The 55,955-nt window shown below is 68.2% G+C and carries 58 protein-coding genes (1 of these 58 running past the window's edge); 31 read left to right on the top strand and 27 right to left on the bottom strand.

The annotated features are described in order from the left end of the window. Positions 1-1,750, bottom strand: the 5' portion of a protein-coding gene (locus tag FG385_RS11835; RefSeq protein ID WP_139096728.1) for an elongation factor G-like protein EF-G2. 368 nt of this gene lie to the left of the window's left edge; 1,750 of the gene's 2,118 nt are visible here — the first part of the coding sequence; its start codon is at positions 1,748-1,750; its stop codon lies beyond the left edge, outside the window. 212 nt (positions 1,751-1,962) lie between these two features. Here FG385_RS11835 and pdxS point away from each other — a divergent pair, with 212 nt between their 5' ends. Next, positions 1,963-2,877: a pyridoxal 5'-phosphate synthase lyase subunit PdxS gene (gene pdxS / locus FG385_RS11830; RefSeq protein ID WP_139096727.1), complete on the top strand. Its 915-nt coding sequence runs from the start codon at positions 1,963-1,965 to the stop codon at positions 2,875-2,877. A 1-nt stretch (position 2,878) separates the two neighbouring features. Here the strand turns inward: pdxS and FG385_RS11825 are convergent, their stop codons facing one another. Beyond that, positions 2,879-3,283 (bottom strand): type II toxin-antitoxin system VapC family toxin, encoded by a 405-nt coding sequence (locus tag FG385_RS11825; protein ID WP_139096726.1) that lies wholly within the window; start codon positions 3,281-3,283, stop codon positions 2,879-2,881. Next, positions 3,283-3,489, bottom strand: coding sequence for a hypothetical protein (locus FG385_RS11820; RefSeq protein ID WP_139096725.1), 207 nt, complete (start codon positions 3,487-3,489; stop codon positions 3,283-3,285). The genes FG385_RS11825 and FG385_RS11820 overlap by 1 nt, the downstream gene beginning before the upstream one ends. A gap of 95 nt (positions 3,490-3,584) precedes the next feature. On the opposite strand from FG385_RS11820, the gene pdxT reads away from it, so the two are divergent. From pdxT to FG385_RS11760, 12 genes are all read left to right on the top strand, one after another. Continuing rightward, positions 3,585-4,190 (top strand): pyridoxal 5'-phosphate synthase glutaminase subunit PdxT, encoded by a 606-nt coding sequence (gene pdxT / locus FG385_RS11815; protein WP_139096724.1) that lies wholly within the window; start codon positions 3,585-3,587, stop codon positions 4,188-4,190. A gap of 17 nt (positions 4,191-4,207) precedes the next feature. Then, entirely contained in the window at positions 4,208-4,957 is a 750-nt protein-coding gene (locus FG385_RS11810; protein WP_139096723.1) for a YebC/PmpR family DNA-binding transcriptional regulator, read from the top strand. 313 nt (positions 4,958-5,270) lie between these two features. Beyond that, a complete protein-coding gene (locus tag FG385_RS11805) occupies positions 5,271-5,804 on the top strand; it encodes a DUF4262 domain-containing protein (RefSeq protein WP_139096722.1) in 534 nt (177 codons plus the stop codon). Between the two features lie 93 nt (positions 5,805-5,897). Then, positions 5,898-6,476, top strand: a complete 579-nt coding sequence (gene ruvC, locus FG385_RS11800; RefSeq protein WP_139096721.1) for a crossover junction endodeoxyribonuclease RuvC — start codon at positions 5,898-5,900, stop codon at positions 6,474-6,476. Continuing rightward, the gene (gene ruvA, locus FG385_RS11795; RefSeq protein WP_139096720.1) at positions 6,473-7,063 is read left to right on the top strand and encodes a Holliday junction branch migration protein RuvA; all 591 of its coding nucleotides are present in this window, start codon (positions 6,473-6,475) and stop codon (positions 7,061-7,063) included. The genes ruvC and ruvA overlap by 4 nt, the downstream gene beginning before the upstream one ends. Before the next feature lie 24 nt (positions 7,064-7,087). Further along, positions 7,088-8,134 carry a Holliday junction branch migration DNA helicase RuvB gene (gene ruvB, locus FG385_RS11790; RefSeq protein ID WP_407645486.1) on the top strand — a complete coding sequence of 349 codons (1,047 nt, stop codon included), beginning with the start codon at positions 7,088-7,090 and terminating at the stop codon, positions 8,132-8,134. A gap of 96 nt (positions 8,135-8,230) precedes the next feature. Beyond that, positions 8,231-8,623 carry a preprotein translocase subunit YajC gene (yajC, locus tag FG385_RS11785; RefSeq protein ID WP_139096718.1) on the top strand — a complete coding sequence of 131 codons (393 nt, stop codon included), beginning with the start codon at positions 8,231-8,233 and terminating at the stop codon, positions 8,621-8,623. Positions 8,624-8,760: 137 nt separating this feature from the next. Beyond that, complete coding sequence (secD, locus tag FG385_RS11780; protein ID WP_139096717.1) at positions 8,761-10,332, top strand: protein translocase subunit SecD; 1,572 nt, start codon at positions 8,761-8,763, stop codon at positions 10,330-10,332. A 1-nt stretch (position 10,333) separates the two neighbouring features. Further along, on the top strand, positions 10,334-11,557 hold the full coding sequence (gene secF, locus FG385_RS11775; RefSeq protein ID WP_139096716.1) for a protein translocase subunit SecF: 1,224 nt from the start codon (positions 10,334-10,336) through the stop codon (positions 11,555-11,557). 3 nt (positions 11,558-11,560) lie between these two features. Next, complete coding sequence (locus FG385_RS11770; protein ID WP_139096715.1) at positions 11,561-12,079, top strand: adenine phosphoribosyltransferase; 519 nt, start codon at positions 11,561-11,563, stop codon at positions 12,077-12,079. 44 nt (positions 12,080-12,123) lie between these two features. Continuing rightward, complete coding sequence (locus FG385_RS11765; RefSeq protein WP_200834414.1) at positions 12,124-12,390, top strand: hypothetical protein; 267 nt, start codon at positions 12,124-12,126, stop codon at positions 12,388-12,390. Beyond that, on the top strand, positions 12,387-12,782 hold the full coding sequence (locus FG385_RS11760) for a type II toxin-antitoxin system VapC family toxin (protein ID WP_139096714.1): 396 nt from the start codon (positions 12,387-12,389) through the stop codon (positions 12,780-12,782). Before FG385_RS11765 ends, FG385_RS11760 begins: the two co-directional genes overlap by 4 nt. A 112-nt stretch (positions 12,783-12,894) precedes the next feature. Here the strand turns inward: FG385_RS11760 and FG385_RS34360 are convergent, their stop codons facing one another. The 3 genes from FG385_RS34360 to FG385_RS33870 form a co-directional block, all read right to left on the bottom strand. Then, entirely contained in the window at positions 12,895-13,839 is a 945-nt protein-coding gene (locus FG385_RS34360; RefSeq protein ID WP_200834413.1) for a hypothetical protein, read from the bottom strand. Between the two features lie 185 nt (positions 13,840-14,024). Beyond that, complete coding sequence (locus FG385_RS11750) at positions 14,025-14,744, bottom strand: hypothetical protein (protein WP_139096713.1); 720 nt, start codon at positions 14,742-14,744, stop codon at positions 14,025-14,027. A gap of 4 nt (positions 14,745-14,748) precedes the next feature. Then, complete coding sequence (locus FG385_RS33870) at positions 14,749-14,910, bottom strand: hypothetical protein (protein ID WP_160148772.1); 162 nt, start codon at positions 14,908-14,910, stop codon at positions 14,749-14,751. A 176-nt stretch (positions 14,911-15,086) separates the two neighbouring features. Here FG385_RS33870 and FG385_RS11745 point away from each other — a divergent pair, with 176 nt between their 5' ends. Both FG385_RS11745 and FG385_RS11740 read left to right on the top strand, forming a co-directional pair. Continuing rightward, positions 15,087-17,411, top strand: coding sequence for a RelA/SpoT family protein (locus FG385_RS11745; protein ID WP_139096712.1), 2,325 nt, complete (start codon positions 15,087-15,089; stop codon positions 17,409-17,411). A gap of 23 nt (positions 17,412-17,434) precedes the next feature. Beyond that, the gene (locus FG385_RS11740; protein ID WP_139096711.1) at positions 17,435-18,202 is read left to right on the top strand and encodes an enoyl-CoA hydratase/isomerase family protein; all 768 of its coding nucleotides are present in this window, start codon (positions 17,435-17,437) and stop codon (positions 18,200-18,202) included. Position 18,203: 1 nt separating this feature from the next. On the opposite strand, the gene FG385_RS11735 is transcribed toward FG385_RS11740, so the two are convergent. Continuing rightward, a complete protein-coding gene (locus FG385_RS11735) occupies positions 18,204-21,440 on the bottom strand; it encodes a CHAT domain-containing protein (RefSeq protein WP_139096710.1) in 3,237 nt (1,078 codons plus the stop codon). A 61-nt stretch (positions 21,441-21,501) separates the two neighbouring features. Between FG385_RS11735 and FG385_RS11730 the strand changes: the two genes are divergently transcribed. Both FG385_RS11730 and FG385_RS11725 read left to right on the top strand, forming a co-directional pair. After that, a complete protein-coding gene (locus FG385_RS11730; protein WP_139096709.1) occupies positions 21,502-21,867 on the top strand; it encodes a hypothetical protein in 366 nt (121 codons plus the stop codon). Beyond that, a complete protein-coding gene (locus FG385_RS11725) occupies positions 21,864-22,715 on the top strand; it encodes a hypothetical protein (RefSeq protein WP_139096708.1) in 852 nt (283 codons plus the stop codon). Before FG385_RS11730 ends, FG385_RS11725 begins: the two co-directional genes overlap by 4 nt. A 186-nt stretch (positions 22,716-22,901) precedes the next feature. Here FG385_RS11725 and FG385_RS11720 read toward each other — a convergent pair whose 3' ends face one another. Beyond that, positions 22,902-23,426 carry a 2'-5' RNA ligase family protein gene (locus FG385_RS11720; protein ID WP_139096707.1) on the bottom strand — a complete coding sequence of 175 codons (525 nt, stop codon included), beginning with the start codon at positions 23,424-23,426 and terminating at the stop codon, positions 22,902-22,904. A gap of 81 nt (positions 23,427-23,507) precedes the next feature. On the opposite strand from FG385_RS11720, the gene FG385_RS11715 reads away from it, so the two are divergent. Together FG385_RS11715 and FG385_RS11710 are read left to right on the top strand one after the other, a co-directional pair. Continuing rightward, positions 23,508-23,711 (top strand): hypothetical protein, encoded by a 204-nt coding sequence (locus FG385_RS11715; RefSeq protein ID WP_139096706.1) that lies wholly within the window; start codon positions 23,508-23,510, stop codon positions 23,709-23,711. A gap of 26 nt (positions 23,712-23,737) precedes the next feature. After that, positions 23,738-24,493: a hypothetical protein gene (locus FG385_RS11710; RefSeq protein WP_139096705.1), complete on the top strand. Its 756-nt coding sequence runs from the start codon at positions 23,738-23,740 to the stop codon at positions 24,491-24,493. Positions 24,494-24,545: 52 nt separating this feature from the next. Here the strand turns inward: FG385_RS11710 and FG385_RS11705 are convergent, their stop codons facing one another. From FG385_RS11705 to FG385_RS11690, 4 genes are all read right to left on the bottom strand, one after another. After that, on the bottom strand, positions 24,546-25,811 hold the full coding sequence (locus FG385_RS11705) for a thiolase family protein (protein WP_139096704.1): 1,266 nt from the start codon (positions 25,809-25,811) through the stop codon (positions 24,546-24,548). Between the two features lie 71 nt (positions 25,812-25,882). Beyond that, complete coding sequence (locus FG385_RS11700) at positions 25,883-26,923, bottom strand: ABC transporter ATP-binding protein (RefSeq protein WP_139096703.1); 1,041 nt, start codon at positions 26,921-26,923, stop codon at positions 25,883-25,885. 185 nt (positions 26,924-27,108) lie between these two features. Next, positions 27,109-27,510 (bottom strand): hypothetical protein, encoded by a 402-nt coding sequence (locus FG385_RS11695; RefSeq protein ID WP_139096702.1) that lies wholly within the window; start codon positions 27,508-27,510, stop codon positions 27,109-27,111. Positions 27,511-27,770: 260 nt separating this feature from the next. Continuing rightward, positions 27,771-29,339 (bottom strand): DUF262 domain-containing protein, encoded by a 1,569-nt coding sequence (locus FG385_RS11690; protein ID WP_139096701.1) that lies wholly within the window; start codon positions 29,337-29,339, stop codon positions 27,771-27,773. A 164-nt stretch (positions 29,340-29,503) separates the two neighbouring features. Here FG385_RS11690 and FG385_RS11685 point away from each other — a divergent pair, with 164 nt between their 5' ends. Then, on the top strand, positions 29,504-29,830 hold the full coding sequence (locus FG385_RS11685; RefSeq protein WP_139096700.1) for a transcriptional regulator: 327 nt from the start codon (positions 29,504-29,506) through the stop codon (positions 29,828-29,830). Positions 29,831-29,884: 54 nt separating this feature from the next. Here the strand turns inward: FG385_RS11685 and FG385_RS11680 are convergent, their stop codons facing one another. The 5 genes from FG385_RS11680 to FG385_RS11660 form a co-directional block, all read right to left on the bottom strand. Beyond that, on the bottom strand, positions 29,885-30,202 hold the full coding sequence (locus FG385_RS11680; protein ID WP_160148771.1) for a helix-turn-helix domain-containing protein: 318 nt from the start codon (positions 30,200-30,202) through the stop codon (positions 29,885-29,887). A 77-nt stretch (positions 30,203-30,279) separates the two neighbouring features. Beyond that, positions 30,280-30,846, bottom strand: a complete 567-nt coding sequence (locus FG385_RS11675; RefSeq protein WP_139096698.1) for a cupin domain-containing protein — start codon at positions 30,844-30,846, stop codon at positions 30,280-30,282. Positions 30,847-30,895: 49 nt separating this feature from the next. Continuing rightward, positions 30,896-31,420 (bottom strand): MFS transporter, encoded by a 525-nt coding sequence (locus FG385_RS11670; RefSeq protein WP_139096697.1) that lies wholly within the window; start codon positions 31,418-31,420, stop codon positions 30,896-30,898. Positions 31,421-31,672: 252 nt separating this feature from the next. Then, entirely contained in the window at positions 31,673-33,055 is a 1,383-nt protein-coding gene (locus FG385_RS11665) for a hypothetical protein (RefSeq protein ID WP_235022525.1), read from the bottom strand. Between the two features lie 304 nt (positions 33,056-33,359). Then, complete coding sequence (locus tag FG385_RS11660) at positions 33,360-33,782, bottom strand: AAA family ATPase (RefSeq protein WP_235022524.1); 423 nt, start codon at positions 33,780-33,782, stop codon at positions 33,360-33,362. Here FG385_RS11660 and FG385_RS34795 point away from each other — a divergent pair. The 3 genes from FG385_RS34795 to FG385_RS34355 are packed head-to-tail and all read left to right on the top strand — an operon-like array spanning position 33,762 to position 34,836. Then, positions 33,762-34,286, top strand: coding sequence for a tetratricopeptide repeat protein (locus FG385_RS34795; RefSeq protein WP_235022523.1), 525 nt, complete (start codon positions 33,762-33,764; stop codon positions 34,284-34,286). The two genes, FG385_RS11660 and FG385_RS34795, sit on opposite strands and share 21 nt — an antisense overlap. A 49-nt stretch (positions 34,287-34,335) precedes the next feature. After that, positions 34,336-34,644 carry a hypothetical protein gene (locus FG385_RS11650; protein WP_139096694.1) on the top strand — a complete coding sequence of 103 codons (309 nt, stop codon included), beginning with the start codon at positions 34,336-34,338 and terminating at the stop codon, positions 34,642-34,644. Continuing rightward, positions 34,645-34,836, top strand: coding sequence for an SEC-C metal-binding domain-containing protein (locus FG385_RS34355; RefSeq protein ID WP_200834412.1), 192 nt, complete (start codon positions 34,645-34,647; stop codon positions 34,834-34,836). On the opposite strand, the gene FG385_RS11640 is transcribed toward FG385_RS34355, so the two are convergent. Together FG385_RS11640 and FG385_RS11635 are read right to left on the bottom strand one after the other, a co-directional pair. Next, complete coding sequence (locus tag FG385_RS11640; RefSeq protein WP_235022522.1) at positions 34,826-35,884, bottom strand: SWIM zinc finger family protein; 1,059 nt, start codon at positions 35,882-35,884, stop codon at positions 34,826-34,828. The two genes, FG385_RS34355 and FG385_RS11640, sit on opposite strands and share 11 nt — an antisense overlap. Beyond that, positions 35,877-38,891, bottom strand: a complete 3,015-nt coding sequence (locus FG385_RS11635; protein WP_139096693.1) for a DEAD/DEAH box helicase — start codon at positions 38,889-38,891, stop codon at positions 35,877-35,879. Before FG385_RS11635 ends, FG385_RS11640 begins: the two co-directional genes overlap by 8 nt. 105 nt (positions 38,892-38,996) lie before the next feature. On the opposite strand from FG385_RS11635, the gene FG385_RS34350 reads away from it, so the two are divergent. From FG385_RS34350 to FG385_RS11605, 7 genes are all read left to right on the top strand, one after another. Continuing rightward, on the top strand, positions 38,997-39,170 hold the full coding sequence (locus FG385_RS34350; RefSeq protein ID WP_200834411.1) for a helix-turn-helix domain-containing protein: 174 nt from the start codon (positions 38,997-38,999) through the stop codon (positions 39,168-39,170). Positions 39,171-39,348: 178 nt separating this feature from the next. After that, positions 39,349-39,690 (top strand): hypothetical protein, encoded by a 342-nt coding sequence (locus FG385_RS34345; RefSeq protein ID WP_200834410.1) that lies wholly within the window; start codon positions 39,349-39,351, stop codon positions 39,688-39,690. A gap of 78 nt (positions 39,691-39,768) precedes the next feature. Further along, complete coding sequence (locus tag FG385_RS11625; RefSeq protein WP_139096692.1) at positions 39,769-39,924, top strand: FitA-like ribbon-helix-helix domain-containing protein; 156 nt, start codon at positions 39,769-39,771, stop codon at positions 39,922-39,924. 193 nt (positions 39,925-40,117) lie between these two features. Further along, positions 40,118-41,269, top strand: coding sequence for a hypothetical protein (locus FG385_RS11620; RefSeq protein WP_139096691.1), 1,152 nt, complete (start codon positions 40,118-40,120; stop codon positions 41,267-41,269). Then, positions 41,154-42,224: a hypothetical protein gene (locus tag FG385_RS11615; RefSeq protein WP_139096690.1), complete on the top strand. Its 1,071-nt coding sequence runs from the start codon at positions 41,154-41,156 to the stop codon at positions 42,222-42,224. Before FG385_RS11620 ends, FG385_RS11615 begins: the two co-directional genes overlap by 116 nt. 212 nt (positions 42,225-42,436) lie before the next feature. Next, positions 42,437-42,832: an XRE family transcriptional regulator gene (locus FG385_RS11610; protein ID WP_139096689.1), complete on the top strand. Its 396-nt coding sequence runs from the start codon at positions 42,437-42,439 to the stop codon at positions 42,830-42,832. A gap of 547 nt (positions 42,833-43,379) precedes the next feature. Next, positions 43,380-44,057 (top strand): AraC-like ligand-binding domain-containing protein, encoded by a 678-nt coding sequence (locus FG385_RS11605; RefSeq protein ID WP_235022521.1) that lies wholly within the window; start codon positions 43,380-43,382, stop codon positions 44,055-44,057. 322 nt (positions 44,058-44,379) lie between these two features. On the opposite strand, the gene FG385_RS35300 is transcribed toward FG385_RS11605, so the two are convergent. The 4 genes from FG385_RS35300 to FG385_RS11590 form a co-directional block, all read right to left on the bottom strand. Further along, positions 44,380-44,514 carry a hypothetical protein gene (locus FG385_RS35300; RefSeq protein WP_268815922.1) on the bottom strand — a complete coding sequence of 45 codons (135 nt, stop codon included), beginning with the start codon at positions 44,512-44,514 and terminating at the stop codon, positions 44,380-44,382. Positions 44,515-44,676: 162 nt separating this feature from the next. Continuing rightward, positions 44,677-45,198 carry a DUF6262 family protein gene (locus FG385_RS11600; protein WP_139096687.1) on the bottom strand — a complete coding sequence of 174 codons (522 nt, stop codon included), beginning with the start codon at positions 45,196-45,198 and terminating at the stop codon, positions 44,677-44,679. A 30-nt stretch (positions 45,199-45,228) separates the two neighbouring features. Then, complete coding sequence (locus tag FG385_RS11595; protein ID WP_139096686.1) at positions 45,229-47,028, bottom strand: tyrosine-type recombinase/integrase; 1,800 nt, start codon at positions 47,026-47,028, stop codon at positions 45,229-45,231. Beyond that, positions 47,025-48,233, bottom strand: coding sequence for a tyrosine-type recombinase/integrase (locus tag FG385_RS11590; RefSeq protein WP_235022538.1), 1,209 nt, complete (start codon positions 48,231-48,233; stop codon positions 47,025-47,027). Before FG385_RS11590 ends, FG385_RS11595 begins: the two co-directional genes overlap by 4 nt. A 169-nt stretch (positions 48,234-48,402) precedes the next feature. Here FG385_RS11590 and FG385_RS34790 point away from each other — a divergent pair, with 169 nt between their 5' ends. Then, on the top strand, positions 48,403-48,624 hold the full coding sequence (locus tag FG385_RS34790) for a hypothetical protein (RefSeq protein ID WP_139096685.1): 222 nt from the start codon (positions 48,403-48,405) through the stop codon (positions 48,622-48,624). Between the two features lie 295 nt (positions 48,625-48,919). Here the strand turns inward: FG385_RS34790 and FG385_RS11580 are convergent, their stop codons facing one another. From FG385_RS11580 to FG385_RS11565, 4 genes are all read right to left on the bottom strand, one after another. Next, positions 48,920-50,836, bottom strand: a complete 1,917-nt coding sequence (locus tag FG385_RS11580) for a dipeptide/oligopeptide/nickel ABC transporter permease/ATP-binding protein (RefSeq protein WP_139096684.1) — start codon at positions 50,834-50,836, stop codon at positions 48,920-48,922. After that, a complete protein-coding gene (locus FG385_RS11575) occupies positions 50,833-51,852 on the bottom strand; it encodes an ABC transporter permease (RefSeq protein ID WP_139096683.1) in 1,020 nt (339 codons plus the stop codon). Before FG385_RS11575 ends, FG385_RS11580 begins: the two co-directional genes overlap by 4 nt. Beyond that, positions 51,845-53,731 (bottom strand): tetratricopeptide repeat protein, encoded by a 1,887-nt coding sequence (locus tag FG385_RS11570; protein WP_139096682.1) that lies wholly within the window; start codon positions 53,729-53,731, stop codon positions 51,845-51,847. The genes FG385_RS11575 and FG385_RS11570 overlap by 8 nt, the downstream gene beginning before the upstream one ends. Positions 53,732-54,865: 1,134 nt before the next feature. Then, a complete protein-coding gene (locus FG385_RS11565) occupies positions 54,866-55,849 on the bottom strand; it encodes a carbohydrate kinase family protein (RefSeq protein WP_139096681.1) in 984 nt (327 codons plus the stop codon). Positions 55,850-55,955 lie beyond the last annotated feature (106 nt).

Raw genomic sequence — 55,955 nt, 5'->3', positions numbered from 1 at the left:
TCACGCGCAGGTCCACCACCGGGTTCCCCGACGAGAGCCCGCGTTGCAGCTGCGCGCGCACGCCCTTCTCCACACTCGGGATGAACTGGTGGGGCACCGCTCCACCGACGACCCGGTCCACGAACTCGAACCCGCTGCCCCGCGGTAGCGGTTCGACCTCGATATCGCACACGGCGTACTGCCCGTGCCCGCCGGACTGCTTCACATGCCGCCCATGGCCCTTCGCCGGGCTCGTGAACGTCTCGCGCAGGCTGATCTTCACCGGCTCGGTGTCGACCTCGGCGCCCCCGGCCCGCAGCCGGGACAGCACGACGTCCGCATGCGCCTCGCCCATGCACCACAGCACCAGTTGGCTCGTCTCGGCGTTGCGCTCCAGCCGCAGTGTCGGATCGCCCGCCACGAGCCGGGACAGGTTGCGCGCCAGCGTATCCTCGTCGCTGCGGTTGTGCGCGACGATCGCGACGGGCAGCAGCGGTTCGGGCATGGTCCACGGCCGCATCAACATCGGATCCTCCGGCGAGGACACGGTGTCCCCGGTCTCGGCCGAACCGACCTTGGTCAGCGCGCACAGATCCCCCGCCACGCAGTACGGCACCTCGCGCAGGTTCGCGCCCAGCGGGGAGTAGAGGTGCGCGACGCGTTCGTCGGCGTCGTGGTCCTCGTGGCCGCGCTCGGCGAGGCCGTGCCCCGAAACGTGCACCGGTCGCTCGGGCCGCAGCGTGCCCGAGAAGACGCGGACCAGCGAAACACGCCCCACGTAGGAGTCGACCGCCGTCCGCACGACCTCCGCGGCCAGCGGCCCGTCCGGGTCCGCGCGCAGGTCCTCATGCGGGCCGCCGTCGACACCGCTGACCTTGGGCAGCGGATGTTCCAGCGGGGACGGGAACGCCCGCGCGATGCCGTCGAGCACCTCGGCCAGCCCCAGTCCGCTGGTGGCGCACACCGGGATGACCGGATGGAAGGTGCCGCGCGCGACGGCGGTCTCCAGATCGGAGATCAGCGTCGTCTCGGAGATCTCCTCGCCGGCGAGGTAACGGTCCATCAAGGTCTCGTCCTCGCTCTCGCCGATGATGCCCTCGATCAGCTCGTCGCGGGCTTCGGCGATCCGGTCCTGATCCGCCGGATCGGGATCGGCGAGCACGGGCGGGTAGCCGCCGGAGTAGTCGTAGCGCCGCTGCGTGATCAGGCCGACGAGCGCGGGCCCGTCCCCGCTCGCGGGCAGGTACAGCGGGAGCACCCCGGCGCCGAACGCTTCCTGGCACGCGGCGATCTCGGTCATGACGTCGGCGCGCTGGTGGTCGGTCCTGGCGATGACGACCGCCCGCGGCATGCCGACGGCGGCGCACTCCTCCCACAGCGTGACCGTCGCCGGGTCCACGCCTTCGGCCGCGCACACGACGAACAGGGCCGCGTCGGCCGCGCGCAGGCCGGCTCTCAGTTCGCCGACGAAATCCGCGTAGCCGGGGGTGTCGATGAGGTTGATCTTGACGCCGTTGTGCAGGATCGGCGCGACGGACAGGCCCACCGATCGCTGTTGCCGGACCGCCGCCGGGTCGTGGTCGCAGACCGTCGTGCCCTCCACCACGGAACCGGCCCTGGCCACGGTGCCGGACACCGCGAGCAGGGCCTCGGTGAGGGTGGTCTTGCCCGAACCCGACGGGCCGACCAGGACCACGTTGCGCACCATGCGCGGATCGTCCACAGCGACCGCGGCCCCGGCATCACCGTTCTTGGACTGCTTCTCGGCCATGGCCAGGCCTCCCGGGACTTCGATGTCTGTTACGGGTGTGCCTCCGATCACACACCCCCCGGACATGCCCCGGCAACCCCGTGTCCACCAGGACACCCGTCTGCTGGCCGGCGCGGCGAAAGTGGACTTCTGAAATCGGGTCGTACTGGCCTGGGGGAGCGGTCCACATCGGCCTAGACTGGTCAGGTACCCCTCGTTGGAAAGGCGTTCCCGTGTCCGAAGTTCAGTCCTCTGGTTCCCCGGTGCCCGAGCGCGGCACCGCGCGCGTCAAGCGTGGTATGGCGGAGATGCTCAAGGGCGGCGTGATCATGGACGTGGTCACCGCCGAGCAGGCCAAGATCGCCGAGGACGCCGGTGCGGTGGCCGTGATGGCGCTCGAGCGCGTGCCCGCCGACATCCGTTCGCAGGGCGGGGTGGCGCGGATGAGCGACCCCGATCTGATCGACGGGATCATCAACGCCGTGTCGATCCCGGTCATGGCGAAGGCGCGGATCGGGCACTTCGTCGAGGCGCGCGTGCTGCAGTCGCTCGGCGTGGACTACATCGACGAGTCCGAGGTGCTCACCCCGGCCGACTACGCCAACCACGTCGACAAATGGGCGTTCACCGTGCCGTTCGTGTGCGGGGCGACGAACCTGGGCGAGGCGCTGCGCCGGATCAACGAGGGCGCGGCGATGATCCGCTCGAAGGGCGAGGCCGGCACCGGCGACGTGTCGAACGCGACCATGCACATGCGCAAGATCCGCGCCGAGATGAAGCGGCTCACGTCGCTGCCGGAGGACGAGCTCTACGTCGCGGCGAAGGAACTGCAGGCGCCGTACGAGCTGGTCCGCGAGGTGGCGGAGAAGGGGAAGCTGCCGGTCGTGCTGTTCACCGCGGGCGGGATCGCGACCCCCGCCGACGCGGCGATGATGATGCAGCTCGGTGCCGAGGGCGTGTTCGTCGGTTCGGGCATCTTCAAGTCGGGCGACCCCGCGAAGCGCGCGGAGGCAATCGTCAAGGCGACCACCTTCCACGACGACCCGGACGTGATCGCGAAGGTCTCCCGTGGTCTGGGCGAGGCCATGGTCGGCATCAACGTCGACGACGTGCCGGAGCCGCACCGTCTCGCCGAGCGCGGCTGGTGAGTCAACAGGCGGGGTAGAGCTCGATTTGGGTACGATGGCCATCGCTGCGTGCCAGCTTTCCGTCCGTGGTAACGACCGGAACGCCGAGTTCCTCGGCCAGTGCTATGTAAGCGGCGTCGTAGGCGCTGATTGCATGGCGGAGTTCCCACACGCGTCGGACAAGCGGGCGGTGGGGCGACCGCTCGACGGGAAGCATGCCGAGTCGCTTGATCACATGATCGGCCGTGGTCGGCGCCATCGCACCCGATCTGACGTATTTGCGGATCGAGCTGAGTACTTCGAGATCGATGAGTTCTGGTGCGGCCGCGTATCCACCGAGCACCCGACGACGCAGCGCCGGGTCCGGATCCTGCGCGCCGAGTACCTCGACGGCCGCGGACGCGTCGAGGACGAAACGGTTCGTCATCAGGCGTCCCGGTCCTCACGGACCGTGGCCGCGATGGTCTCCCGTGGTATGCCGCCCTCCCGGAACCGATCAAGGTCCTCCAGTATCTCCGCCATTGTCGGACCGTCGGCGAACTCGGCTCGCTGCCGTTCCAGGTATGCCTCGAGGCTGAAGGGGTCGGTGCGGCGAGGAGCGGGCTCCTCGTGCCGCCGTGCGTTGTCGGCCATGGCGTCAAGGCTAGCGCACGGGACCGACAGAAAAACCGCGTCCGTGCACGTCAGCCGGGGTGTATCGGGGCATACAGTGAAGAGAAGGAGGTCGGATGGAACCGGTGATCGGCATCCTGGCGCTGCAGGGTGACGTCCGCGAGCACGCGGCGATCCTGGAGCGCGCGCGGGCGCGGGCGCGGCCCGTGCGGCGGCCGGCGGAGCTCGCCGAGGTCGACGGGCTCGTGCTGCCCGGCGGCGAGTCGACCACGATGTCGCGCCTGCTCGAGACCTTCGAACTGCTGGAACCCCTCCGCGAGCGGATCGCGGGCGGCATGCCCACCTACGGCTCGTGCGCCGGCATGATCCTGCTCGCCCGCGAAGTCCTCGACGGCCGTCCCGACCAGCGCCAGCTCGACGGGCTCGACGTGGTCGTGCGGCGCAACGCGTTCGGCAGGCAGGTCGACTCCTTCGAGGCCGAGCTCGACTTCGCGGGTATCGAGGGCGGCCCGCTGCACGCGGTGTTCATCCGGGCCCCCTGGGTGGAGAAGGCCGCCGACGGGGTGGAGATACTGGCGCAGACGGCCGTGACCGGGGACGAGACGGCTAGGATCGTCGCGATCCGGCAGGGGCCGGTGCTCGCCACCGCCTTCCACCCGGAGCTCACGGGGGACGAGCGCGTGCACCGCTTCTTCGTGAGGATGGTGCACCGGACGACGTAGACGAGGAGAGAGAAGCGATGAGCGGCCACTCCAAGTGGGCTACCACTAAGCACAAGAAGGCCGCCCTCGACGCCAAGCGTGGCAAGCTGTTCGCGAGACTGATCAAGAACATCGAGGTCGCCGCGCGGACCGGCGGGGGCGACCCGGACGGCAACCCGACGCTGTACGACGCCATCCAGAAGGCCAAGAAGAACTCCGTCCCGCAGGACAACATCGAGCGTGCCCGCAAGCGGGGCGGCGGTGAAGAGGCCGGTGGCGCCGACTGGCAGACGATCAACTACGAGGGCTACGGCCCGAACGGGGTCGCGATCCTCATCGAGTGCCTGACCGACAACCGCAACCGCGCCGCGTCCGAGGTGCGCACGGCGCTGACCCGCAACGGCGGCTCGCTGGCCGACCCCGGCTCGGTCGCGTACCTGTTCAACCGTAAGGGCGTCGTGATCATGCCGAAGAACGACGTGGCCGAGGACGACGTCCTGATGGCCGTGCTCGACGTGGGCGCCGAGGAGGTCAACGACCTCGGCGAGAGCTTTGAGATCGTTTCCGAGGCGACCGACCTCGTCTCCGTGCGGAAAGCCTTGCAGGAGGCCGGATACGACTACGAGTCGGCCGACGCGAGCTTCCTGCCCTCGGTCAGCGTGCCGCTGGACGCCGAGGGCGCGAAGAAGGTCTTCAGGCTGATCGACGCGCTCGAGGACTGCGACGACGTGCAGAACGTCTACGCCAACTTCGACGTTTCGGACGAGGTGCTGGCCGAAGTCGGCTAGTGCTGAGTGATCGTGTCCGGTGTACGTTGTCGTGTTTGCCCGTGGGGTCGGTGAGTTCGCCCGTTGCGGTGTTGAGTTGGCTGGTCTGGTGGCCGAGTTTGCCCTCGGCGGCAGCGGTCGGCCAACTCGGTGACGCCCCGGGCCAACTCGGCGACGCCAGGGGCCAACCCGATGCCCTGGCAGGCAAACACACCCGCGCTCGTGCGCGAGGACGTTGGCTGACCACACTTTCAGCTGAAAGATCCCGGTGTGCCAGGCATGCCGGGATTTTTCTGCGTGCAGGCACTGTCCGCGCGGGAGTCCATACGGCACAATGACCGCCGTGACGACCGAGACGACTCCCGATGTGCTCGCGCCCGAAGATCACGAACTTCTCGAATGGATCGTCTCGGAAGCGGAGCGCAGGGGCAACGCCGTCATCTCGGTTCCCCGTGACGACAAGGGATCCGGCTACTGCTTCACCGCCTGCGTGTGGGCGATGCACCAGGTGCCGGAGGCGGTCGTCATCGGCCTGCCCGAGCAGATGGCGCAGGTGCTGCTCGACGCCTATGTGGACCGCGCGGCCACCGGCGGGGCGTTCGTCCCCGGTCAGGTGGTCGAAGACTTCTTCGACGGCGTGCCGGTGACCTTCGAGCAGGTGAATCCCGGCCACTACCCGGAGTTCCTCGGCAGCGCCTTCGTCGTCTACCCCGAGGGCGACTTCCCGGCGCTGCAGATCATCGTCGCGACGCCCGAGGGCAAATGGCCGTGGGACGCCGACGCGCCGGAGGGCTTCGCCCAATGGCAGCCCGTGCTCACCGGTTCCGGGCGCCCGGAGTCCTGGACCCCGGGCGTCGACGGTCCATAGTGGACATCGCGCGGCCCCGGCGCGTCGTGCGCGGCTGACGGCGCCCCACCCGGTAGCCTCCGAACTGGTGTTCGGACGCGAAGGGTGGATCAGGTGCGAGTGCTCGGTGTCGACCCGGGGCTGACCCGGTGCGGGCTCGGCGTGGTGGACGGCGGCTCCGGTCGTGCGGTCAGCTGCGTGGCGGTCGACGTGGTGCGCACCCCGGCCGACGCGGCGCTCGCCAGCCGGCTGCTGCGGATCGCCGACGCGGTGGAGGAGTGGCTCGACCGCTACCGGCCGGAAGCCGTCGCGGTGGAGCGCGTGTTCAGCCAGCACAACGTCCGCACGGCGATGGGCACCGCCCAGGCCGGCGGCGTCGTCGCGCTCGGCGCCGCGAGGCGGGGGCTGCCGGTCGTGTTCCACACGCCGAGTGAGATGAAGGCGGCGGTCACCGGCTCCGGCCGGGCGGACAAGGCCCAGGTCACGGATATGGTGACCAGGTTGCTCGGGCTGCCGGAGAAACCGAGCCCGGCCGACGCCGCCGACGCGCTCGGCCTCGCGATCTGCCACCTGTGGCGCGAACCGATGCGCGCCAGGCTCGCGGAGGCCGAAGCACGTGCCGCGGAGCTGGCCAAGAAACACCGGGCCCGGCTCGCGGCGGCCGCGAAACAAGCGAAGGGAGCGGCGCGATGATCTCGTCGGTGCGCGGGGAGGTGCTCTCGGTCGGGCTCGACCACGTGGTCGTCGAGGTCGGCGGGGTGGGGCTTTCGGTGCAGGCCACGCCGTCCACCCTCGCGACGCTGCGCCGCGGCGAGCAGGCCCGCCTGCACACCGCGCTCGTCGTCCGCGAGGACTCGCTGACCTTGTTCGGGTTCGCCGACGTCGACGCCCGCGAGCTGTTCACCCTGCTGCAAACGGTGTCCGGGATCGGGCCGCGGCTCGCGCTCGCCGCGCTCGCGGTGCTCGACCCCGACAAGCTGCGCACGGCGCTGGCCGAAGGCAACATCACCGTGCTCACGCAGGTCCCCGGCATCGGCCGCAAGGGCGCGGAGCGGCTCTCGCTCGAGTTGCGGGACAAGGTCACCTCCGCCGGGACCCCGGAGGCGATGCCCGCCGCGGGCTCGGCCGTGCGCGCGGAGGTCGTGGAAGCGCTTACCGGCCTCGGCTTCCCGCTCAAGCAGGCGGAACAGGCCGTGGAGAAGGTGCTGGCGAAGGCCGAAGCGGCGGATACCTCGACGGTGCTGCGTGCGGCGCTGACCACCCTCGGCCGCAAGGGCTAGGCCGCGAACGTGCACGATGGCGAAGTGACCGAATCCGACGCCGACGAGACCCTCTCGGCGCTGCCGCAGACTGGTGAGCGCGAGGTCGAGACGACGCTGCGCCCGCGCAAGCTGGGCGAGTTCGTCGGTCAGCCCCGCGTCCGCGAGCAGCTCGAACTGGTGCTGGAAAGCGCGCGCCGCCGGGGTGTCCCGCCGGATCACGTGCTGCTGTCCGGCCCGCCCGGGCTCGGCAAGACGAGCCTCGCGATGATCATCGCGGCCGAACTGGACGCGTCGATCCGCATCACTTCGGGTCCCGCGCTGGAGCGCGCCGGGGACCTCGCCGCGATGCTGTCCAACCTCGCCGAGGGCGACGTGCTGTTCATCGACGAGATCCACCGCATCGCCCGCCCCGCGGAGGAGATGCTGTACCTCGCGATGGAGGACTTCCGGGTCGACGTCGTGGTCGGCAAGGGCCCCGGCGCGACCAGCATCCCCCTGGAAATCGCGCCGTTCACCCTCGTCGGGGCGACCACCCGCTCCGGCGCGCTGACCGGCCCGCTGCGTGACCGGTTCGGGTTCACCGGCCAGATGGAGTTCTACGCCGACGACGAGCTCGACCAGGTCGTCCGCCGCGCGGCCGCGATCCTGGGGATCGAGATCGACACGGACGGCAGCGCGGAGATCGCCCACCGGTCCCGCGGCACGCCACGGATCGCGAACCGCCTGCTCCGCCGGGTGCGCGACTATGCCGAGGTCAGGGCGGACGGCCACATCACGCTGGCGGTCACGCGGGCCGCGCTCGAGGTGTACGACGTCGACGAGCTGGGCCTGGACAGACTCGACCGCGCGGTGCTGGGCGCGCTGGTCAACTCGTTCGGCGGCGGGCCGGTCGGCGTGTCCACGCTCGCGGTCGCGGTGGGTGAGGAGCCGGCCACGGTGGAAGAGGTGTGCGAACCGTACCTGGTCCGCGCGGGTATGCTCGCCCGGACTCCACGGGGGCGGGTGGCCACCGCGACCGCGTGGGAGCATCTCGGCCTCCGTCCGCCCGCGGACTACGGCCGATCGGAGCAGTCTGCGCTGTTCGATTAGCACGCCAGTGCTGAGAACCGCGGTGGCACCTGGCACACTCGATAGAGCACATCCGGACAAATGGGTGCGCGGGCCGCGTGCACCGAATGGAGAATCATGGAACAGCTTTTCCTGCCGTTGCTCCTCATGCTGGTGGTGGCGATCCCGCTGGTCATGGGTAGCCGGAAGCAGAAGCGCGCCGCGCAGGAGCAGAAGAACCTGCAGGGCAGCCTGTCCGAGGGTGACCGCGTGATGACGACCTCGGGCCTGTACGGCACGGTCGCCGACATCAGTGACGACAGCACGATCGACATCGAGATCGCCCCGGGCGTCGTCACCACCTGGCTGCGCCAGGCCGTGCGCGAGAAGGTCGCCCCGGCGATCGACGAGCCGGAGGAGTTCGAGGACTCCGCCGAGGAGGCCACGTCGATCGAGTCGATCAGCCAGACGCAGGCCGAGGAGAAGGCCGGTCCGCAGATCGCGCCGCCGCTCGAGCACGGCAAGAAGTAACGATCCAGCTTGCGGCCCCTGGCGCCCGGAGGCGCGCCGGGGGTACAACGCTGCTCTCACCTGGCACCGAGTAGGGTTTCGGTGCTAGCAACGGGCCACCAGCCCAGGTCCTGACCATTCCGAGGAGTACGACGACCGTGGCATCACCGGCCGGGCGGATCCGCCCGGGACGCTATCTCGGCTTGTTCGCTTTGATCGCGGTCGTGCTCTACCTGCTGGTGTTCTTCACCGGTAGCGGGAAGCCGACGCCGAAGCTGGGTATCGACCTGCAGGGTGGTACTCGTGTGACGCTCACCGCGCGTACTCCGGATGGGTCGGCGCCGTCGAAGGATTCGTTGAACCAGGCTCGTCAGATCATCGAGCGGCGGGTCAACGGTATCGGTGTGAGTGGTACCGAGGTCGTCCTTGACGGCAACAACATCGTGATCACGGTGCCGGGTGCGCAGGGTAATGAGGCGAAGAAGCTGGGCCAGACCGCGAAGCTGGGTTTCCGCAAGGTGCTGGATGCGCAGCAGACCACCGCGCCGCCCACCCCGGCCGCGCCGGGCACGGACAACCAGAGCCCGCAGCAGATCCAGGAGGCGAAAGCGGCCCGGCAGGCCCCGGCCCTGGTGACCGGTTCGGGGGACAGTCTCGCGGAGTCGGCGCCGGCGAAGCAGGCGCTGGCCGCGTTCACCTGCTCGGCGCAGGATCCGTTGCGGGGTAACGACGATCCGAACCTGCCGTTGATGACGTGTAACCAGGACGGTAGCGAGAAGTACGTGCTGAGCCCGGTTTTCCTGCAGGGCACGGAGATCGACAACGCGGTGTCCTCGCCGCCCGCGCAGAACAAGCCGGGCTGGACGGTGGACCTGACGTTCAAGTCCGGTGGCCGCCAGACCTGGGCTGATTTCACCAGCAAGAACGTCAACCAGCGGGCCGCGTTCGTGCTGGACACGCAGGTGGTGTCGGCGCCGACGATCCAGAGCGCGATCGTGGACGGCAACACCCAGATCAGCGGGAACTTCACCCAGCAGCAGACCAAGGACCTGGCCGACATCCTCAAGTACGGTTCGCTGCCGCTGTCGTTCACCTCCTCGGACGCGACGACGGTGTCGGCGACGCTGGGCCTGGCCTCGCTCAAGGCCGGTCTGATCGCCGGTGGCGTGGGTCTGGCGCTGGTGTTCGTGTACAGCCTGTTCTACTACCGGCTCCTCGGTGCGCTCACGATCGTGTCGCTGGGCTTGTCCGGTCTGGTGGTGTACGGGGTGCTGGTGCTGCTCGGGCGGTGGATCGGGTTCACCCTGGACCTGCCCGGGGTGGCCGGGTTCATCATCTCCATCGGTGTCACCGCGGACTCGTTCGTGGTGTTCTTCGAACGGCTCAAGGACGAGGTACGCGAGGGCCGCACGTTCCGCTCGGCGGTGCCGCGCGGCTGGGCGCGGGCGCGGCGCACGATCCTGGCCTCGGACGCGATCCTGTTCCTGGCCTCGGCGGTGCTGTACGCGATCGCGGTGGGCGACGTGCAGGGTTTCGCGTTCACTCTCGGGTTGTCGACCGTGCTGGACCTGCTCGTGGTGTTCCTGGTGACCCATCCGCTGGTCTCGCTCGCGTCGAGGTCCAGGTCCCTGTCCCGGCCGGGGCTTACCGGGCTCGGTGGTGTGCAGCATCTCGCCGAGGAGCGCCGGCGAGCACGAAAAGCCGCTGCCGCGGCCGCGAAGGAGGCGTGAAGTGGCCAGCTCTGACAAGGACACGCCCGCGGCGAAGAAGAGCAGCGTCTTCCACCGGCTCTACGTCGGCACCGGCGCGTTCGACATCGTCGGCAAGCGCAAGCGGTGGTACCTGGTCTTCGCCGCGCTGGTGATCGTGTCCATCGCCGCGATCGGCGTGCGCGGGTTCAACTTCGGTATCGAGTTCGTCGGCGGCACGCAGATCCAGATGCCGGCCCAGGGCGCGCACGGCACCATCACCGCCGAAGAGGCCGGGCGGGTGTTCGCGGACTCGCTGGGCAAGCAGGCTTCCTCGGTGCAGACGGTCGGCGTCGGCAACGCCGCGACGGTCCAGATCCGGTCCGAGTCGCTGCCCCAGACCGACGTGTCGAAGGTCGAGCAGGACCTGTTCGCCCAGTTGCAGCCGCTCGGCGCGAACGGGCAGCCGAGCGTGCAGGCGATCAGTGACAGCGCGGTCAGCGCGTCGTGGGGCGGCGAGATCTCGCGGCAGGCCCTGATCGCGCTCGGTGTGTTCATGGTGCTGGTGACGATCTTCCTGACGATCTACTTCGAGCGCTGGATGGCACTGGCCGCGCTGGTCTCCCTGCTGCACGACATCGTGGTCACCGCGGGCGTGTATGCACTCGTCGGGTTCGAGGTCAACCCGGCCACCGTGATCGGCCTGCTGACCATTCTCGGGTTCTCCCTCTACGACACCGTGGTGGTGTTCGACAAGGTCAAGGAGAACACGCGCGGGTTGCTCGGGCTGACCCGGCGCACGTTCGGCGAAGCGGCGAACCTCGCGCTGAACCAGACGCTGATGCGGTCGATCAACACCTCGATCATCGCGTTGCTGCCGGTGCTGGGGCTGCTGATCGTCGGCTACATCCTGCTCGGCTCCGGTGTGCTGCAGGACCTGGCGCTCGTGCAGTTGACCGGCATGCTCGCGGGCGTGCTGTCCTCGCTGTTCCTGGCGACACCGGTGCTGGTCGACTTCAAGATGCGCGACCCCAAGTACAAGCAGCAGGCCGAACGAGTGCGCTCCCGCCGCGCCAACCTCGCCCGCAAAGCCGCCGAACGCGAAGCCGCGGAGGACGACTTCGACGCCTCCGACGACGACGCCCTCGCGGCCGAGCTACGCAAAGAGAAGGCGTACGCCGCGGCGGCCAGCGTCCCGGCCCGCACCCCCAAAGGCACCCGGCCACAACCGCGCAAGGGGCGGCCATCAGGCAAACGGAGGCGCTGAGGCATGGACCTCGACGCCGCGCTGGGACTGATCGCCGAGGTCCCGGACTTTCCCTCGCCCGGAGTCGTGTTCCGGGATCTCTCGCCGCTGTTCGCGCATGGTGAGGGGTTCCAGGCGGTGGCCGACGCGCTCGCCGCGACGGTGGATCCGGACGTGGACCTGCTCGCCGCGGTCGAAGCGCGCGGGTTCATGCTCGCCGCCGCGATCGGCTACGCGCGCGGTCTCGGCGTGGTGCTGGTGCGCAAACCCGGCAAGCTGCCGGCGGTCGCGGGCCGGGTGGATTACGCGCTCGAGTACGGCACGGCCACCCTCGAACTGCCGGACAACGTGGTCGCCCCGGCCGCGCGAGTCGCCGTGGTCGACGATGTGCTGGCCACGGGCGGCACGGTCAACGCCGCGTGCCGCCTGCTGGAGAAGACCGGTGCGGTCGTCACCGGGGTGTCGGTGGTGCTGGAGCTGGCGGCCCTGCCCGGCCGCGAAGCCCTCGACGGCCGGAAGGTGCACTCGCTGCAGGTCGTCTGAGCTGGTTGCATGCATATCTGCATGTAAAGGTGTATCGTGATCTCGTGACGGCTCTGCAGATTCGTGACGTGCCCGAGCCGGTGCGAGCCCGGCTGGCCGAGCTCGCGCGGGAAAGGGGGCAGTCGTTGCAGTCGTACCTGCTGGATCTGGTCAATGATGAAGTCCGGCGACAGGACAATCTGGCCGTGTTGCGCCGCTTCGGCGAACGGCGGTATGGCACGCGGCTGACTCGCGAGGACGTCGTGTCCACTTTGCACGCAGCACGGGCGGGCCGGGACGACACGCTCGAAGTCCCGCCGGCGAGCGGATGATCGTCGTCGACGCTTCGGCGTTCGGGTTCGCGTTGCTCGACGAGGGGCCGTTCGGCGACCAGTGTCGCGACCTGCTTGCCGAGGATGACCGCTGGATCGCCCCGGAGCATTGGATGGTCGAGGTACTCTCGATCATCCGCGGCAACCTGCTCGGCGGGAAGATCGCCGAGGAGCACGCGGCCGAAGCGACGGATGGCCTGGCACGGCTGCAGGTCACCGTCCCGCTCACTCGGATCCTCCTGCCGAGGATGTGGGAGCTGCGTAACAACCTGAGCACGTACGACGCCGCCTATGTCGCCGCGGCGGAGGTGTACGGCTGCCGGTTGCTCACCGCGGACGAGCGATTGGCCCGTGCCCCAGGCATCACCTGCCCGGTCGCGGTCCTTGGCTAGACGGACTCGATCTCGACGAGGGAGTCGGCGCCGTTGAAGTCGCCGGCGTCGCGGGTATGGAGCCGGGCGGAGCGGGCGCGAGGTTGACGTCCGGCTCGCCGCTGCGTCGTGATCAGTCTTCCCAACGGTTGTAGTTGCCGACGTGCTCACAGGTGATCGTGGCGCCGTTCGTCGCGGTGGTCGTGACGCCGAGGTTGGCCTTGCTGCAGAACTCTCCGGCGTGGTACCTCCCCGCCAACGGATCGCTCTGTACGGGCGGTTGCTGCACCGGAGCCGGAGCCGGCGCTGGCCGCGGAGGCGTTGCCGGGGCCGGCGGTGGAGTCGACGCTTTCGTGGCAGGTGAGGGCGCCGGGCTCAGGCCGAGTACGGCGACGGCGGTGGTCCAGTCCGCGACGATCGCGTGCTGCGCGGCGGCGAGATCGATCCGGTGCGCACACACGGCGTTGCGTAGGGTGTTCTCGACCTCGTCCTTCGGATTGGGGCTGTGGCCGGGTTCGGGCCAGAGGTTGCGGGGATCGGACGGGGCACCGCCGAGTTCGAGCGGGATGAGGTGGTCTTCCTCGTAGTCACCAGTGGCGACGTCGCGGTAGCCATACGCCCGGATCTGGTCGGCTTTGAGCGACTCGGTGAAGGACTCCGCGGGCCGTACGGTCTCGGTCCAGCCGCTGCGACAGATCGTCGAGTCCACGGTGGCATCGCTGACGGCCGGATTCGTCTGACCTGGAGTGCACGCCGGATCAGGAAGCGGCTGTCCCGCCTGGTACCGCACGGTGCAACTGACCGCGGCGGCCGACGTGGTCGGCACCGCGGTCGTGGACGAGGGTGCCTGCTGGGTGCTCGAAGGCGCGTTGCCGGACGCGTGGCCGACGGTATCGACCTGCGGCGGTGCGGGGAACGAGGCAACCAGGACGATCAGCACCGCCAACCACCCGCCGGCGAGCACGGCGACCGTGCGCCATGGTCGCTGCCGGGATCGGAGCCACCGGCGGCCGGCGGGAAGGATGAGCGCGACTGCCGTGCACAGCACGGTGATCAGAAAGTAGATCGCGGCGGCCATGAGTAGCGGTCCTAACCTCCTTGTGGCAGCACGTTCGTGCCGAACCCTCGCCTAAGGTCGCCGGGGGCGAAGAACTGTTACAGGTGGTGTCGAACCTGCCGCGTCGATTCTCACGTGGCCGCGGCCGCGTGTGAGTAAACGGCAACGCGTACCGGATCTCGGCTGGTCATGGAGGCCGGACGGATTCAGCCTTTGGTGAGGCGGTCGAGTTGGCGCTGGACCTCGTCGAGCCGGCTTTGGAGCAGGGCGATCTCCGCGGCGAGCAGGGGGACGAGTTCCTGGTCGGCCGCTGCCGGGTCCGGCACGTCCGCGGGCGGCGGGACAGCGCTGTCGAACGCGCGGACCGGGTCGTAGAGTCGCGTGATCTCGTCGTGCACCACCGTGACACCGCCGAGTAGCCGGGAGAACGCCGCCAGCGGCAGCCCTGGGCGGGAGCCCGCGCAGTCCGCGCAGACCGCCATCAGCCGCCGCCATCCGATCGAGCCGGCGCCGGTTTCGACGAACACCGTGGCGGGGTGACCACAGCCGCAGCGGCCCACTCGCACGCGGCTGACTCGTTGCCGGGCGTAGCGCAGTCCACGTTCGTAGCGCCGGAATCGCCCGGAGGCGGCGATATCCAGCAACACCGTGTTGCGGTAGTCCGGGTCGCAGGCCAGCGCCCGCGCGTCGTCGAGCGTGTTCAGGCAGTAGAACCCGCAGTCGCACCACCGGGACGGGCTCTGGTGGTGCCCGCCCTGTGCGCACTCGGCGTCGGCCACGGCGCCGTAGACCTTGGTGCGGCCCAGCGTGACTCCGGCGAACGCGGCGCCGGTGCCGTCCGCGGATACCACCGGGTGGGCCAGCTTGTACCCGCGCAACGGTGCGGTGGGTCGCTCCTTCGGTTTCCCGATGGGCCAGCCCACCATCGCGCTACCGCTCGGCTGAGACGACCGGGGCCGGCGAGGGCTCACGCTCCGCCGCCGGCCCGACGGCAGGATCCGCCGCCGGGACCGGATGTTCTGCCGCCATGGCTGATTCCGGGGCGGAGTGCTCGACGACCTCGCCGACCGACAGCAACTTTCCGAGCTTCATCTCCACGCCTCCGCACGTGTGTCCTGCCGCGTGTGTCCAGACTGAACTCCGGGTCCCCGGATGTCCAGAGAGACCGGCGCCCGCCACCCGCCACCCGCCGCCGGTGTCACCCCATCCGGCCCACGCGCGTTACGCTTGATGTTCCAGAGAGTCATCGCGAGGAGCAGGAGGTGGGGGTGAGTCAGGAGCTCGATTCCGCGACGCCCGCCGACAGTGCGTTGACGCATCAGGGGGCGACGCGGGCACCGTCGGCCACCCGGCGTGTCCGGGCCCGGCTCGCGCGGCGGATCACCGCCCAGCGCGCCGCCTCGGTCAAGCAGGTGCTCGAGCCACTGGCCGCGATCCACCGCGAGCTGCACCCGAACGCCGACCTGAGCCTGCTCCAGCGTGCCTACGATGTCGCCGAGGAGCTGCACCGCGATCAGCGGCGCAAGTCCGGCGACCCGTACATCACGCATCCCCTCGCGGTCGCCACGATCCTCGCCGAGCTGGGGATGGACACCGTCACGCTGGTGGCCGCGCTGCTGCACGACACCGTGGAGGACACCGGCTACTCGCTGGAGCAGCTGGCCGAGGACTTCGGCGACAAGGTCGCCCAGCTCGTCGACGGGGTCACCAAGCTCGACAAGGTCAAACTCGGCACCGCCGCGGAGGCCGAGACCATCCGCAAGATGGTCATCGCGATGGCCCGCGACCCCCGCGTGCTGGTCATCAAACTCGCCGACCGGCTGCACAACATGCGCACGATGCGGTTCCTGCCGCCGGAGAAGCAGGCCCGCAAGGCGAAGGAGACCCTGGAGGTCCTCGCCCCGCTCGCGCACCGGCTCGGCATGGCCACGGTCAAATGGGAGCTGGAGGATCTCGCGTTCGCGATCCTGCAGCCCAAGAAGTACGACGAGATCGTGCGCCTGGTCGCCGACCGCGCCCCGTCACGTGACATCTACCTGCACAAGGTGATCGACGAGCTGACCACGAGCCTCGGCAACTCGCGGATCACCGCGAAGGTCGAGGGCAGGCCCAAGCACTACTACTCGATCCACCAGAAGATGATCGTCCGCGGCCGCGATCTCGACGACATCCACGACCTGGTCGGCGTGCGGATCCTCGTCGAGGACGTGCGGGACTGCTACGCCGCGATGGGCGTCGTGCACGCGCTGTGGCAGCCGATGCCGGGCCGGTTCAAGGACTACGTCGCCCAGCCGCGGTTCGGCGTCTACCAGTCGCTGCACACCACGGTGATCGGGCCCGACGGCAAGCCGCTCGAGGTGCAGATCCGCACCTACGAGATGCACCACACCGCCGAGTACGGCATCGCCGCGCACTGGCGGTACAAGGAAACACGGGGCACGCACAGCACTCCGGCCGCCAACTCGGTCGACATCGACGAGATGGCGTGGATGCGCCAGCTGCTCGACTGGCAGCGTGAGGCCGCGGACCCGGGGGAGTTCCTCGACTCGCTGCGCTACGAGCTCGCTGCCCGCGAGATCTTCGTCTTCACGCCCAAGGGCGACGTGGTCACGCTGCCCGTCGGCGGTACGCCGGTGGACTTCGCCTACGCCGTGCACACCGAGGTCGGGCACCGCTGCATCGGCGCCCGCGTCAACGGCCGGCTCGTCGCGCTCGAACGCAAGCTCGAGAACGGCGACGTCGTCGAGATCTTCACCTCGAAGGCCGAGAACGCCGGCCCGAGCCGGGACTGGCTGACCTTCGCCCGTTCGCCCAAGGCGCGCGCGAAGATCCGCCAGTGGTTCGCCAAGGAACGCCGCGACGAGGCGATCGAGGCGGGCAAGGACGCGATCACCAAGGAGATCCGCAAGGTCGGGCTGCCCATGCAGCGCCTGGTCAACGCCGAATCCATGGGCGCGCTCGCCGCGGAGCTGCACCATCCGGACATCAGCTCGCTCTACGCCGCGGTGGGGGAGAACCACACGAGCGCCAAGCACGTCGTGCAGCGGCTGGTCGCGCTGATCGGCGGGGTCGAGGAGGCCGAGGAGGAACTGGCCGCTCGCTCCACCCCCTCGACCGTGCACCGGCGGCGCGGCTTGAACGACGTCGGTGTCGTGGTCAAGGGCGCCAGCGACGTGTGGGCGAAGCTGGCCCGCTGCTGCACCCCGGTGCCGGGCGACGAGATCCTCGGGTTCGTCACGCGGGGCGGCGGGGTGAGCGTGCACCGCACGGACTGCACCAACGCCGACGATCTGCGCACGCAGCCGGAGCGGCTCGTCGAGGTCGAATGGGCGCCCTCGGAGAACTCGGTTTTCCTGGTGTCGATCCAGGTCGAGGCGCTCGACCGGCATCGCCTGCTCTCGGACGTGACGAAGGTGCTGGCCGACGAGAAGGTCAACATCCTGTCCGCCTCCGTCACCACCTCGCGGGACCGGGTCGCGGTGAGCCGGTTCGCGTTCGAGATGGGCGACCCGAAGCACCTCGGGCACGTGCTCAAGGTCGTGCGCGGGGTCGAAGGCGTCTACGACGTGTACCGCGTCACGTCGGCGTCCTGATCTCTTTCGCCTACTGTCATGGCATGACGCTGGAGTTCACGCGCGACGGCGAGGTCGCCACGCTGGTCTTCGCCAGGCCCGAGAAGAAGAACGCGATCAGCCACGAGATGTGGTCGGGCATCCCGGACGTCGTGGCGCGGGTCGAGTCCGATCCGGACCTGAAGGTCCTGCTGATCACCGGCGCGGGCGGCGACTTCTCGGCCGGCGCGGACATCGGTGAGTTCCGCACGCTGCGTTCGACCGGGGACGGGGCGGCGACCTACGACAAGGCCGTCGAGGGTGCGGTGACGGCGCTGTCGGGGATGCGGAAGCCCAGCGTCGCGATGATCCGCGGCACCTGCATCGGCGGGGGCTGCCAGCTCTCCGTCGCGTGTGATTTCCGGTTCGCCGCACCAGATGCGCGGTTCGGGATCACGCCCGCGAAACTCGGCATCGTCTATGACTTCCTGTCCACGAAGCAGCTGGTCTCTCTGATCGGCCCCGCGCACGCGCGGTATTTCCTGCTGTCCGGCCAGCTGATCGACGCCGCGCGGGCGCGCGAAATCGGGCTGGTCAACGACGTGTTCGGCGCGCTGGAGGACGAGGTCTCCTCGTTCGTGGCGACCCTGTGCTCACGTTCGCAGGCCTCGATCCGCGGCATGAACCGCATCATCGAGAAGATCCTCGCCGGGCAGACGAACAGCGACTCCGAAGTAGACACCATCCGGTCGGCGGCCGTGCACGGCGAGGACTACGCCGAGGGTGTAGCAGCCTTCCTGGAACGCCGCCCGCCGTCCTTCACCTACCGCTGATTCACGCGCCCGCGTGCACGTACGCCGCCCACTCCCAGGGCCGCGAGTCCGGCTCGCCGCGTAACCGGCGCACCGCCGTATGCAGCGCGAGCGCCCCCGCCGGCCGCACCGGATCGTCGATCGTCGCGGCCAGTTCACGGTGGAAATCCTCAGCGATCCGCGCGGCCGTCGAGTCCCGGACTTCCCAGAGCGTGCCGATCGCCTGCGCGTACCCCGCGAGCTGGAAGGCGGAGGCGATATGGACCGCCTCGTCCGCCAGCACGGTGCTGCCGCGCGCCGTCGCACACGCCGACAGGTAGGCCAGTTCGGCGTGGTCCAGCCGCAGCCGGCTGATTTCGGTCACGGTCAGCGGCCCGTCGTGCAGGAGCAAGTGGCTCGCCGTGGCGTCGTCGGGGTCGCTGCTGGCGTGACAGGCGAAATGCGCGATCGCCGCGCCAGGCAACGCATCGCATACGGCCTGGCGCGTGGCGGCCTCACCGGACAGCGGCGGCGGGCCGGGAAAGGCGACGGCTAACGCGGTGGCCTCCCGCACGGTTTCCGGCAGCGCGGCGTGGCCTGGTGTTTCCGGCACGGCCACGGCCATCGTCGTCCGTTTCGGCGCGGCGGGGCGTGCGCGGCTGTGCAGCAGCGCACGCACGGTGGGCGTGTAGGAGGAGACCACACGGTCCAGCACCGACGCGCCCGGCTTGTCGTGGTGGCCGGCCGCGTGCAGCGGCAGGAAGGCGAGCGGCCCGGTGGGCGACCACCACAGGCGCGGCCACGGGCTGCCGGGTTCGTGCTCGCCCATGCCCAAGTCCGTCAGCACCGGTTCCGCGAGCACGTCCCACAACCAGCCCAGGGTGTCAAGCACGGTGCGGCGCGCCGATCCGGCCACCATACCGTCCACAGGGGACTGTCCGGACAGGACGGTGACCGCATCCTGGAACGCCTCGGTCTGCTCGGCGAGTTCGGCGGCGCGCAGGTCCGGTAGCGGCACCCCGCGCACCCGGCCGTTCCGCAACACCAGCGCGTCACAGCGGCTTGCTTCGACGTTCACCGCCACGACCGGCCCGTCCGCCGCGGCTGGTGCCAGTTCGCGGATGCCCTGCGTCGCGTGTCCCAGGAACCGATCGAACCCGGGCAGTGCCTTGGCTCGCCCGGTCAGCTTCTCCCATTCCGCCGCCTGAGCACGGAACCGTTCGATGCCGGCCGGCCGGGGTTCCATCCCGGGGTTCATGCCCGCGCGGATTTCCGCCCGTACCGCGGCGAGCCGTTCGGCCAGCGCGGGGTCGGCCCGGCGCAGCTCGTCGAGCTGGTCGCGGGTGCGCAGCGCCTCGTGCAGCAGGATCGCCCGGCCGTCGTCCAGGCTCTCGAGCGCACCCGCCGGATCGCCGCCCGCGACCGAGTCCGCGGCGGCGCGTGCGGCCAGCGCCGCGACACCGCTGGACCGGGCCGGACCGCCGAAGCTCGCGCGGTACAAGCGTTCGGCCGCGGTCTTGCCCCAGTCGCTGACCAGCTTGGGCTCGGGCGGGGAGGTGGCCGCGACGACCTGGCGGGTCAGCGCCACCGCCTCGGCGAACACGTCGTCCTCGCCCGTGAGCCGGCACCGCGCGAACAGCGTGTGCGTGAGATACGTGCAGGTCCGCAGGTACTCCGGATCGTGTTCGGGCAGCTCGCCCAGCCGCCGGCGGTAGCGCTTGATTTCGCGGTCGATGACAGCCAGCGACTCGAACGGGGACGTGAGCGCGTGCCCGAGCGAAACCATCTGCTCGATCGAGCCGGCGTTGAGGTCCGGCACGCCAGGCTTGCGGGACAAGGCCTCGAAGGCTTTGGGCAGCTCGCTGAGGACCGTGGCAAGCTGCGCGGTCGCCCGGTCCATGGACTGCTCGGTCGGTTCGAGTTCGGCGGACAGCCGGACCATCGACAGGTGGCTGTGCGACAGCTGGACCATGACCCGGTCCGGGTGGTCGCCGGGGAGTTCCCGCAGCAGTTGTTCGTGTAGTGCGGCGATCTCGGCCAGGCTGGACAGGTCGACCTGGTGCCGCAGCGGAGCGGTGCCACCGGTCATCGCGGCGGCCAGCGCACTGGGCACCTGATCCGGGTCGAGGTCCTCGAACCGCCGCGACCAGACGTCCAGTGCCTTGCGCTGGACGTCCGCCATGGTCGCGTCCCGCGGGTAGCGCTGCAGCACCTGGTTGAACTCGTCCAGCTGCGAGGAACCCGTCAGGCCGAACATGCGGATGAAACGACCGACCGGATCGTCCTCGCCGGAAGGCCCCACGAACGACTCGAAGATCTTGGTGAAGTTCTCGGACAGCGCCTGGGCTTCCGGGCGGTTCTCGCGGGCGCGGGCGTCCCGGGTCGCGCGCGCCAGGTGCACCTGTTCGAGCAGGGCCGACCGCTGCGCGAACTCCTCGCTGCCCGGCGGGGTCGCGACCAGCGCCCGTTCGAGCGCGGCGATCGCCTCGTCGGGCGCCGCCTGATCCGCGTCGGGCACCTGGGTCCACCAGGCGAGCAGCGACTCGGCCAGGCAGGCCAGCATGTTCGGCAGGTTCTCGTCGTCGTCCGTGGTGGAATTCACGGCGGTACGGAACAGGCCGATGGCTTCGATCAGCAGCGGGATCCCACCCTTGGCGCGGAGAGCCAGCGCGAGGCCGTTGGCGCAGCGGGCGCGGTTCGGGTCGCCGTCCGGCATCTGGGGCAAGGCTGCCCGGAACAGGGCGATGATCTCGCCGACATCCTCGGGATCGGAGAGCAGGCGCGCGTAACCGAGATTGCACAACGCCAACGCGCGCGACGGGTTCTCGGGCGGCAGCGCTTCGACGGCCATCCGCAGCAGGTTCTCCGCGGGCGCGAGACCGTGATCCTCACCGAGCCGGACGCGCCGTTGCAGCAACAGCATCGCGAGGTTGTTCCGCGCCTCCGCGACGAGTTCCTCGGGTGAACTCTGCGCGGTCATCTCCGCGATGGCGGACCGCACCTGGTCCGGCAGCGATGCCGGAGCCGTGAGATAGACGGGCACCAACAGGACCGATGCCATGGTCTCGTCGGCTTCCTCGCCGCGGGCGGCCGCCCGAAGCAGGTGGAACAGCCCGGCCGTATGCGCGATTTCGCTGTCCAAATCCGGTGTCGCGGCAAGGAAACCGAGCAACCGGTCTGCCTCCGCGAGCGCCTCGTCGGTCAGGATTCCGGCCGGATCGCCGCTACGGTCCACCGCTTCGATGCGCCGGCGCACGGCGGCCAGCAACTCGTCACGCACCGCTCGAAGGTACCGCCGTCTACAATGCGCGCGATCGTTTTCGAGAGATCTGGGGGAGACCGTGGGTGCTGAGGCCGACGAACTGGCCCGGTTCTGCGCGGCGCTGCCGGAACTACGGCGCCTGGTGCGCGGGCCCGCGTCGACGGCCCGCCGCGCCGTACTCGAGCAGGCGGTGCTCGCCGCCCGGCGCGGTGAACCTGTCGCGGAGTTCCTTGCCCGGCTCGATTTCGTCGACGACGACGCCCTCGGCCCGCCCCGGGGGAGCCTGCCGACACCGGTGCCCGGCCCGTCGCGGCCGGTCACCGGCCGGTACGCCTGCCCGAACGGAATCTGCGGCCGGATCGAAACGCGCGGCGCCGGTCACGCCGTGCCGCGGTGCGACATCCATGAACAAGCGCTCACCTTCCTCCCCGACGGCTCACCGTGACGGGCCTCCTGGCCGAGTTCGGCAAGAAGCTGGCCGAACGGTGGGCGGCGGTGCTCGTGCTGCCCGGCCTCGTGTTCGTCGCCGTCGCGACCGTCGCTTTCACCTTGCGGCAACGGCACTGGGCCGACGTCGGCGCGCTGACACGCTTCGCCGACCGGCTGCCCCGGCAGAACGGCGTCTTCGCGACGGCGGTGTTGCTGATCGTGCTGTTGCTGGGCTCGTTCGCGGCCGGTCTGGTCGCTCATGCGCTCGGCACCCCGGTCGAGCACGTGCTGTCCGGACGCTGGCCGTCCGGCTTCCTGCGGCGGGCGCTCACCGACCGCCGCCGCGACGCCTGGACCGCCGCCGACGAGCGGTGTCGTGAGGCGGGCGGCGACCTCGCGGAGTCGATCGCGCGGAGAAACCGCATCGCGATGATCGAACCGCGCAGCCCGACCTGGATCGGGGACCGGCTGGCGGCACCGGCGATCCGGATCCGCGACGATTACGGCCTCGACCTGCCCTTCACCTGGTCCCGGCTGTGGTTGCTGCTTCCCGAAAGCTCGCGGCAGCCCCTCACCGAAAGCCGCCGCCGGTTCGACGACGCGACCGCACTCGGCGGATGGGCGGTGCTGTATCTGCTGCTCGGCATCGTCTGGTGGCCCGCCGCGGTCGCCGGGGTAGTGGTCTGGCTGGTGGCGTGGCGCCGCTGCAGGGCGGCCGCGGAGGTCTACGCCGACCTCGTCGAGGCCGCCGTCGACGTGCACGTCGGTGACTTTCTCGGCAAGTTCACCGGCGAGACCGGCGTCCTCCCGGCTCGGCCCCAATGGGGTGAACAGCTCACCGAACGATTCCGTAAGGGCATGTGATCAACCGGTGCTATAGTTTTCGCGACCGTTGTCGCTATGGTTTGCAGTCGGGGAGCTTACGAACGAGGCGTTGTGACGGTTGTTCTGTGGCTGGCGCTGTGCGCGGTCGGGGTTGCGGAGGGGCATTGGTTCCTGGGGTCGCTCGCGCTCCTGCTGTTGCTGGGCTCCGCCGCCCGCGGCCGGCGGCTACGGCAGGGTGGCCAGCGCCCACTGTTCCCCGGTCGAACTGTTGATCAGCGCGGCCCTGGTGATGCGCGCGGTCAGCGGGAAGATCTCGTAGGCCAGCGCGGCCACGGCCGGAAGTTCACGCAGCGACGCCCTCGGCGCTAGTGAACAATGCGGTAGCCAGCGGCCGATCTCGTAGTGCTTGTGCATCAGCGCTCCCGTGCCCCGGACAGCCTCGACCACCGCCTGCTGCCGCGCGACCAGATCGTCCGGACCGGCGGGAATCAGTGAAACCCTGCCGCGCGGGAACACGCCGACAGCCTCGAAATGGATCTCGAACGGGCCGCGGTCAGGGAGTGCCTCGACGGCGGCCCGCACCTTGTCCACGTCCCAGTCCAGCAGCACCGCCAGCGACAGGTGCGGGTGATGCATGCCGTGCGTATGGGAACGCAGGGTCGGTACGCCCTGCTCCTCGATCCGGTCCCAGAGCCCGCGCAAGGCGCGATCCGCCGGCCCGTCGAACAGCAGGCACACCGCAAGGGCCATACGAGGACCGTAAGGCACCTTGCCCGGGCTGTCACCGCGAACTAACGTTAAGAGCCCCGAGTCGAGGCCGAGGCGGCCGAAATGCTGACCGTGCACCAGGTCCGGTTACGGCATGAGGACGAACTCATGGCGATACCCGAGGTCGTCGCCGTGACCGAGCACGAAAACGCGGAAATGCCACTCATCCGGGTGTTCATCACCGGACGGCCACAACGTGCGCGGATACCCGCCGTCCTCGACGGGTATCCGGTCGAGGTCCTCATCAGGAGGAAACGCCCTTTCTGAACTCCCAGCCGGAGGAGTGAACGGTCATGACGGTAACGGAAATGGAGCCCGCAGCGGGACGCGAAAAGCTCCAGATGCTGATCGAATTCCTGCAGCGCGCGCGGGATGCCGAACACGCGCTGGCGGGCTTCCTCGTCACGGCGAAACCGGTCGCCGCGGAAGGTGACTACGCGAGGCTGTTGTCGGAGGAGGCGGAGCATTCGCGGCAGCGCCTCAACGATCTCGACGCGGTCCTCGCGGAGCATCGCCGGGAGCCGCGCCCACTGTCCACGACCGCGGCGGCGTTGCGGTACCTGGCCGACGACACGCTGCATATCTCCCTCGCCGCGATGACCGGCGGGCTGAGCCTGCTGCGGCGCGAACGGATCGAACCCAACCTGATCGAATCGGCGCGCACCCAGTGCGCCGCCGCCGCGTTCGCGCGGGCCACCTACCGCGCTCTCGGGGAAGCGGCGCGGATCGCCGACGACCACGCGACGAGCGACATGGCGGCCGAGTGCCACACCGCCATCGGCACCCTGCTCGAGCGGCTCGACAGCGTGCTGCCCGGTCTCGTGGCGCACGCGCACGAGACCGCGGGGAACCGCCCGTCCTACCGCGATGCGGCGACGACAGCGACGGCCCGCATGCGCGGCGCGGCCGCGCACCTGGGCCGGGATGCCGTCGATTTCCAACACCAAATGCGCGGCTTACGACGCCGTCGCGCCCCGGAAGAGGCGGCCGGCGAGGTCGCCGAGCCGGAGGAGCAGGAAGAGCAAGAAGCGAGCCCGCAGGAGGAGTAATCATCGAAAGAACGTCCACGCTGCTATACGGGTGGGCGCACGGCCAGCCGGTTCAGGCCCGTTGCAGGATAGTGGTGGAGCAGAGGGCGGTGTCGAGCCCGTGGACGCCGCCGCCGTTCTCGGCCATGGCGATGCGCGCGTCGGGGACCTGGCATTCGCCTGCTTCACCGCGAAGTTGCGCCGCGATCTCGTTCAGCATGATGATGCCGGTCGCGCCGATGGGATGCCCGCGAGAAACGAGACCTCCTGAGGCATTGACCGGAATCTGACCGTCACGTGCGGTGGCCCCTGATTCGGTGAACGGGCCGCCCTGTCCACGTGGACAGAGGCCGAGGTCCTCGACGAGGTGCATCTCGGCGAACGCGGTCGCGTCATGAACCTCAACCAGGTCGAGAGCCTGCGGGGTGAGGCCCGCCATGCGGAACGTCTGCTCCGCGCAACGTACCGTTGATCGGTCACTTTCCCAGGTACCGCCGAGCTTGCCGCCGGCGATGCTGTGCCCTCGGACGAGGAGCGCCCGGTCCTGCACTTCGGACGGTTGTTGTTTGAGATAGCCTTCTGAGCACACCAACGCCGCGGCGGCGCCGTCACCGCGCGGTGCGCACATCGCCCTCGTCAGCGGAGCTACTACGGTGCGGTCGGCGAGAACCTCTTCGACCGTCATCGGGAACCGGTATTGTGCCCGCGGGTTGCCGACCGCGTTCGTATGGTTCTTGGCCGCCGCGGCGGCGATATGTTCGGCCGTTGTTCCGTAGTCGCGCATGTGGGACAGGGCCAGCAAGGCGTAGTAGTCCATCGCGAACGACCGGTTCGCGTCGAGCGCGAAGTCGAGGCCGAATTCCGCGGCCAGTTCTCGCAAGGGTCGGTAGTAGGCGTCCGGATACAGCTGGTTGCCGACCCCTTCCATCCACTGCAGGATCTCGGAGCCCGGGCGCTCGGCGTCGTTCATCTTTTCCACGCCGACAGCCAACGTCAGATCGGCGCCTCGCTTGACGGCGGACCACGCGCCGTGGAAAGCGACCGATCCGCTGGCACACGCCCCTTCCACGTTGGTGATCCGCTGGCCATCGGGGAAGTGCTTTTCTTCGATCAGCGGGAGCATGACCGCGTGGCCGCGCATCGACCGCTGACCCCAGAAGTCCATCATCACATTGGCGAACCAGGTCGCCTCGATCCGGTCGGGGTCGGCCAGTCGCGCGTCGGTGACCGCGGCCGTATACGCTTCCTGTACCAGGTCGGTAAAGGAAAGGTCTACATGCCGGCCGACTGGAGTCGCCCCGATACCGATCACATATACCCGTTCGTCCGGTCGTTTCACGCTTGAGTCTCCATGCCTGTCGTAGATAAGCCGTCTTTGCCGTGGGGTGGGTCCATACGTGCGAAGGGACGCTATGCGACGCGGGGTTTGGACCCGATCAACTCACGCGCCTGCCGCCTATTGGCATCGTTGATCTCCTTCCAGCGGTGGCAGGCGACGAGCGTGTTGCCCGGTGCGGGTCCCAGCGGTGGCCGTTCGGTCCGGCACCGCTCTTCCACGTGCGGGCAGCGGGTCGCGAACGGGCAGCCGGTCGGGCTGGCGCCGGTGGAGGAGGGCGCGGTGGTGTGCTTGATGCGCTCCTCGCGGCGTTTCTTCTGCTCTTTGGGCTCCGGGACGGGAGCCGCGGCCAGCAGCGCCTGAGTATAGGGGTGTAGCGGTTCCTGGTAGACGGCCTCTGCGGGGCCCTGTTCCATGATCTGACCCCGGTAGAGGACGACGATGCGGTGGGACAGGAAACGTACGACCGCGAGGTCGTGCGCGATGAACAGGTAGCTCAGCCCGTGGTCCTTTTGCAGTGTCCGGAACAGGTTGAGCACCTGCGCCTGGACCGACAGGTCGAGTGCGCTGACCGGTTCGTCGCAGATGACGAGCCGGGGCTCCGCGATCAGCGCCCGGGCGATGGCGACGCGCTGCCGCTGACCGCCCGAGAAATGGGCCGGATAGCACCCGAGCGCGGACCGGTCGAGACCCACCTTCTCGAGTTGGACGATCACTCGCTCGCGGGTCTCGTAACGGGAGCATTTGTTGTGTACGCGCAGGGTCTCCGACATCGTCTGGCCGATGGTCCTGGCCGGGTTCAGCGAGCTGTAGGGGTCCTGGAAGACGACCTGGAGGTGCTTGGAGAGGGCGCGCCGTTTTTTCCAACCCGCGCGGGTGATGTCGTCGCCGTCGAACGAGACGGAGCCTGCGGTCGGTTCGGTCAGGCCCAGCACGGCGCGGCCGATCGTGGTCTTGCCGGAGCCCGACTCGCCGACCAAGCCGACCGTCTCGCCTTCCGAGACGTGAAGGTCAACGCCGTCGACCGCGCGCAGAGGTGCGCCTGGGCGTCCGCTGTCGAACTCGACGTTCAGGTTCCTGATATTCAGCAGCGGGTGCTCGGGTGAAGTACTCATCCGATCGCGACTCCCTTGTCGCCGGGCGTCGGCCAGCTGGCGCTGGCGTAGTCTGACGCGGAGGCATGTCCGAAACTGCAATCGTCATTTCAGATGGTGACATGTGATTACCCGTTCTACAACCTGCGTTGCCGTCGGAATGTGCGCTGTAACGCCACCGCGACCTGCCGCATCGCGACGCGCCATCAACGGAACCGGGCCATCGTGCGCACGGCCGCCATGAGCGCGGCCAGGCTGGGTAGCCATCGCTGCCGCACGTCGGGGGCGACAACCCAGCGCACCGCGGGGTTCGCCGTGGTCAGCGGCACCGGGAGCATGGCACCGCAGCCGAGCAGCTTCACGTCCTCGGGTAGATCGCCGGGGGTGAGTACGAGCCCGTTCGAATCGGCGAGGAACGCCCAGCTGCCGAGGTCTGGCTCGAGCACCGGGCTGCGGATGTCTTGGCGGCACAGGTATTCCAGCACGGCGACGCCCCTGGTCCGGGGCATCGTGAGCGCGACCATGTTGTGGCCGAGCAGCAGGCGCGGAGGGTTCTCGCGGTCGTCCACCATCCAGCCGAAATGCTCACGGTAGGCCGCAGGTTGCATGATCCTCCTAACTCAGGGGATCGTTCAAAAATGAAAAATAAAATTCATTCAATGAGATACTACGGTCTGGGTGTGAGCAGCGTCAACGAGCTTCAAGGTGAACGTGCGGCCGTGGCCCGTTTGGCCCCGGACATCGCGCAGATCTCGGCTACCGCCTGCTGGTGCGCGGCGAAGCTGGAACATATGACGAACCGGCCGGCGCCGCCGGACGCCGGCCGGTTCGGGGGAGTAGCACTGACGCGAGACCGTCGACGCCCCAACTATCGCAGCGGCCCAATATCTGCCAAGAAGGCGTTGATCCGGCGCGCGAGCAGCGGAGTGCGCTCCTCGCGCAACCAGACGCCGACCTCCTTGGCGCCCAGCCCTTCGGGCGGCACGGGCAGGCAGTGCGCGGTCAGCGCTTTCTCGTCCAGGCGCAGTTTCTCGTAGGTGTCGCGGGTCCAGCCACCGTTGTCGGCGACGATCTCCGCGGTGTGCTCGGTCATGAAGGCATAGTGGGCCAGCAGCCCGCCGACCGGTTTCCGGCACAGTGGCCGCAGCCGCAGGCCGGGGTCAGGGTAGCGGACTTCCGGTGCGGCCGGGTCACGTGTGGTTCCGGTCGCGCTGGCGAGCGCAAAGAGACATCCGTAGGTCCCGAAGTTGGACCTCCGCGTGCGCGTCACGAGATCCTTCGGGCTCACGGACGGCGGCGGCCCCGCCGGGACTTCGGCCGCGATACTCGCCTTGAGATCCTCATAGGAGTCCGCACGCAGGATGGCGTCCACCGTCTTGCGCTGGATGCCGGGGCGGCCGTAGAAGAGGTTCCCGGCCGCCACGTGCGCCAGCCAGCACACCGCGAACAGGTCGCCGGCGGCCTCTTCCGCGCGGTCGAACAGTGCCAGCAGTACGTCGACGACGGCTGGGCTGGCCAGGAGCTCGTCGTGAACGAGACCATGCTCGTGCAGGTACCGGACGGTCAGTGAAGACGTGTGTCGGAGCCGCTCGGCGGCCTCCCGCACCACGTCGCCGTCGATATGCGCCGCGCGCAGCTTGCGCTGGCCTGCGGGCAGCATTCGCTGGACCGCGTTATTCATCCTTCGCCGGGTGAACGCCTTGCCGAGATTGTGCGCCTCGGCGTCGGTGAGCGCGGGGTCGATATAGTCGCGTAGCAGCGGCCCGAAGCGGCTGGCGAGTACCGCGAGTTCCAGCTCGTCGGGCCTGAGCGCGAGCTGGGTTGAGCGCGAGTTGCGGCGTTTGAAGGCCAGGAACGCGTTCTCGAGCTCGCCGGGCATCCACTCCAGCAGCAGCTCGGAATCCAGGACCCGCTGCCGCAGGTCCCTGACCTCCAGCATGAAGTCGCCCTCGCTGGGGAACCCGGCTTCCTTGAGGATGGCCAGGAAGTCGTGATTGCCCGCGAACGCGAGTCGCGCCAGGGGCACACTCGAGTTCCGATGCCGGCGATCGGTGATCACCGCGTGCCCGTCAGAGTCCGGTCCCACGAGCACCCTCAGCTTGTCGCCGCCACACGAGACCCACCGGCCATCCGGGAACCAGGGTGGCCTGACCCCGAGGGAGGCCAGTATCGCGGTCACTCGCTGCTGTCCGTCGACAATCCACCACTGAGCGTCGGATGTGTTCTGGTAACGGCCCTGCGGCGGCGGAGCGTCGGCGCTGGGTTCCCACAGCAGCAGGGCGCCCAGCGGGATACCGTGCACGAGGGAGTCGACGAGGTCGCGCACCCAGGCCTGGTCGCGATTGAAGATCCGCTGGAACTCCAGCACGTCGAACTGGCCCCGCTGGACCCGCGAGATCAGCTCTCGCACCTTGATCCGATCCGGTTTGTCGGTCATCGCGCACCTCCCTTGGTGATCCACGTTCACATCACCAGATGTACTAATGAAATCACGATTTCACTGGCGAGTCCATCACCCGGTCGCTGCGCGTTACGATGGCGTGCGATAGCTTATTTAAGCTCTCAAGAGTATCAACCACCGAGCTGGCGCGGAGGACCGAGTTGACCACGACATCGCCCCAGGTGAAGGACCTGCCGCAGCTCGATCGCCTGCTGACTGATCCGGCCAGGCTCCTGATCGCCGCAGCACTTGTCCGGCCCGCGTCACGGCGCGTTGAGGAGGTCGCTGACGCGGTCGGGTTGGAGAAGGCCGACCTGCTTCGGCGGCTGGGGCGCCTGCGCGAGGAAGGCTACGTCCATCTGCGCCGCGACGAGCATCAGCACAGCTGGGTGCGGATCACCGAGGAGGGTCAGGCGCGGTTGCTCGCGCACCTGAAGTCCTTGCGGGCGCTGCTGGAAAAGGTCGACGCGCTCGTCGTGCGCACCTGAGCTTATTTCGGCGGTGAACAGCGAAATGTGGCGAACTCGGTAGCGGAATACGTGTTAGCCGGGCCGGCGCAACGTCTGCGACGGTGATTCGCCGAACCGCTGGCGGTACCAGATTGAGAACCGGCCGGGGTGCGCGAAGCCCCAGCGGTATGCGACGGCGGCGACGGTAGCGGTATCCGGCTGCGCCGAAAGGAGTTCGCGGCGGGCGTGTTGAAGCCGTGCGCCACGGACATACTCGACGACCGAGGTGTCCAGTTCGCGCCGGTACGCCTTCTGCAGCGAGCGCGCGCTGACATGGGTCGCGCGGGCCAGGCTGGCCAGATCGTGCGCGGACTCCGGGCGTCCTTCGATCAGTTCGACAGCGGTGTCCACCGCGCGCGACGGAGCCGCGGGTGCGATGCCCTAGAGTTGAGCGGTGTAGTTGTTGGGCTGGGTGAGCAGCAGGCCGGTCACGAGTTCGCGTCGACGGATTCCATCAGGAGAGAGTGATGGTTCAGCATGCTGCCGCGCCGGTCGACGTCAGCCACCCAGTACCTGGCGAGGTCGTACCAGCGTCGCGCGTATCCGGCGACCAGGTCCATGCCCAGCCGGAAGTCGAGCGGGCGCGCCAGCGGAGTGCCCGGGAGATTGCTCAGCTGAACTTCCAGTGCGGTTCGCTCGATGCGCAGGACCAGGTGCCCGAAAGATGCCGACAGCCGTTGCGTGAGGGGCTCGGCCGGGCCCACGGCCGCGGCTCGTCCTGGCATCAACTGGGTTTGCCGGTTTCCGGAACGGATAACCCCCTTACCGGCCAGCGCTACCTCGACGACGTAGAAATTCCCCGGCTCGCCGCCATATGCGGCGTAGGTCAGCCCGATGTTGTGCAATCTTCGCGAATGCAGGTGAGCGTCGAGTGCACCGTCGCGCCCGACGAGACTCAGCTTGTGCGGGCACAGGACCTTTCCTACTGTTTCGCGCGCCAAATCGAGATTGTCGGTATGAAATACCTCAAATTGCTCGAGCGGGAGTCTGGACATGATTTCCGGCGGTCACTGTTGGAGTCACCATCAATTATCGTGTGACCCGTTACACCTCCGGTTTCAACAATCGGGCATCCGCCCGTGGCTGTCCACCCCAGTTTGAGTATTCGACATACCTGCTGCCGCGTAGGAACAGTGCGAGGAACAAGGCTCCGGTGAGCAGCACACCGGCCGCGCACGCGGCCGCGATCGAGTAGCCGTGCGCGATGGCCTTCGCATCCGCGGTGCCAGCCGTGACCGCCACCGCGACGGTGCTCAAGGCAGCGGTGCCGAGCGAAGCGGCCATCATGTTCGACGTCTGGAACAATGCCGACGCCACCCCGGCGTCTTCAGCCGTTACTCCGGCGACCGCGGCGTTCAGCACCGTCGGTATCGCGAGACCGGCCCCGAACCCGAGCAGCAACTCCGCAGGCAGGATCACACCCCAGTAGGAGGTGTCGGGGGTGAGCTGGGTCAGCAGGACCAGGCCGCTTGCGGAGAGCAGGAGCCTGATGACGAACAGTTGCGCGGGGCTCGTCCACCGGACCAGGCGATCGGAGAGACGGCCGCGGCCGGCCAGATTTCCCGCCATCAGCGCAACGAACGCCAGGCCGGCGTGCAGGGGGCCCTATCCCATCACGGTTTGGAGCTGGTAGGTCAGGAAGATCCATACGCCGAACATGGCGAAGGCGAGCAGGCCTATCGCGATTCTGTGACGCCATCAGCGTCGCCGCTGGCCGGGTGCGATGAGCGGCGACCACGAGAAGACCATCATGTCCCGACGGTACGGATGCCGGGCCTGGCCGCCGGAGACCATGAATTCCGCCGGCGGCCGTCCGACTTGTCAGCTGAAGAGGCCGATCTTTTCGGCGAGGTGGGTCGCGGTGGCGAGAAGTGTTCGAACGGTGCGCAGGTAGGTACTCACTTCCGCGGGTGTGACGTGGCTGTCGCGGCTGGTCGGTACGTCGAGTTCCCTGCTGCGTCGGCGCAGGAGTTCGATTTGCGAAAACTGGTGGCCGAATTGGGCGGTCACGGCGGTCCCGACGACATGCTCGGCCGCGTTCATCGAGGCTCGCAGCCCTTGCTGAGCCAGCAGGGAGGATCCGATCAGCTGTGCTGCCTGCGACAGCAGGATGAACGTGGAATCGGGTGCGTTCTCGCCGATCCGTTCTGCGGAAGCGATGTGCTTGGCCGCAAGGTCCAGGAACGGCCGGCCGTTCGCGCCGGGTCCGCCGATCATCTCCAGTTGCCCGGCATGGATCAGATGGTGGATCGTGTCGCGGCCGTCGAGCTCCACATCGGAGGGCCGGGGCACGCTGCGGGGCCGGATCGCGGCGACCTCGACGACCGGGTGCCCGGGCCGCTGGTGCGGGATCTGCAACGTGTCCAGATCGGGGTCGAGGGGCACAGTGGTGAAGGTCAGGGGCCGCTTCAGGCGCTGTTCGGCGCGTTGTGCCGCGACGCTGAGCGCGTGTTCATCGGGGGTCTTTCCCGGCGGTGTCGCGATGAGGAGCTCGATACCGTCGGGTTCCGGGCCAGGGATACCGGCGAAACGGTCTGCCCAGATACCCCCGAGCGCGATCCGCGCCACCCCAGGGACGCTGCCGAACTCCTCACCGACGATCTGCGGAACGCCGTAGGTCAGCCGCATGAGCTCGGTGAGCGGTCCGATCAAGGCACCGTGCTGGTCCGCCGCGCGCATGAGCCGGATGGTGCCTTCGCGCCGGCTGGTCAGCAGTCCCGCCCGCTCGAGCAGTTTGTTCTCTTTGTCGACGGACGCGAGCGAGGCTCCGGCGTGCTCGGCGAGCTCGGTGAGGCTGAACGATCGGTCCGGGTTGAGGAGGGTGGCGGCGAGGATGCCGCCCTGCACCCGCGAGCGGAACATCGGCAGCAGCGGCGGGGTGCCCTGTGCGCGGCGCGCGTGCCCTGGCTGCGCTGGCGCGTTTTCGGTCACGACGGCGTGACCGAGGCGGCTGCGCCGGCGCGCCGCAGCCGCCGCGATGTCGAGCTGCTCGCGGGGAACCTGAAGAACGACGGACAACCACTGGCGCGTGCCAGCACGGGGAATCTGGTGGCCGCGCTCCCAGCGGGCCACGAGATCGCGCGTGATGGTGGGCCGACCGGAAATGGTCGCGAGCTCACTAGCCAGCGTGTACTGGCTCAGCTTGCATTCGCGTCTGGCGGCTCGGATAACCTGAGAGATCGGCTGGTTGCGGTCGACTTCCATGATCGCTGTGGCTCCCTTTTTCGCCTGGTCGGGAGTCCGACGCTAGCTCCTCGGCTGGCCCCCCTGCTGTACGTTTCGCGCACGCTTTTGGCGCATCCGCGCACGCCGATCGTCATCGCGCTGGCACGCCGAGATCCTTTCGCGCGGCTTCGACTAGATGCTCAGCAGCCAACCGCAGTGCCGCCACGGCCTCCCGGTGCCCGCCGGCCAGGCGCTGGTCGACCTGCCCGCAACGCCGCGATCAGGTCCGGGTTCCGTCGCGATGGACTCCAGACGAGGCGATGCACTGGGGGAGGGCGCGCCATCAGCGGCGCACGGCGTGGCGTGAAGCGGCCGAGTTCTGCTGCGCGAATCGGAAGACCTTCAACCACAACCTGCGGGACCGGGCGGGAAGCCGGACCACAGGCGGGTATCCGCCGATCATCGCGAGGTCGAGATATTCGACGAGATTCGGCAGCTCGGGAGGGAGCGCGAGGTCGGAGACCTGATTGGACATGACCCTGGCGATGATGTCGCTGTGCGGTGCGTTCGACGCGCGCTGTTCCAGGACCGTCAGGGGATGCATGTCCATCGTGATCAAACGCCCGGTGCCGGGCCACGAAGCCGAGGTCAGGGCGGCTCGCCCGCTGCCGGTGAGGATGAAGCTACCGGCTTCGGCACCTCGATCCACAGCCCGCTTCGCCGCGGCCAGTACTTCGGGAACCTCTTGCCATTCGTCGAGGAGCACGAGGCCGGAATTGCTGCGCCGTGCCGCATCGAGCGCGGTGCTCGGATCGGCCCGGAACGGCGCGGCCTGCGCTGGATCATCGGGGAGCTGGCCGGGCAGATGCCGCAGGACCGGGCTCAGCTGCTCACCTTGGCCGCCAAGCAGTGGGCGCGCTCCGGTGAGGCCTCTCGCGCCGAGCGATTGTTCGAGATGGCGATTTCGGACGGCGGGCCGGTGGACGACGGGGATCCCCGGGTGAACTACGCGAGGTTCCTGTTCGACGACGGGCAAGCGGACCGTGCGCGTGAGGTGCTCGGTGCATTGTGGACGGAGCACCCGGCCGATCCGCGGGTGTATCCGGACGTCGGCGACCTGCTGGTGGACCAGGACGATCTGCGCGAGGCGGACCGGTGGCTCACTGCCGGGGCCACTCGCCGGTCGGGTGGCGTGATCCGGGACAGCGAGCAGCTGGCCACCGACCCGAGCCTGGCCGAGTCACTGGAGGCGCGGGCGCAAGTTCAGTGACCTGACCCTGGACGAATGGGATCGGATCTGGTTCGAGCACTACGAGTGGGTGACTCCCGGAAAGCGTGCCGATCAGCTCTGGACCCGCGAACACCTCGCCGAGCTGGAGAAGGAGACCTTCCGGCTCGAAGACGACCTCGCGATCCTGCGACAGGTGGGGCGTCGCACGGCGGTGCTGGCCTTGGCCTACTGGCCGCGCTCCGAGATCGACCATGCGATGGTGCGGTTCCCGCAGGCCTGTGCCGACTTGAGCGCTGTCGATGATCCGCATCTGCTTCACCGGCGCACCGTCGAGAGTGCGTTGCGTGCGGCTGAAGGCAGCCGGGAACTCACCGTGGTTCCGCTCACTGTCGAGTAGGTGTTTGCCCACTCGGAACTCACTGGCGCCGAGCCGGACAGCGTGGAGACCTTCGAACGGTTGGCGATCCTCGCCGGTATCGCGGGGGACGGTATCCCGTGGCCGCCGGGCCGGAACGAGCCGTGCTGGTGCGGTTCGGAGCGCAAGTACAAGAAGTGTTGCGGCGCCCCGGGTTTCGCGGTCAGTCTGTGATCACGACGGTGACTTCGAGGCCCACGGCGTCATACAGCTCCTCGGCGATATCCAGCTCGACCTCTTCGGGGTCGTCCTCGGCGTAGGTGAGGTCAACCAGCAGCACGGCGTCCTCGCCGGCACGAGGGTTGACGGCACCGTAGCCATCGAGCATGGCGAGGATCTCCGTGTGATGGCCTTCGAGCAGGGCAGCCAGGTCGTGCCTGGCCGCGGCCGTGGGGAAGACTATCGGGCTGCTTTCGCCGAACGCCTCATACGCCGGTCGCAGCAGCTGAATCAGCGAACTGCCGCGCACCGCCGCGTCGATCGGCGGTAGCTGCTCCAGCATCCCCGTGCTGCCGGTGCGTGCTGGGCTGGTCCTGGGGATGCCGGCTTGCCGGGCGAAGAAGGTGTCGAGACACTCGTCCAGGGCCGGGCCGACGTGCTCGACGCGGTCGGCGGCGGGCCGGCCACTCGTGCGGGCGGCTTGCAGGTTGGCCAGCAGGTCCTCGCGGTCGCGCCCGCGCCAGGCGAGGATGGTGAAGGGGTCCTCGTCGAACGCTTCGGCCAGCAAGTAGAAGGCGGCCGCGATGTGCTTGCACGGCACTTCGCCGTCGGGGCACGAGCAGTCCATGGACAGCTCGCCCGCCGACGCGGGAAACAGCGGCAGCCCGAGGCCGGTGAACAGGTCCTCGATGTCCTCGGGCATCTCGCCCGCGAGGAGTCTCGCGGCGTACCAGGCGTTGTCGGCGAGCGCGCGTTCGAGTTTGGCCCATTCGAGCTTGCCGTAGGCGGTGATGCCGATACGCACGCGATAGGGCCGCGCCCTGCTGCCCTGCACACGCGCGACAACGGATCCCGCGTCCACGTCGAGGGAGATGACCTGGCCTTTGCGGGCGTAGGAGCGGCCGCGCTGAAGGCGGTTGCCCATGCCGATGTCCTCAAGGACCGCGACGAAGCGCCCGGACCACCAGCTCTGCCCCATCGCGCCGCGAGCGCTGCGCGCCTTGAGCCCGCCCTCGACCGTGCGCGGGCGGGAGGGCGGATACGGATACCAGTCGTTACTCACCGACGGCTCCTTCCGACAGCGTGAACAGGTCCCGCAGGTCGCGTGTGGACAGTTCGGTCAGCCAGCCTTCGCCGTCGGTGACCACGAGGTCCGCCAGTGCTTTCTTCTCCTCGATCATGTCGTCGATCTTCTCTTCGAGGGTGCCGGTGCAGATGAACTTGCGGACCTGCACGGCGCGTTTCTGGCCGATCCGGAAGGCCCGGTCGGTGGCCTGGTTCTCCACTGCCGGGTTCCACCACCGGTCGAGGTGGATCACCTGGTTGGCGGCGGTGAGGTTCAGCCCGGTGCCGCCGGCCTTGAGGGACAGCAGGAAGATCGGTGGGCCGCCGTCGGACTGGAACCGGGCGACCATCTCGTCGCGCCGCTTTTTCGGCACGCCGCCGTGCAGGTAGGCCACGTCGGCGCCGAACCGGGCGGACAGGTGCGGCAGCAGCATCTCGGCGAACTCGGTGAACTGGGTGAAGCACAGCACCTTGTCGCCCTCGGCGAGAAGCTCGTCGAGGATTTCCTCCAGCCGGATCACCTTGCCAGAGCGCCGCCCGATCCCCGACCGGTCATGCAGCAGCTGGGCGGGGTGGTTGCACACCTGCTTGAGTTTCGCCATGGCGGCGAGCACATTGCCGCGCCGCTTGATGCCGTCGGAGTTCTCGATCTTGTCCATCATGTTGTCCACAACGGACTGATACAGCGAAGCCTGCTCGGTGGTGAGCTGGCAGTACTGCTTGATCTCGATCTTCTCCGGCAGGTCGTCGATGATGGTGGGATCGGTCTTGAGCCGCCGCAGGACATAGGGACGGGTGACGGTGCGCAGCCGTTTCGCGGGCTCGGTCTGACCGTAGCGCTCGACGGGGATCGCGTAGCGCGTGCGGAACAGCTCGGAGGTGCCGAGCATTCCGGGGTTGAGGAAGTCCATGATGGACCACATTTCGGCCAGCCGGTTCTCCACCGGGGTCCCGGTCAGCGCGACCCGGTGCCCGGCGTTGAGCTGGCGCACCGCTTTCGAGGACTTCGACAGGCTGTTCTTGATCGCTTGTGCCTCATCGAGCACGACGCGGTGCCACGCGACGCCGGTGAGCTCTTCGGCGTCGCGGATCGCGGTGGCGTAGGTGGTGACGAGCAGGTCGGTCTCGGTGAGTCGTTCCTGAAGAAGCTCGTCGTGCAGCCGTTCGCGGCCGTGGTGGGCGTAGACCCGCAGTTTGGGGGCGAACTTCGCGGCCTCACGCTGCCAGTTGCCTACCAGCGACATCGGGCACACCAGCAGCGTGGGTCCCACATCGGGATTGCCGGCCCGCTGCACGGCTTCCAGAGCGAGTAGCTGGACGGTCTTGCCCAGGCCCATGTCGTCGGCGAGGCAGGCGCCGAGCCCGAGCGAGGACAGGAACGACAGCCAGGACAGGCCGCGTTCCTGATAGGGCCGCAGCTGTGCTTGAAAATCGTCAGGAGTCGTCACCGGCCGCTGCGTCTGCGCCGCGGTGCCGTTGAGAAGCTCACCGAGCCAGCCGTCGGCGTGCACACCGGTCAGCGGCAGGGGCGTGTCCAGGTCGTCGGGATGGCTGGCGGCCAGCGCGAGGATCTCGGCGACGCTCTTGCGTCCCTTTGGCTTGCGCTTGAGGAACTCCAGGCCACGCTTGAGCTGGTCGGGATCGACCGCGACCCACTGGCCGCGCAGCCGCACCAGCGGGGCCTTGGCCTCGGCGAGGGCCGCGATCTCCTCGTCGGTGAGCGTGTCGTCCCCGACGGCGAGTTGCCAGTGGAACCGCACCAGCTGGTCGCGGCCGAATTTGCTCTTCTTCTGGACTACCCCGTCGACCGGAGTCTGCGCGGCGAGCGTGAGACCGAGCTGTCGGCTCTGGTCCCACCATGAGGGCAGCATGACCCCGAAGCCGGCCTCGTCGAGCGCCGGTGCCGCGACCGACAGGAAGTGGTAAGCACCCTCGGCATCAAGATCCAGCGCGCACGGCCGGGCCTGCCGCAGGGCCGGCGCCAGCTCGGGGTAGCTCCGGCTGGCGCGGCCCAGCTCGGCCAGCAATAGTTCCTGCGGGCGCGCGATCCAGCGGCTCAGGCTGCCGTCGTCGTCCCAGGCCTGCTCGGCGGGGACCAGCAGGCTCGGGTCCTCGACCGACTGCAGGAGGAACTCCAACCGCCAGGCGGGCTCGTCCGTGCCGGCGACTTCGGTCAGCCGGAAGGTGGCGTGGGCCGGCCCGGTCTGCCCGGTGCCGACCTCGGCCCACGGTGCCAGCATCTCGGCGAGCGCGTTGACTTCCGTATCGTCGGCGTCGAACCGTCCGTCCGGTGTGGACAGTGCGGTGAGCCAGGCCTCGGCTGCGGGCAGGCGCTTGGGGCGGCGCCCGCGCCGCGGCGGCATGAGGTCGAGGCCGGTGGGCAGCGCTTGGCGTGCGGCCGCGTCGACCAGCGCGTGCAGCGCAGAGGTGACCAGTTCGTGTGGGTCCTGGTGGCCTGGTACCGCCCGGCAGACCGGGGGCATGGCGGTGACCAGCGCGTGCACGGCGACCACGTCACGTCCTTGCAGCACCGGCCGCCATCCGGCGACCGGGCCGATCTGATCGCGTTCCAGCACCGGCAGCACCCGGCCGCGCGCGACCAGGTCACCGGCGAACGCGGCGACCTCGCCGAGGTAGTCCACCGATGCGCCATAACGGATGTCCTCTATGCGCTCGGCCAGTGCCGGCAGCGCCGAAGATGCATCCAGGGTGACAACGGGCACCGTCCACGGCAGTAACCCGGGTTTCGACTGGGCTGGCGGGCGGGGCGTGATCCGCACCAGCTCCGGCGAGTCCAGCGGTGCGCTGCGCAACGACGGCAGCTGCAGGACCGCTTCGTCCGCCTTGCCTGCGTGGAGCCCGGTGAGCGTGCCGGCGGGCGCGGCGAACGGATGCGCCCGCGCCGCGCGCAGTGCCTGGCTGGAGCTCTTCACCGTGCGTTCGGAATCCTCGGCCCACAGGCACAATCCGGCGGCGGGCGCCCAGAACCCGTGCAGGACCAGCATGCGTCTGGCTCCCTCAATCGGGGACGTGAACGGGCCCGAGAGTAGCCGCCCGCGTCGGAACCGCAGGCACCGCCACGCCGGGCGGCCCCGGTAGCATCGCCGCCCATGAGCAACCAGGAACTGCTGGACCAGGTACGCCGCCGGCGCGGCGAAGGGAAGACGCCGAAGGAGATCGCCCGCGCGCTCGGCGTGCCGCCCTCGAAGGTGACCCGCTGGTGCGGACCGTCGCCGCGGAGCGCGACGGCTCCAGCGAGGCGGACCTGGAGGGCTGCTGGGTGAATGCCGGGTGGAGCGCGGGGCTGGGGGTCGATCCGGCGCGCGGCTGGGCGGACCACGGGCAGGACCCGTCCAGCGAAGGGCTGGTAAGCGTCCTGGTCGCCCGCCGGCACCGCTGGGACAAGCTCTCGGTGCGCGGGTATCTCGCCGACGTCTACTGCCTGGGCGTCAAGAACGCATCATGGACGAGGTCGGGCTGCGGCGCTTCCGGTCCGAGTTCTTCCGCGCCTACGGGAGCGGATGCCAGAACGCCCCGATCGAACTCGCGCGGCACCTCGTGTTCGGCGCCGTCGAGTACGCCCGCGGGCTCGACTTCGAGCCGCACCGTGATTTCGGCGATGTCGCGGCTCACCTCGGTGCTTGGGAGGGACCGTCCGCGATCACCTTCGGCCGGGACGGCAAGCCCTTCTACACTTCTGGCCCTCATGACAACCCGGCACAGGTGGTGAAGAAGCTGCAACGCGCGGTCGGACGGGAGTTCGACTACATCGTCGCGGACGGTTCCGGCCTCCTCCTGCCGTGAATAGTGGTCAGTGCCTGAATCCCCCGGGCCGCCACATGCGTCGCGCCGGTGACGGCGTTAGCAGTACCAATCGTCCGCATGGCAGCGATCCACATTCGTCATGTGCCGGAGGCGACGCTCTCGGCGCTGCGGGAGCGCGCGGCCCGGCATGGGCGATCAATGCAGCAGGAGTTGCTCGACATCCTGGAGTTGGCTGCTGCTGAGCCGGTGCCCGTCCAGGCGCCTCCCCTGTGAACAGCTCGTCGGTTTTCTCCAGCACGACGCTGTCGAGCTCCCGGTGTTCCGCAGTGCCGCGCACAGGCCCACCAGAGTGGTGTCGACCCACTTGGCTCGGTTGGGTTCCGTAGTGGGGCCCGCCCGAACCACCGTCGCCGGCGATTCGGCCCTCCTGCTGCCCTGACCGGGTGCCGTTCGGCAGAATGCGGCCATGGAGAGCGGTTCCTTCGCCGAGTACCTGGCCGGCCTGGACAAGGCGACCCTGGTCGACCTGCTGCGGCTGCGCCCGGATGTGCGGGCCGAACCGGTCCCGCGCGGTTTCGTGCACCTGGCCGAGCGGCTGGGCGGAATGGATTCGCTGGTCACCGCGCTGCGATTGGTCAACCGCGACTGTGTGATGGTCGGCCAGGCGCTCGCCGCGCTGGATTCGAAGGCGACGGTGGCTGGCGCGGCACGCCTGCTCGGTGCTCCCGAGCAGGCTGTGCGCGACGTAGTGGCCGAGCTGGCTGATCGCGGGCTGGCGTGGCTCGCCTCCGGCACGGTGCGGCTGCCGGAAAGGCTGGCAGAGTCCTGGTCCGCTGAGATCGGCGGTGGCCGCGCGGTCGCGACGATAGCGCGATCCGTGCCCGTGGAAGACCTGCGGACGGCGGCGAGGGCCTGGGGTGTCGGCGTGGACGGGCTGCGCAAACCGGAGTTGATCACGCGGCTGGCCGAGGCGCTGGCGGGCACTCAGGGTGTGGCGGAGGTTGTGGCGGGACTGCCCGATCCGGCACGTGTCCGGCTCGACCAGCTGCGCCATGGTTCCGGTGTGGACTTCTGGGGCTACGGGTCCCGTGCCGGTGAGAACCCGAACCGCGAACTCGCCGCGGCCGGCTTGGTGTTGCGTGTCAACAGTCGCTGGGAACTACCCCGAGAGGTCGCGGTCGCGGCCTGGCTGGCCGAACGGGACTTGGCGCTGACAGGACCGCCGGACTTCCCCCAGCCGGCGACGGCACCCACGGACACGCTCGCCGCCGCGCAGGCTGCCGTCCATGAAGCGCTGCGAGCGGTCACCAGCGTGCTGGACGAGGCACGGTCGGCGCCCATCGCCGCGCTGAAGAAGGGTGGGGTCGGGCCGCGGGAACGGCGGGGCTCGGACGGCAGCGGCGCCGTCGAGATCCGCCCGGGCTATCGTGACCGCCATGTCTCCGGTGTCGCGTGGTCGAAAGAAGAAGCCGCGGAAGGGCAGGTCTACCACGGCCCGTCCCGTGCAGAAGACCCTGCGGTCGCCGTTCGCCGATATACGGCTCCCTCGTCCCGATTGGTTCGACGCGTCGATCAAAACCGTCCTGGACGGCGCCGACGCGACACTCTCGGCCGGTAGCATCCGCGAGCTCGAGCAGGTGACTGCTGAGCTCCTCGGCGCGGAGCTGTATCGCGCGGTGCAAGAGGGGCATGGTGGCTTGCAGTTCGATTGGTGGTTCCACGAGCTCGCGGACGCCGCGGCGACGAGGTCCCGCGAGAACCGCGACGAGGCGATCGAGCGACTGCTGCACGGTATGGCCGCGATCGGCTCGCCCGCGTTGCGCTCGTATGCCGAACAGCACTTGCCGAAACGTGCGCTCAACGACTGGCCGCGCGTTACCACCACCGGCGAGATCTGGCGCATGCGGGACGCCTATGGCACCCGCTTCGGCGTGATCGCGGGTTTTTCCTACCCTGGGGTTTTCCTGTTCGACGTCGACGCCAGTGGTTTTTCGACCCTCGTCGGTGCGGGCGTGTTCGATGACGTGGAGCAGGCAGGGGCAGCCTGGCGGGAATGGGTCGGCGACAGCGCCCAGGGCGTCCTGCCAACGCCGGCCGGCACCGCAGGGGACCTGCACTGCCTGGTCGAAAGCGAGAGCGCTGACATCATGGGCGACGAGTCCCGCAATGCGATGGACAACTGGTTCCGGGTGAACCGCCGCCTCCACGACCTGGCTGAGCTCGATCTGCTTCCCGATCCGCCCAACCTGTACCACGATGTCGACCTGATGCCGATGACGGACGAATTCACGGGCTGGTATTCGACACAGCACCGCACACCGCCGGATCCGGAGGTCATCGAAGCGATCGCGGAAGACTGGATGGAAGGCAAGCTACCGGAGACGTGGTTTTCCGTGTCGCCGCGGCGGGTCGCGCATCTGCGAGCTCTGGTGTCGGACTGGGTCCCGGAGTTCGGCAAGCCAGGCGAGGCGATGCTCTCCGACTGGGTGCGGTGGCTCACCGAACGAAATGCCATACCAGCGCACCTCACTGAGCCCGTACTCGCCGCGCTCACCGCTCCACTGGAGCGTTGAGCCGGAGGGCTATTTACCGCGTCGATGGCTCTTTGTCGCGAAGCCCTGACGGGATTCACTCCGTTCGCGCGTCGTCCCCGGATGTTCCGGGCGAACGCCCGTCGTTAGTCGCAGATAATAATAGCGCTAATAGTGGCGATCTGCGATTCCTGGTGTTGCGTGGCGAATATCGGCGCTAGTATTCCCGCGTTGTCGGATCATGGAGGAGCGGCGTGAACGAGCAGGATTGGGAAGCGGTCGCCGAGGCCATCAGGGAGCGAATGCAGGAGATCCACATTGGACAGAGGGAACTCGCTGACAGTACCGGTGTTTCTGCGGCGACTATCAGGGAGTTGATGTACAACTACAAGCCGCGCCGCCGGTCGACGCGGACGCTCAGGGCGATCTCGGTGGGTCTCGAGTGGTCGCCGGACTATGTCGAGTCCGTGCTGTACAGCAGGGCGCCAGTGGAGTCATCCGCCGCTGGCGATGCGACGGTAGCCGGCGTCGCGGTCGAGTCCAAGACGATCTCCGCTCAGTTGAACCTGGTTCTTCGGCACGTCGACGAGATCCGGGCCGACGTACGGGACCTCAAGGAGATGCTCACGAAGCACAAGCGATCATCGTGACCGCGACTGATGGTGCGCGTATTCGGCGAAAATAAGCGCCAATACGGTATCGACCGCGACGACATCTTAATGTCCGCTCGAACGACGGGTGGGCGGCGTGGCATGAAGTTGGCGATTCCGATGAATGAGGGCGAAGATCGCGGAAATCCTTGACGATCACCGCTGGGCTCCCCCTAAGCTACCAATGAAACCTCAATTTCACTCAGCCGTGGGCGGCTGGGCACGTCGACAGGGGATTGTGGAAAGTACCGAGGGGAGCGTCCTTGTTACCAGATATGTTGCGTTTTACTGCGCTGGTTGTCACGCTGGCGGTCGTCATCTCATGGCTGGCTCTGCCAGTGTTCCCGGCCTTGCGGACATCGCCCCGTGAGGTCCGTGGGCGCCGTCATGGTCAGCTGAGTATACGGCGGCGCCTCCGGGTGTCCATCGTCATTGAATGGGGCGAGCGTTGATGTGCTCCTGCGCCGTTCGCACCCGCGCTGGAGATCGTCACGGGATCCAGGGCGCGGATCGTGATCAGCGCAGATGTGGTGTCCGGCGGGAGAACGTGGTGCTCAGTTCGATGATCTGTCATCACAGCGGCGTGGACGAGGCCGGAAGCGTTTACTCGGTGATGGTCCCGTTGTCGGCGCATTTGCTGTGCGAGCAGGCGAACGACGGATTGCCGATCGTTGTGGGCCAGGGCCTCGTGGCTTCGCCTACCCGGCCGATGCGAGTCCACGTGCCGATCGCGGCCCGTCTGATGGTGCTCGAGATCGAGCGGGCCGCGGCAGAGTCGGAACTATCGCAGCTGCTGGGCTTCGCCCTCCCGTGGCCGATGGTGTTCGAGCCGATCATCGAGGTCAGCGTGGGGGCGATGAGCTCATGGTACCGGTTGGCTCGGCGTTACCTGCTGCGCTCCTCGCATCGAGCGCAGGTGCCGACCGACCCTGCCGAGACACGATCGCAACAGGAGTTGCTGACTCTCGGCCTGCTGTGCGGGCAAACCCACAACTACACGAGCCTGCTGGGCCGTGAGCAGCCAAGCCGGCAGTTCGAAGCCGTGCGTGCGGCAGTTGATCGACTGAGTCGGCACCCCGAGTCGGTACGCACGGTCGGCGATCTTGCGCGCGTCAGCGGGCGCAGCGTGCGCTGTCTGCAAGAGGGGTTCCGCCGGTACCTCGGTGTCACGCCGAGCGAGTACCTCCGCCGTAGTCGTACGGGGCGGGGTCTCGGATGTTGTTGAATCGCCGACGCCGTCCCGGCGGCGACATCATTACTGACGATATTTTGTCCTGACGGTTCATTCTCGAAGTCGCCGACCTCATTCTTCAATTTTCTTGTATTGATTTTCTGGGCAACGTGGTCTTGAGCGTTTTGGCGATACCGGCTATTTGTGAACGTGCGCATTTCACCCGTTCTGTCTGGGGTCGAGATGATCAAGGTTGCTTGCGACGGCTCGAGGTGCGCCTAACGCCATGCGCGACGCTGTCGTGCATGGCGTTGCCGTGTGTGGTGGCGGACTGACAGGCGCGCGGTGCTGCGCGCCAAGCGGCGTGTTTTCCTGGTCAGGCCTGCGTTGCTAGCTGCTCTGGCGGGTTGTTGACGATCACTTGGAGCAGGGCGAGGGTGATGCGCTCGGCGGCCTGGGCGGGCTGCCCGAGCCTGATGAGGGTGTGCACGAGCTTGCCTGCGATGGCCATGAGGAGAGTGGAGGCGAGGGTTATCCGCGGCTGTGCGAGTGGGCTCGGAGTTATAGGCACGAATTGATTCCTTCCGCTGGTTGAAATGGACGCCCTGAAGCATGAAGGTAGCCCTGTCGCCACCCAGTGGCAAGCATAAGCGCTCATTTAAGCGTTGTCGGTTTAAGCTCGATTGTTCTCGTTCATCAGCCGCCGGATCGTCTCGCGCGCGTCGGCGAGTTCGGCTTCGCGCCGCTCAAGGCGGCCTGTCAACTCGATGCTGGCCTGGGTTTGCTCGGTGAGCTGGGCGCGGAGGTCTGCGGTGGAGGCGGCCAGCCCGGCGCGGTGGAAGGCTTGGTGACCGAGTGCTTCGGAGAGCCGGTGCTCGAGGGTGGTGATGCGCTCGGCGAGACGGCGGTTGTGCGCGTGCAGGTTGGCGTTCTCGGTTCGCAGGGATGTCTGGCCGATCTTGGTTGCCCGTGGGCTGGGGGCGGTTCCGGCGGCGGCCTGGGCCTGGATGACCGCGGAGTGCAGGTCGGGGTGGCGGTGGATGAAGGAGCGGTGGACGCCGGCGCGGCGTGCCACGTGGGAGACGGTGATCTCGGAGCCGTCGGCGGACATTTCGGCCAGGGCCTGGTGGACGCGATGCTGTCGGGTTTCGGTGTCGCGGTGCCGTGCTTGTGCCAGGGGGTGCGGGTTGGTCATGGGGACATCATGGCGTCGCGGGCGCCGGCGTCAGGGCAGGATGTCGTTGATCTGCCGGATGAGGTTACGCAGCCTGGCGATCTGCGTGTCGCTGGGCGGGGTGACGGAGGGGTCGTCGAGGCTGGTGGCGAAGCGCTGTTCCCAGTCGGCCAGCAGCTGCTGGAGGTGGCTGGACATTTCGGACAGGCGGGCGCGATCGGTGCCGGAGGGGGACGGTGCGGGGCAGGTGCCCATAGGCTCGGCAGCGTTTCCTGGGGGCGCGTCGTCGTCGGCGAGCGGAGCCTGGAGGCGGTCGACAGCGTTGCGCATCCGTTTCTCTGTGACGCGGTAATAATGTTGCGTGACGTCAAAGGTGCGGTGGCTCATGAGTTCGCGCAGCACGTCGGGTGCGGTTCCGGCATCGGCGTGCCGCTGGGCGAAGGTATGCCGGTAGGAGTAGAGAACGATCCAGGCCGGGTCGAACATCTCGGTGCGCGGCGTGCCGTCGCGGCCGGTCACCTCGCGGGTGAGCAGGTGCGCGATCGTCTGGACGAACTTGCGGTGCCACCGCACGAGAACGCTTGATGGCAAGGGCCTGGTGCCGGCGCGGTTGGTGCCGAGGCGGGGGAACAGCGCCAGTTGCCCGAGCGGTGTGTTCGGGAATTGTTGCCGGACATGGGTTTGCTGGTCGAGGATGACCTGCGCGGTGTCCTCGCTGATGGGCAGGCGCCGATGGGGGCGGTTGTTCTTGAAGTCGGTATAGACCAGTACTGGTTCGCCGGTGCTGGCGCGGTCCAGGCAGTGATAGGGGAGCCGGCGGAGCTCGTCGGGCCGGCGACCGGTGTCGATCATCAGCTCGATCAGGTGCCGAGTGCCGATGCCGCTCTGCTGTTCGAGTACCGGTAGCTGGTCGATGATGGTGGCCAGCACCCAGCCTGGCAGGTCACGTCCGCGGCTTTCCCGTCGTTGCCGGGTGGGAACGTCGCCACGGATGAGGATGACCTCGGCGGACAGGCCGTCCGCGGGCCCACCGGGGGCGGTGAACCCGAGCAGCCGGATCTCGGTGAGGAAGCGCCCGAGGCACTGGGTTCGCGTCATCCGCAGCTCGGCGGTGAGTGTCGTGCTGCGTTCCTGGTAGGCCAGCCGGTCGAGCCAGAGCTGAATGTCCCCGCGAGACAGCGCGGCAGGGACCTCGCCCTGGTCCTCGCGCGCCAGCCGGAGGCACTCGGAGAACGAGCTCACCGCGGTCATCATGGCGCGCGCCCGTGAGGCATGCAAGCTGCGATGGCGGGGTAGGTCGTGCTCGGCCCAGCGTTTGGCGGTGTGGCGCAGCCATGACTGGCTGATCCCGGTGAAGTCGATCGTGCCGCGCAGGCCGAACACCGCCAGATCCCATACGTCGTTATGGCGTTCGGTCTCCGGGGTGGCCAGCGCGCGGCGCACGGCCCTGGCCATCGTCCGTAGCAGCGTTCCCAGATTGGCCGGCGGCTCCGGCGCTTCGGTGAGGCTGGTGACGTCGTGGGCGCGCAGATGCCGGACCAGGCCGCGCAGCAGCGATGGCCCCGCCTTCGCGCCGGCATCGGTGCGCGCTTGCACCGCGAACAGTAGCTCGGTCTGCAGCAGTTCGGTCAGGCCGGCCAGCACCACCCGCTGCTCGCCGCGGTCCGCGCCGAGCAATGGATGCGTGCGTGGTGGGGTGAGCGTCTCGGTGTCGGGATCCCAGCCGGCTTCGGTGAGAAAACCCTGGCGCAGCAACGACTGTAGTGTGGCCAGCCGGTCGACGGCCGCGTCGTGCGCATCCCGGGCGACCCTGGCCCGGACCTGGGCCAGCGCGGTGACCGTGGCGTTCACCGGCGCGCCATGGTCCGTGGGCTGCCGGCCCGGTCGACCGCCTCGCGCAACCGGTCATCCGAGGGATGCAGGTATACCTCGGTCGAGGTGATGTACCGGTGACCGAGCAGCTCCTTGAGCACATCGAGGGTGCTGCCCGATGCCATCACGTTCGTCCCGAACCCGTGCCGGAGCATGTGCGGGTGGATCATCCGGGACAACCCCGCTCTCCTCGAGAGCGCGTCCAGTAACTCGTTGAGCGCCTGGGGACGCATCGGCCCTCCCCGAGGCTCCCGGAACACGTTGACCAGCAGGAAATCGCAGTCCCGGGCCGGGCGGCACTCCTGGCGCAGCAGCAAGTACTCGTCAAAGGCCCGCACTACCAGCCCGTCCGCCGGGACCATGCGCGCGCGGCGCGATTTCGCCCATGCCCCGTTGATGTTGTCCCGCCGCCGAACATGCAGATGTGGACCCGTCACCGGGCAGCCCAGACTCGAGGAGTCCGGCAGGAAATGCACATCGGCGACCCTCGCCCCAGCCAGCTCGCCTCGTCGCAGGCCCATGCGCCACAGCGCCAGCACAATGAATCGATCTCGCGCGTTGCGACAGGCGCGCACCAGCGCGAGCACTTCTTCATCTCCGGCCGCGTCCACCGTCTGCTCCGAGGCGCGTAACCGGTGCCGTGGCCGGCAGCGAACCCCGGTCCCCGCCCATTCGCCGCGCACCTCGAGCGGCCGGCGATCGGCGCTCAGGTCATACAGTGTCGCGAGCACTCGATTGTCCAGCAGCCCGATCGACACCGAGTGCCGGAAGAACTCGCGCACCGCCGCCAGCACCGCGTTGATCCGACGGTCACCCCGCACCACCCGCCGCGCCGGAACCGCCACCGCATCCGGGTCGTAGTGACGCAGCCACAACGTAAACCGCGCCAGCTGGCCCGCAGCCTCTGGCCAGTTCACCTCGATCACCTGGCACCACTGGAAAAACAGCGCCAACGACGTCGCATACGCCTCGGTCGTGCTCTCCGCGCAGTCCCGACCCAACCGCAAATGCAGCAGCCACTCATCCGCCTCGGCCACCGTCCGCGCGGCAGGATCGAGCACCGTCCAGTACCGAACACCGGAGGGCAACCGCACCGCAAACTTCCGAAAACGCGTCACGCTCAGCTCCTGCTGTCCCGCTTCACCGATCAGCGCAGACAGTAGGAACATGACCGCCATCCCCATGCGCGACACACCGACAGATCGTGTCGTGGAAGCCCAGATTCACCCGTCAGCGCGACAATGCGCGACAGCTAAACGACCCCGAAAGAATCGATGGCACGGCCGGAGGGTCAGCGGGTCTCGGTGGCGACCATTTCCGGCTGCCCTTCCGGGTATTTTCCGAGTCGCGGTCTTGACCACCCTGGAAGCATACAACGCGGCACCTGAACGTCCATTTTTGGGGCGCGGCTTCGAATTGCGGGTGAGCCACGCCCCGGGCCCAATACAAATGAATAGCACCGAAGAAAGCCAATTTAAGCTCAAACGCAAAGAAGTGAGGACAAAATTTGCTGCTTTTTCGGACTTTGGTGCCCAGGCGGAACGGTTGGAGGTCAGCGGGGCTTCTAGATCCTGACTCAATGCACTAGATTCGGTTTGATCATCTCGTACATTAAAATGGCGGAGTGAGGCGGGGAGAGGGCTCGGGGTGCACCGTGTCATTTTCCACTGGGAGGGACCTGGCTGCTCACTTGACATTTAGAAGGAGGGGGGCTTTAGCTCCTGGTTCGACTCGCGAGGCTGAACCCCGAGGAGCACGGCGAAGTCCGGTTACATGTGTGGCGGCTGCGAATCACGATCTCCGTCGACCGGGGCCGACAGGTCTCTGTCATTGTTGAATGGTGCAGGCAGCCGGACTGATCTCAGCGCGATCAGCGGAGCCGGTCGTGATGGATACAGCGAGTCTCGTGCCCTGGTGCGGGTATCTCGAGGGGGATGGGCGACTCCATACAATCGGCCCGGCGGTAGGGGCAACGAGGATGGAAATGGCAACCAGTCGGCCATTGCCCGGGTTTGGGGACGGCGCCGACGATGGTCGGGAGCGCTTCGCCTGGCTCGCTGTTATGCGGGTTCGCGGCCAGCAGTGCCTCCGTGTAGGGGTGCCGTGGCTGATGCACGATGGGGGAGATTTCGGCTTGTTCGACGACCTGGCCTGCGTACATGACGACGGCACGGTCGCACAGGTCGGTGACCACGCCCCAGTCGTGGGTGACGAGCAGGATCGCCATGTTCCCGATCAGCTGGAGTTCGCGGAGCAGGTCGAGGATCTCGGCCTGGACGGTGACGTCGAGCGCGGTGGTGGGCTCGTCGGCGATGAGCAGTTTCGGGTCACCAGCGAGCGCGCGGGCGATGGCGACGCGTTGCGCCATACCGCCGGAGAGCTCGTGCGGGTAGCGGCGCGCGACCTGTGTCGGATCGGGCAGTTGTACCAGGTGCAGCAGTTCGATGACCCGCTGTTTCGCCTGGCGGCGGGTGAGTTCGGGATGGTGGGTGCGGACGGCTTGGGCGAGTTGCCAGCCGACCCGGAACACCGGGTTCAGGCTGATCATCGGTTCCTGGGAGATCAGCCCGATCTGGCTGCCGCGAACGCGCTCCAGTTCCTTGTCCGACAGGGCGGTCAGATCCTGCCCGCCGAACGATATCCGGCCCGCTTCGATCCGGCCGGTACCGGGCAGGAGCCCGAGGACGGCCATCGCGGTGATCGTCTTGCCGCAGCCAGACTCGCCGACCAGCCCAACAGTTTCACCGGGCCCGACCGACAGGGTCACGTCGTCGAGGACGGGTACCGGCCCGCCGGGCATGTCGAACACGACAGTGAGGTTCTCGATCGAGAGCAGCGCACCGGAATCGGCCAGGGGTTTTTCGGCTGTGGCGCGATGTTTCTTGCGACGGGAGGGTGCCGCGGCCCAGCCTTCGGCGGAGGCGTCGCGGACTACGTCGCCGAGCAGCGCGAGGGCGAGGATGGTCAGGGCCGTGATGATGCCGGGTGGCCAGATCAGCCACGGTTGCAGCATGATGTTCTGGATCCCGTCGCCGATCATGCCTCCCCACGAGGGCGCGGGCAGCGGCGTGAGAAGACCGAGAAAGGCCAGTCCGGTCTGGGCGAGCAGGGCGACTGCGGCGAGCAACGAGGCCTGCACGATGATCGGTCCGGCGATGCGGGGGAGGATGTGCCGGAAGATGATGTACGAGCGGGACAGTCCGGAGACGCGGGCCGCGGCGACATAGAGTTCTTCGCGCACGGGCAGCGTCGCGGACCGGACGACGCGCATCAGCCCCGGTGCCACGATCACCCCGAGCGTGATCATCGCGGCCGCCGTGTTTTGCGGAAACACCGACAGCACGACCAGGATGATGATGATTGCGGGCATGGAGAAGGTCAGGTCCGCCAGCCAGCCCACGACGCGATCGGTCCAGCCGCCGACGTAGCCGGCAGCCAGCCCGATTGGCACGCCGAGCAGCAGAGCGGTGGCCAGGGCTTCCCCTACTCCGATCAGCGTGATCCGCGTGCCAACCAGCAGCCGTTCCAGTACGTCGCGTCCGAGCGAGTCAGTGCCCAAAAGGTGCGCGCCGGTGGGTCCCTGGCGGGCGGCGAGCAGGTCACCGGCGAGCTGGCCGGAGATGTCGGGTAGGACGATGGGTGCGATGATCGCGACGGTGGCGATCAGGGCGAGGAAGGCAAAGCAGGCGAGAGCCAGCTTCCGGCTGAACAGGCGGTGCCAGAACCGCGGCGATTCCGCAGGGGTAGGAGTGCTGCTGCCGGTGTCGACGACAGAGGTCACGGTCATGATGTGCGCACCTTCGGGTTCAGCCACGTGTAGGCGATGTCGACGATCAGGTTGATCACGACGACGATGCCGGTGAAGTAGATGACGATGCCCTGGATGACCGGCAAGTCATGCTGGGCGGTGCTGTCGACCGCCAGCCCGCCGAGCCCGGGCAGCGCGAACACGTTCTCCACCACCACCGTGCCCCCCAGCAAACCGACCGCCTGCAGGCCGAGGATGGTCACCACCCGGATGGAGCCGTTCTTCATCGCGTTGACGGACACGATCGAGCGGTAGTGGACTCCGTTGGCCCGGGCCATCCGAATGTAGTCACTCGACAGCACATCCAGCATTGCCTCACGGGTTTGTTTAGCGACTGCGGTGATCCCATGCAGCGCCAGCGCGAACACCGGCAGGATCAGCGATTGCAGCCACTGGCTGGGCGATTGGAAGAACGGGACATAGCCGGTCGCGGGCAGCCAGCGTAGCGCCACGGCGAAGACGACGATCAGCATCGCGCCGACCCAGAAGTTCGGCAGTGCGAAGCCCACCAGGCCCAGCGCGTCCACCGTCCGGCCCAGCACTCCACCGCGGACCGCGGAGAACACGCCCAACGACACACCCACGAGCAGCGACACCAGCAGCACCCCGAACATCAGCGACAATGTCACCGGCAGCCTCTGGGAGATCGCCTCGCTCACGGTCTGGCCTGAGAACAACGACGAACCCAGATCGCCATGTACGGCATGAGTCAGCCACTGCCAGTATTGCTGGTACAAGGGCAGGTCCAGGCCCAACGAGTGACGCAGCGCCTGGTACTGCTCCTCGGTGCCCTGCGTGCCCAGAATCGCCCGGGCCGCGTCGCCGGGGATCAGTGAAACGAGGACGAAGCTCAGCATCGAGATGATCAGCAGCAACGGCACCGCGATCAGTACCCGGCGCGCGATCACCCGCAACAAGGGCAGACGCACCAAGGCGCCGATCACGCCATGCGGGTCGGGGCCACCTGCTCGTGGCGCGATAACACCATCAGCCATGTCGCTCCTCGCAGGTCGGCGCAACGAAAGGTACTAGCGCTAAAACTAGCGTTTCATTAATAGCTGCTGAGGTCAACCCGGTCTTCATCTCACCGCTACAAGACGCCGCCGTGCGCCAGCGTGATGTCCATCTCGAGCGCGCGGTGATATCGCGCAGTTCAATGAAGATCGCGCGTGACGTAAGAAGCGCAATACTCGCCCGCACGTATTCGCCCATCTCGTAGTACGCCAGGCCGAGCTGGCACAGCGTCTTGGCTTCGTTCGACCGCTCACCGGTTCTGCGCCGCATGACCAATGCCGACTCGGGCTGGCTGCTCGCGGCACTGTAGTCGCCGCGGCTGTAGAGCAACATGTCGAACTGGTGGTGCGCCATCCCCTGCAGGGGAACGTTCTGCAGCGCACGCGCGTACTTTAGTGCCTCGCGTGCCACCTCGGTGGCCTCGGCTGTCCTGCTCAGGCCGTCCAGCGATACTACCTTCGTCACCAGCACGATCGCGAGAGCGAAGCGCTGGCCGGTGGCGCGGAAATATTGCCCGGCGTCCCGAAGGTGTTCGTGTGCCTCGGCGAAACGTTCCAACGCCGAGAGACATTGGCCCAGCATGTGTTTCGTCCACACGAGTCCCTGCGGATCGTCGATTCGACCGTGGCACCGGAGGGTTCGCTCCAGCAACAAGCGAGCCGCCTCATGGAACCCCATGACGTCTTCGAGCCAGCCCAAGGCGTGCTCGCAGCGAGCGATGCCTACGGGGTCACCCGTCAGCTGTGCGTTGTCGAGGCCGAGTTCAAGGAGCCTCAGGGAGTCTGTCCGTGGCCGGAGCAAGAAAAGGCCACGGAGGAACGCCACCGCAAGCGTCCAGGCGCCTGGCGCGCTCTGCGCGACATGCCGAATCATGACGTGCGCGGTCGGCAGCTCCTGCTGCCGCCAACCCAAGGCCAGAGCAGGACGGTCAGGTTCGAACGGCTGAGGACGGATTCGCGGGCTGGTGGGGAGTAGCCCCGAGCCGGCCCAACCCGGCGCGAGTGCATTTACCGCCGCGACAGCCGAGGCGATCCACCAGCGAAGCAAACGGTCCCGGGCCGCTTCTGGTGCCTCCTGACCAACCCCCGTGGCCGTGTAGGCGCGATGTAGGTCAGCGAGGTAGACCCGCCCGCCCCGATCGCGCTCGACCAGGCCGGCGTTCGCCAACATCGCGAGGGCATGGTCGGCGGTGCCCGGCGCCAAGTTCGCGAGCGCCGCGACCGTGGCAGTGGGCAGCGGGTACGTGAAAGCGCGTAAGAGGCGGAACACTTTCGCCGCATCAGGTTCGACGCGCTGACAAGTCCGGTTGAGAACCCGGCGAACCCCCCAGCCCACCAGCTTCGCGGCTTCGGCCGGTTCGAGCGGCCCGAGCTCGATCGAGGCTTTGGCAAGGCCGGGCACCGGAACGCGGCTGGTGACGATCACATCGTTCCCCCGACCAAGGAGCAGGCTCATGACTTGTTCCGCAGAGACCGCGTTGTCGAGCATCAACACGAGGTGTTCCTCCCCGAGGGCGGTCTCACGAAGCCTGGTCACGACACCCTCGATCTGCTCACGGCTGATGATCCAGTTCAAATCCACGTACACGATGAGAACGCGGTCGCCAACCAATGACGCCCAGTAGCTCAGCAACCTGGTCTTACCGATTCGGGACAGGTCCACCACGGTGATCAGCCTCGTGCGCGGGGACGGCAGGCAGAGACGGTTCAGCTCCTGTAACTCTCGTTCCTTGCCGGCGAATGGCCTGGTGCCGCAGGGGATGCTCGCCGCCCATGGCGGCAGCAGCCAAGGCATCCGCGTGCTGCCGCCGAACAAATGCCTCAACCAGCGACTGAGAGCCAAGAGGCGATTGCTCCACATGCGGATCTCCGTATGAGTCTGGACCGTGCAGGGCTGCGTTGCGAAACTCGATCGCCGCTCCCAGCGCCGCAGCTCCGTTAGCAGAAATGAAACGCGATGTTCATATAATAGAACCACTCTCGACTCCGATGTGCAACGTCCTACCGCACCCCAGTGCGGCTACAGCATGTTGTTCTTGTCGTGCTGGCCCCGTGGACCCCGGCCGACATGCGCCGATCGGGCGGGTGGGCGCGGACGACGTCCTCGTGACCGGCGAACTGCGGGCGGCCCCAGTGGGAACGCCGCGGTTGCACCGTCTATCGCGCACGGCTACGAGAAGCTGAACAAGCCCGCCAAAGCCCGACTGACAATGCGCCCAGCTGTGTCAAGCGGTGCAAGACGGCCGTGGCGGGCTGCGTCTCGACTGGTGGTTCCACGAAATCGTGGACGCCGCCGCAGCGGTCTCGCGAAGAATGTACGGAGTCGATGGATCGGCTGCTCCACGGCATGGCCGCGGTCGGCTTCGGCGGCGTGGCGCACGCACAGGCTGCCCAGCAACACTTGCCGAAACCTACGCTCAGCGATTGGCTGCGGGTAATCGCCACCGGCGAGGTCTGTGTATGCGCCACGGCCACGGGACCCGCCACCGCGTGATCGTGGGCTTCACCTACCTCGGGTTTACCTGTTCGATATCGATGCCAGTGGTTCACCAGTTCGCCGGTGGCGACCTGTTCGATGACGTGGAGGAGGCCCGCGCCGGCATGGCGCGAGTCGGTGGGCGACAGCGCTCATGGTGTCCAGTCGCAGCCAGTCAGCAGTGCGGACGACTTGCTCCACGTCGCCGAGCGTCGAGATCGTCGAAGCCATCGCGGGGGAGCGGATGGAAGGCACGCTGCCGGGGACCTGGTTCTCGCCATCTCCCGGCCGGATCAAGAATGTACTGTGCCCTGATGTCGGACTGGGTTCGGGAGTTCACCCTGCCCGGCGAAGCCTGATGCGTCCGTTCGGCGTCGGTAGACGGCTGCACCCTGGCTGGCCGCGTGTCTGGGCATCTGTGATCGGCGAGTTGCTTGGCGAACCCGTACATCCAACGGTCGGAGGGTCGTGGCATCCATGAATACGGAGCGGGCCAAATAGCCACGCGTGTCGGAGAGGTCATATCCGGAGTTTCGATTCGATGTCGGCTGCGGCGATCCCACCGTAGGTACGGGCGACGCGGTCGGAGAAGGCGGTGCGGTCGAGACGGTAGTTCTGGGCGCCCGTGGTTTCCAGCACGATTGTGGCCAGGGTGCACCCGGCCTGCGCCGCGCGTGCCAGGCTCAACCGGTGGACGCGCCCCCACAGGAAGCCGGCGCGGAACGCATCCCCGACACCGGTCGGGTCAAGTGCTTGCTTGGCTGAAACGGCGGGCACGGTGATCGTGGGGTGTCCGGCCTGCTCGATCGTGACTCCGCTGGCGCCGTGCGTGGTGATCCAGAAGCCGACACGGGCGAGGACTTCGTGGTGCTGCCAGCGTGCGGTGCGCAACAGCAGAGCGGCTTCGTAGGCGTTGGTGAACAGGTACCGCGCCCCCTCGACGAGCTCCCGCACCTCGGCGCCAGTCACGGTGGACAATTGCTGGGAGATGTCGGCGGCGAACGCATAGTTGTACCGGCGGCAGTCGTCGGTGTAGCGCAGCATGGCTTTCGGGTCGTTTGGCCCGATCACCACCAGCTCCGGGACACCCACCCGCTCGGCCACGGCGGCGAGACTGATGTCGCGGGCCTCCGTCATCGCTCCGGCATAGAAGCTAGCGATCTGGTTGTGGTCGCGGTCGGTGGTGCATACGAAGCGGGCGGTGTGCTGGGTGGTGGAGACGTGCACCGACTTGATGTCGACGCGGTGTTCGTGGAGCCAGGTGCGGTAGTCGTCGAAGTCGGTCCCGACCGCGCCGACCAGCACGGGCGGCAGGCCGAGCGATGCGAGTCCGATGGCGATGTTGGCTGCGACGCCACCGCGCCGTACGGTCAGGCCGTCCACTAAAACGGACAGTGAGAGCGTGTGGAGCTGGTCGGCGAGCAGGTGGTCGGTGAACCGGCCGGGGAAGTCCATCAGGTGGTCGGTGGCGATCGACCCGGTCACGAGAATCCGCCGTGTCATGGCGATATCACCGCCGCGAGGTCACCGCCGCGGTCGGTGTTTTCCCAGGGGAGGGCGAGTTCGGGGCGGCCGAAGTGGCCGTAGGCGGAGGTCTGGGCGTAGATCG

The sequence above is a fragment of the Amycolatopsis alkalitolerans genome, assembly GCF_006152065.1.
Classification (GTDB): domain Bacteria; phylum Actinomycetota; class Actinomycetes; order Mycobacteriales; family Pseudonocardiaceae; genus Amycolatopsis_E; species Amycolatopsis_E alkalitolerans.
The sequence above is the reverse complement of the archived record's forward strand: the minus strand, read 5'-3'. Positions and strand labels throughout refer to the sequence as shown.

Bases quoted from the DNA above. Each gene is read 5' to 3' on its own strand.
- FG385_RS11825 (WP_139096726.1), bottom strand. From the start codon at position 3,283: ATGACGAACCGTTTCGTCCTCGACGCGTCCGCGGCCGTCGAGGTACTC.
- FG385_RS11820 (WP_139096725.1), bottom strand. From the start codon at position 3,489: ATGGCCGACAACGCACGGCGGCACGAGGAGCCCGCTCCTCGCCGCACC.
- pdxT (WP_139096724.1), top strand. From the start codon at position 3,585: ATGGAACCGGTGATCGGCATCCTGGCGCTGCAGGGTGACGTCCGCGAG.
- FG385_RS11810 (WP_139096723.1), top strand. From the start codon at position 4,208: ATGAGCGGCCACTCCAAGTGGGCTACCACTAAGCACAAGAAGGCCGCC.
- FG385_RS11805 (WP_139096722.1), top strand. From the start codon at position 5,271: ATGACCGCCGTGACGACCGAGACGACTCCCGATGTGCTCGCGCCCGAA.
- ruvA (WP_139096720.1), top strand. From the start codon at position 6,473: ATGATCTCGTCGGTGCGCGGGGAGGTGCTCTCGGTCGGGCTCGACCAC.
- yajC (WP_139096718.1), top strand. From the start codon at position 8,231: ATGGAACAGCTTTTCCTGCCGTTGCTCCTCATGCTGGTGGTGGCGATC.
- FG385_RS11770 (WP_139096715.1), top strand. From the start codon at position 11,561: ATGGACCTCGACGCCGCGCTGGGACTGATCGCCGAGGTCCCGGACTTT.
- FG385_RS11760 (WP_139096714.1), top strand. From the start codon at position 12,387: ATGATCGTCGTCGACGCTTCGGCGTTCGGGTTCGCGTTGCTCGACGAG.
- FG385_RS34360 (WP_200834413.1), bottom strand. From the start codon at position 13,839: ATGGCCGCCGCGATCTACTTTCTGATCACCGTGCTGTGCACGGCAGTC.
- FG385_RS11750 (WP_139096713.1), bottom strand. From the start codon at position 14,744: ATGGTGGGCTGGCCCATCGGGAAACCGAAGGAGCGACCCACCGCACCG.
- FG385_RS33870 (WP_160148772.1), bottom strand. From the start codon at position 14,910: ATGAAGCTCGGAAAGTTGCTGTCGGTCGGCGAGGTCGTCGAGCACTCC.
- FG385_RS11740 (WP_139096711.1), top strand. From the start codon at position 17,435: ATGACGCTGGAGTTCACGCGCGACGGCGAGGTCGCCACGCTGGTCTTC.
- FG385_RS11720 (WP_139096707.1), bottom strand. From the start codon at position 23,426: ATGGCCCTTGCGGTGTGCCTGCTGTTCGACGGGCCGGCGGATCGCGCC.
- FG385_RS11715 (WP_139096706.1), top strand. From the start codon at position 23,508: ATGCTGACCGTGCACCAGGTCCGGTTACGGCATGAGGACGAACTCATG.
- FG385_RS11710 (WP_139096705.1), top strand. From the start codon at position 23,738: ATGACGGTAACGGAAATGGAGCCCGCAGCGGGACGCGAAAAGCTCCAG.
- FG385_RS11700 (WP_139096703.1), bottom strand. From the start codon at position 26,923: ATGAGTACTTCACCCGAGCACCCGCTGCTGAATATCAGGAACCTGAAC.
- FG385_RS11695 (WP_139096702.1), bottom strand. From the start codon at position 27,510: ATGCAACCTGCGGCCTACCGTGAGCATTTCGGCTGGATGGTGGACGAC.
- FG385_RS11690 (WP_139096701.1), bottom strand. From the start codon at position 29,339: ATGACCGACAAACCGGATCGGATCAAGGTGCGAGAGCTGATCTCGCGG.
- FG385_RS11675 (WP_139096698.1), bottom strand. From the start codon at position 30,846: ATGTCCAGACTCCCGCTCGAGCAATTTGAGGTATTTCATACCGACAAT.
- FG385_RS11670 (WP_139096697.1), bottom strand. From the start codon at position 31,420: ATGGCGGGAAATCTGGCCGGCCGCGGCCGTCTCTCCGATCGCCTGGTC.
- FG385_RS11665 (WP_235022525.1), bottom strand. From the start codon at position 33,055: ATGGAAGTCGACCGCAACCAGCCGATCTCTCAGGTTATCCGAGCCGCC.
- FG385_RS11635 (WP_139096693.1), bottom strand. From the start codon at position 38,891: ATGCTGGTCCTGCACGGGTTCTGGGCGCCCGCCGCCGGATTGTGCCTG.
- FG385_RS34350 (WP_200834411.1), top strand. From the start codon at position 38,997: ATGAGCAACCAGGAACTGCTGGACCAGGTACGCCGCCGGCGCGGCGAA.
- FG385_RS34345 (WP_200834410.1), top strand. From the start codon at position 39,349: ATGGACGAGGTCGGGCTGCGGCGCTTCCGGTCCGAGTTCTTCCGCGCC.
- FG385_RS11625 (WP_139096692.1), top strand. From the start codon at position 39,769: ATGGCAGCGATCCACATTCGTCATGTGCCGGAGGCGACGCTCTCGGCG.
- FG385_RS11620 (WP_139096691.1), top strand. From the start codon at position 40,118: ATGGAGAGCGGTTCCTTCGCCGAGTACCTGGCCGGCCTGGACAAGGCG.
- FG385_RS35300 (WP_268815922.1), bottom strand. From the start codon at position 44,514: ATGGCCATCGCAGGCAAGCTCGTGCACACCCTCATCAGGCTCGGGCAG.
- FG385_RS11600 (WP_139096687.1), bottom strand. From the start codon at position 45,198: ATGACCAACCCGCACCCCCTGGCACAAGCACGGCACCGCGACACCGAA.
- FG385_RS11590 (WP_235022538.1), bottom strand. From the start codon at position 48,233: ATGGGGATGGCGGTCATGTTCCTACTGTCTGCGCTGATCGGTGAAGCG.
- FG385_RS11580 (WP_139096684.1), bottom strand. From the start codon at position 50,836: ATGACCGTGACCTCTGTCGTCGACACCGGCAGCAGCACTCCTACCCCT.
- FG385_RS11575 (WP_139096683.1), bottom strand. From the start codon at position 51,852: ATGGCTGATGGTGTTATCGCGCCACGAGCAGGTGGCCCCGACCCGCAT.
- FG385_RS11570 (WP_139096682.1), bottom strand. From the start codon at position 53,731: ATGTGGAGCAATCGCCTCTTGGCTCTCAGTCGCTGGTTGAGGCATTTG.
- FG385_RS11565 (WP_139096681.1), bottom strand. From the start codon at position 55,849: ATGACACGGCGGATTCTCGTGACCGGGTCGATCGCCACCGACCACCTG.